Source organism: Bradyrhizobium sp., assembly GCF_004799445.1.
Lineage (GTDB): Bacteria > Pseudomonadota > Alphaproteobacteria > Rhizobiales > Xanthobacteraceae > Bradyrhizobium.
Genome location: NZ_SSNA01000069.1, coordinates 1 through 56,285 on the forward strand (window position 1 = coordinate 1; position 56,285 = coordinate 56,285).

General features: G+C 63.5%; 54 protein-coding genes and 1 riboswitch (1 of these 55 running past the window's edge). Of the genes, 26 read left to right on the forward strand and 28 right to left on the reverse strand.

Translation table 11 applies throughout. From position 1 onward, the window contains the following. Nucleotides 1-327 precede the first annotated feature (327 nt). The 5 genes from E8A46_RS09180 to E8A46_RS09200 all read right to left on the reverse strand — a co-directional run bounded on the left by E8A46_RS09180 (nt 328) and on the right by E8A46_RS09200 (nt 7,197). Nucleotides 328-1,593, reverse strand: coding sequence for a PEP/pyruvate-binding domain-containing protein (locus E8A46_RS09180; protein ID WP_291559662.1), 1,266 nt, complete (start codon nt 1,591-1,593; stop codon nt 328-330). Further along, complete coding sequence (locus E8A46_RS09185; RefSeq protein ID WP_291559664.1) at nt 1,590-3,230, reverse strand: PEP-utilizing enzyme; 1,641 nt, start codon at nt 3,228-3,230, stop codon at nt 1,590-1,592. Before E8A46_RS09185 ends, E8A46_RS09180 begins: the two co-directional genes overlap by 4 nt. A 302-nt stretch (nt 3,231-3,532) precedes the next feature. Further along, nucleotides 3,533-3,709, reverse strand: coding sequence for a hypothetical protein (locus E8A46_RS09190; RefSeq protein ID WP_291559667.1), 177 nt, complete (start codon nt 3,707-3,709; stop codon nt 3,533-3,535). Between the two features lie 1,620 nt (nt 3,710-5,329). Next, nucleotides 5,330-5,995, reverse strand: a complete 666-nt coding sequence (gene metW, locus E8A46_RS09195) for a methionine biosynthesis protein MetW (protein WP_291559669.1) — start codon at nt 5,993-5,995, stop codon at nt 5,330-5,332. Continuing rightward, entirely contained in the window at nt 5,992-7,197 is a 1,206-nt protein-coding gene (locus tag E8A46_RS09200) for a homoserine O-acetyltransferase (RefSeq protein WP_291559671.1), read from the reverse strand. The genes metW and E8A46_RS09200 overlap by 4 nt, the downstream gene beginning before the upstream one ends. A 93-nt stretch (nt 7,198-7,290) precedes the next feature. Then, a riboswitch (SAM riboswitch) is annotated at nt 7,291-7,370 on the reverse strand. 177 nt (nt 7,371-7,547) lie between these two features. On the opposite strand from E8A46_RS09200, the gene E8A46_RS09205 reads away from it, so the two are divergent. From E8A46_RS09205 to E8A46_RS09235, 7 genes are all read left to right on the forward strand, one after another. After that, nucleotides 7,548-8,393, forward strand: coding sequence for a chorismate mutase (locus E8A46_RS09205; protein ID WP_291559673.1), 846 nt, complete (start codon nt 7,548-7,550; stop codon nt 8,391-8,393). Between the two features lie 25 nt (nt 8,394-8,418). Continuing rightward, the gene (gene hisC / locus E8A46_RS09210) at nt 8,419-9,516 is read left to right on the forward strand and encodes a histidinol-phosphate transaminase (protein ID WP_291559675.1); all 1,098 of its coding nucleotides are present in this window, start codon (nt 8,419-8,421) and stop codon (nt 9,514-9,516) included. Continuing rightward, entirely contained in the window at nt 9,513-10,454 is a 942-nt protein-coding gene (locus E8A46_RS09215; RefSeq protein WP_291559677.1) for a prephenate/arogenate dehydrogenase family protein, read from the forward strand. Before hisC ends, E8A46_RS09215 begins: the two co-directional genes overlap by 4 nt. A 135-nt stretch (nt 10,455-10,589) precedes the next feature. Continuing rightward, a complete protein-coding gene (locus E8A46_RS09220) occupies nt 10,590-10,847 on the forward strand; it encodes a hypothetical protein (RefSeq protein ID WP_291559679.1) in 258 nt (85 codons plus the stop codon). Between the two features lie 2,013 nt (nt 10,848-12,860). After that, nucleotides 12,861-13,904: a hypothetical protein gene (locus tag E8A46_RS09225; RefSeq protein WP_291559681.1), complete on the forward strand. Its 1,044-nt coding sequence runs from the start codon at nt 12,861-12,863 to the stop codon at nt 13,902-13,904. A gap of 78 nt (nt 13,905-13,982) precedes the next feature. Then, nucleotides 13,983-15,596, forward strand: a complete 1,614-nt coding sequence (locus E8A46_RS09230; RefSeq protein ID WP_291559682.1) for an FAD-binding dehydrogenase — start codon at nt 13,983-13,985, stop codon at nt 15,594-15,596. Nucleotides 15,597-15,629: 33 nt separating this feature from the next. Then, the gene (locus E8A46_RS09235; protein WP_291559686.1) at nt 15,630-17,363 is read left to right on the forward strand and encodes a thiamine pyrophosphate-binding protein; all 1,734 of its coding nucleotides are present in this window, start codon (nt 15,630-15,632) and stop codon (nt 17,361-17,363) included. A 397-nt stretch (nt 17,364-17,760) separates the two neighbouring features. Here E8A46_RS09235 and E8A46_RS09240 read toward each other — a convergent pair whose 3' ends face one another. Continuing rightward, a complete protein-coding gene (locus tag E8A46_RS09240; protein ID WP_291559688.1) occupies nt 17,761-18,957 on the reverse strand; it encodes a DUF2125 domain-containing protein in 1,197 nt (398 codons plus the stop codon). A 110-nt stretch (nt 18,958-19,067) separates the two neighbouring features. Here E8A46_RS09240 and E8A46_RS09245 point away from each other — a divergent pair, with 110 nt between their 5' ends. Next, a complete protein-coding gene (locus tag E8A46_RS09245) occupies nt 19,068-19,646 on the forward strand; it encodes a gamma-glutamylcyclotransferase (RefSeq protein ID WP_291559689.1) in 579 nt (192 codons plus the stop codon). Between the two features lie 33 nt (nt 19,647-19,679). Here the strand turns inward: E8A46_RS09245 and E8A46_RS09250 are convergent, their stop codons facing one another. From E8A46_RS09250 to ftsE, 4 genes are all read right to left on the reverse strand, one after another. Continuing rightward, on the reverse strand, nt 19,680-20,453 hold the full coding sequence (locus E8A46_RS09250; RefSeq protein WP_291559691.1) for a 1-acyl-sn-glycerol-3-phosphate acyltransferase: 774 nt from the start codon (nt 20,451-20,453) through the stop codon (nt 19,680-19,682). Nucleotides 20,454-20,464: 11 nt separating this feature from the next. After that, entirely contained in the window at nt 20,465-21,184 is a 720-nt protein-coding gene (locus E8A46_RS09255; RefSeq protein WP_291559693.1) for a YdcF family protein, read from the reverse strand. Between the two features lie 80 nt (nt 21,185-21,264). After that, entirely contained in the window at nt 21,265-22,236 is a 972-nt protein-coding gene (locus E8A46_RS09260; RefSeq protein WP_291559695.1) for an ABC transporter permease, read from the reverse strand. After that, nucleotides 22,229-22,888 carry a cell division ATP-binding protein FtsE gene (ftsE, locus tag E8A46_RS09265; RefSeq protein WP_291559697.1) on the reverse strand — a complete coding sequence of 220 codons (660 nt, stop codon included), beginning with the start codon at nt 22,886-22,888 and terminating at the stop codon, nt 22,229-22,231. Before ftsE ends, E8A46_RS09260 begins: the two co-directional genes overlap by 8 nt. Nucleotides 22,889-23,062: 174 nt before the next feature. On the opposite strand from ftsE, the gene E8A46_RS09270 reads away from it, so the two are divergent. Both E8A46_RS09270 and E8A46_RS09275 read left to right on the forward strand, forming a co-directional pair. Further along, a complete protein-coding gene (locus E8A46_RS09270; RefSeq protein WP_291559699.1) occupies nt 23,063-23,920 on the forward strand; it encodes an MJ0042-type zinc finger domain-containing protein in 858 nt (285 codons plus the stop codon). Between the two features lie 39 nt (nt 23,921-23,959). After that, nucleotides 23,960-24,334 carry a response regulator gene (locus tag E8A46_RS09275; protein ID WP_291559701.1) on the forward strand — a complete coding sequence of 125 codons (375 nt, stop codon included), beginning with the start codon at nt 23,960-23,962 and terminating at the stop codon, nt 24,332-24,334. 142 nt (nt 24,335-24,476) lie between these two features. On the opposite strand, the gene E8A46_RS09280 is transcribed toward E8A46_RS09275, so the two are convergent. Next, nucleotides 24,477-27,035 (reverse strand): TIGR02302 family protein, encoded by a 2,559-nt coding sequence (locus E8A46_RS09280; protein WP_291559703.1) that lies wholly within the window; start codon nt 27,033-27,035, stop codon nt 24,477-24,479. Nucleotides 27,036-27,217: 182 nt separating this feature from the next. On the opposite strand from E8A46_RS09280, the gene E8A46_RS09285 reads away from it, so the two are divergent. Both E8A46_RS09285 and E8A46_RS09290 read left to right on the forward strand, forming a co-directional pair. After that, entirely contained in the window at nt 27,218-27,598 is a 381-nt protein-coding gene (locus E8A46_RS09285) for a carboxymuconolactone decarboxylase family protein (RefSeq protein ID WP_291559705.1), read from the forward strand. Nucleotides 27,599-27,609: 11 nt separating this feature from the next. After that, entirely contained in the window at nt 27,610-28,515 is a 906-nt protein-coding gene (locus tag E8A46_RS09290) for an NAD(P)-dependent oxidoreductase (protein ID WP_291559706.1), read from the forward strand. Between the two features lie 146 nt (nt 28,516-28,661). Here E8A46_RS09290 and lysA read toward each other — a convergent pair whose 3' ends face one another. The 3 genes from lysA to argH form a co-directional block, all read right to left on the reverse strand. Next, complete coding sequence (gene lysA / locus E8A46_RS09295; protein WP_291559708.1) at nt 28,662-29,927, reverse strand: diaminopimelate decarboxylase; 1,266 nt, start codon at nt 29,925-29,927, stop codon at nt 28,662-28,664. 11 nt (nt 29,928-29,938) lie between these two features. Next, a complete protein-coding gene (locus E8A46_RS09300) occupies nt 29,939-30,214 on the reverse strand; it encodes a lipoprotein (protein WP_291559710.1) in 276 nt (91 codons plus the stop codon). 91 nt (nt 30,215-30,305) lie between these two features. After that, the gene (argH, locus tag E8A46_RS09305; protein WP_291559712.1) at nt 30,306-31,703 is read right to left on the reverse strand and encodes an argininosuccinate lyase; all 1,398 of its coding nucleotides are present in this window, start codon (nt 31,701-31,703) and stop codon (nt 30,306-30,308) included. A gap of 126 nt (nt 31,704-31,829) precedes the next feature. Here argH and E8A46_RS09310 point away from each other — a divergent pair, with 126 nt between their 5' ends. Next, the gene (locus E8A46_RS09310) at nt 31,830-32,501 is read left to right on the forward strand and encodes a TlpA disulfide reductase family protein (protein ID WP_291559714.1); all 672 of its coding nucleotides are present in this window, start codon (nt 31,830-31,832) and stop codon (nt 32,499-32,501) included. Nucleotides 32,502-32,558: 57 nt separating this feature from the next. On the opposite strand, the gene E8A46_RS09315 is transcribed toward E8A46_RS09310, so the two are convergent. Beyond that, nucleotides 32,559-32,753 carry a hypothetical protein gene (locus E8A46_RS09315; RefSeq protein ID WP_291559715.1) on the reverse strand — a complete coding sequence of 65 codons (195 nt, stop codon included), beginning with the start codon at nt 32,751-32,753 and terminating at the stop codon, nt 32,559-32,561. Nucleotides 32,754-32,821: 68 nt separating this feature from the next. Then, entirely contained in the window at nt 32,822-33,673 is an 852-nt protein-coding gene (locus tag E8A46_RS09320; RefSeq protein ID WP_291559717.1) for a LysR family transcriptional regulator, read from the reverse strand. A 109-nt stretch (nt 33,674-33,782) separates the two neighbouring features. Between E8A46_RS09320 and E8A46_RS09325 the strand changes: the two genes are divergently transcribed. From E8A46_RS09325 to E8A46_RS09335, 3 genes are read left to right on the forward strand one after another with little or no spacing between them, the layout of a single operon-like run. Next, nucleotides 33,783-34,166, forward strand: a complete 384-nt coding sequence (locus E8A46_RS09325) for a tautomerase family protein (protein WP_291559719.1) — start codon at nt 33,783-33,785, stop codon at nt 34,164-34,166. Beyond that, on the forward strand, nt 34,166-35,374 hold the full coding sequence (locus E8A46_RS09330) for a pyridoxal phosphate-dependent aminotransferase (protein WP_291559809.1): 1,209 nt from the start codon (nt 34,166-34,168) through the stop codon (nt 35,372-35,374). The genes E8A46_RS09325 and E8A46_RS09330 overlap by 1 nt, the downstream gene beginning before the upstream one ends. After that, on the forward strand, nt 35,371-35,499 hold the full coding sequence (locus E8A46_RS09335; protein WP_291559721.1) for a hypothetical protein: 129 nt from the start codon (nt 35,371-35,373) through the stop codon (nt 35,497-35,499). Before E8A46_RS09330 ends, E8A46_RS09335 begins: the two co-directional genes overlap by 4 nt. Before the next feature lie 18 nt (nt 35,500-35,517). On the opposite strand, the gene E8A46_RS09340 is transcribed toward E8A46_RS09335, so the two are convergent. The 5 genes from E8A46_RS09340 to E8A46_RS09360 form a co-directional block, all read right to left on the reverse strand. After that, complete coding sequence (locus tag E8A46_RS09340; RefSeq protein WP_291559723.1) at nt 35,518-36,399, reverse strand: 3-hydroxybutyryl-CoA dehydrogenase; 882 nt, start codon at nt 36,397-36,399, stop codon at nt 35,518-35,520. 182 nt (nt 36,400-36,581) lie between these two features. After that, nucleotides 36,582-37,526 carry an FAD-binding protein gene (locus E8A46_RS09345; RefSeq protein WP_291559725.1) on the reverse strand — a complete coding sequence of 315 codons (945 nt, stop codon included), beginning with the start codon at nt 37,524-37,526 and terminating at the stop codon, nt 36,582-36,584. Next, nucleotides 37,527-38,276 carry an electron transfer flavoprotein subunit beta/FixA family protein gene (locus tag E8A46_RS09350; RefSeq protein WP_291559727.1) on the reverse strand — a complete coding sequence of 250 codons (750 nt, stop codon included), beginning with the start codon at nt 38,274-38,276 and terminating at the stop codon, nt 37,527-37,529. It abuts the gene before it with no gap. A 217-nt stretch (nt 38,277-38,493) separates the two neighbouring features. Continuing rightward, entirely contained in the window at nt 38,494-39,066 is a 573-nt protein-coding gene (locus tag E8A46_RS09355) for a cob(I)yrinic acid a,c-diamide adenosyltransferase (RefSeq protein ID WP_291559729.1), read from the reverse strand. An 11-nt stretch (nt 39,067-39,077) separates the two neighbouring features. Then, entirely contained in the window at nt 39,078-39,272 is a 195-nt protein-coding gene (locus E8A46_RS09360) for a twin transmembrane helix small protein (RefSeq protein ID WP_291559731.1), read from the reverse strand. A 145-nt stretch (nt 39,273-39,417) separates the two neighbouring features. On the opposite strand from E8A46_RS09360, the gene E8A46_RS09365 reads away from it, so the two are divergent. Next, the gene (locus E8A46_RS09365; RefSeq protein ID WP_291559733.1) at nt 39,418-40,311 is read left to right on the forward strand and encodes a YihY/virulence factor BrkB family protein; all 894 of its coding nucleotides are present in this window, start codon (nt 39,418-39,420) and stop codon (nt 40,309-40,311) included. Here the strand turns inward: E8A46_RS09365 and E8A46_RS09370 are convergent. Then, a complete protein-coding gene (locus E8A46_RS09370; protein ID WP_291559735.1) occupies nt 40,238-41,491 on the reverse strand; it encodes an ATP-binding protein in 1,254 nt (417 codons plus the stop codon). The two genes, E8A46_RS09365 and E8A46_RS09370, sit on opposite strands and share 74 nt — an antisense overlap. A 106-nt stretch (nt 41,492-41,597) precedes the next feature. Then, nucleotides 41,598-42,470 (reverse strand): tRNA glutamyl-Q(34) synthetase GluQRS, encoded by an 873-nt coding sequence (gene gluQRS / locus E8A46_RS09375; protein WP_291559738.1) that lies wholly within the window; start codon nt 42,468-42,470, stop codon nt 41,598-41,600. Between the two features lie 37 nt (nt 42,471-42,507). Between gluQRS and E8A46_RS09380 the strand changes: the two genes are divergently transcribed. Then, the gene (locus E8A46_RS09380) at nt 42,508-43,254 is read left to right on the forward strand and encodes a DNA-3-methyladenine glycosylase 2 family protein (RefSeq protein WP_291559740.1); all 747 of its coding nucleotides are present in this window, start codon (nt 42,508-42,510) and stop codon (nt 43,252-43,254) included. Further along, the gene (locus E8A46_RS09385) at nt 43,251-44,342 is read left to right on the forward strand and encodes a DUF2855 family protein (RefSeq protein ID WP_291559742.1); all 1,092 of its coding nucleotides are present in this window, start codon (nt 43,251-43,253) and stop codon (nt 44,340-44,342) included. The genes E8A46_RS09380 and E8A46_RS09385 overlap by 4 nt, the downstream gene beginning before the upstream one ends. A 44-nt stretch (nt 44,343-44,386) precedes the next feature. Here E8A46_RS09385 and E8A46_RS09390 read toward each other — a convergent pair whose 3' ends face one another. Further along, nucleotides 44,387-44,782 (reverse strand): nuclear transport factor 2 family protein, encoded by a 396-nt coding sequence (locus E8A46_RS09390; protein ID WP_291559743.1) that lies wholly within the window; start codon nt 44,780-44,782, stop codon nt 44,387-44,389. Between the two features lie 138 nt (nt 44,783-44,920). Between E8A46_RS09390 and E8A46_RS09395 the strand changes: the two genes are divergently transcribed. Next, nucleotides 44,921-45,466, forward strand: coding sequence for an Lrp/AsnC family transcriptional regulator (locus E8A46_RS09395; RefSeq protein ID WP_291559746.1), 546 nt, complete (start codon nt 44,921-44,923; stop codon nt 45,464-45,466). 84 nt (nt 45,467-45,550) lie between these two features. Then, nucleotides 45,551-47,335 (forward strand): NAD(P)/FAD-dependent oxidoreductase, encoded by a 1,785-nt coding sequence (locus tag E8A46_RS09400; protein ID WP_291559748.1) that lies wholly within the window; start codon nt 45,551-45,553, stop codon nt 47,333-47,335. Here the strand turns inward: E8A46_RS09400 and E8A46_RS09405 are convergent. Then, nucleotides 47,320-47,841, reverse strand: coding sequence for a DUF2380 domain-containing protein (locus tag E8A46_RS09405; protein ID WP_291559750.1), 522 nt, complete (start codon nt 47,839-47,841; stop codon nt 47,320-47,322). The genes E8A46_RS09400 and E8A46_RS09405 overlap by 16 nt on opposite strands. 40 nt (nt 47,842-47,881) lie before the next feature. Further along, entirely contained in the window at nt 47,882-48,403 is a 522-nt protein-coding gene (locus tag E8A46_RS09410; RefSeq protein WP_291559752.1) for a DUF3280 domain-containing protein, read from the reverse strand. Between the two features lie 166 nt (nt 48,404-48,569). On the opposite strand from E8A46_RS09410, the gene E8A46_RS09415 reads away from it, so the two are divergent. Together E8A46_RS09415 and E8A46_RS09420 are read left to right on the forward strand one after the other, a co-directional pair. Then, nucleotides 48,570-49,964, forward strand: coding sequence for a histidine kinase (locus E8A46_RS09415; protein WP_291559754.1), 1,395 nt, complete (start codon nt 48,570-48,572; stop codon nt 49,962-49,964). 32 nt (nt 49,965-49,996) lie between these two features. Further along, the gene (locus tag E8A46_RS09420; RefSeq protein ID WP_291559812.1) at nt 49,997-50,632 is read left to right on the forward strand and encodes a response regulator transcription factor; all 636 of its coding nucleotides are present in this window, start codon (nt 49,997-49,999) and stop codon (nt 50,630-50,632) included. Nucleotides 50,633-50,719: 87 nt separating this feature from the next. Here E8A46_RS09420 and E8A46_RS09425 read toward each other — a convergent pair whose 3' ends face one another. Next, nucleotides 50,720-51,694: a tripartite tricarboxylate transporter substrate-binding protein gene (locus tag E8A46_RS09425; protein WP_291559756.1), complete on the reverse strand. Its 975-nt coding sequence runs from the start codon at nt 51,692-51,694 to the stop codon at nt 50,720-50,722. A 31-nt stretch (nt 51,695-51,725) separates the two neighbouring features. Further along, nucleotides 51,726-53,486 carry a chloride channel protein gene (locus E8A46_RS09430; RefSeq protein ID WP_291559758.1) on the reverse strand — a complete coding sequence of 587 codons (1,761 nt, stop codon included), beginning with the start codon at nt 53,484-53,486 and terminating at the stop codon, nt 51,726-51,728. Between the two features lie 195 nt (nt 53,487-53,681). Between E8A46_RS09430 and E8A46_RS09435 the strand changes: the two genes are divergently transcribed. The 3 genes from E8A46_RS09435 to E8A46_RS09445 all read left to right on the forward strand — a co-directional run. Then, entirely contained in the window at nt 53,682-54,239 is a 558-nt protein-coding gene (locus tag E8A46_RS09435) for an HNH endonuclease (RefSeq protein WP_291559761.1), read from the forward strand. 135 nt (nt 54,240-54,374) lie between these two features. Further along, nucleotides 54,375-55,346, forward strand: coding sequence for a S1C family serine protease (locus tag E8A46_RS09440; RefSeq protein WP_291559763.1), 972 nt, complete (start codon nt 54,375-54,377; stop codon nt 55,344-55,346). Nucleotides 55,347-55,518: 172 nt separating this feature from the next. Continuing rightward, nucleotides 55,519-56,285: the 5' portion of a phospholipase gene (locus E8A46_RS09445; protein WP_291559764.1), read on the forward strand. 322 nt of this gene lie beyond the right edge of the window; only the first 767 of its 1,089 coding nucleotides appear in the window; its start codon is at nt 55,519-55,521; its stop codon lies off the right edge, out of view.

A 56,285-nucleotide genomic window follows, 5' to 3' on the forward strand; every position in this document is an offset into this window, starting at 1 on the left:
TCGATCCGATCGCCAGCGGCCTGCCGCGGATTGCAGTCCGCGGCAGGCCATTCCTTTCGGAACAGGCCGACAATAATCTGTTTTGCTATTACAAGGGCGGATTAGCGAGAGCGTAATCCGCCATTCGTCGGCAACAAAGAGGCGGGTTACACCGTCGGCTAAACTAGTCACGCGCTGTTGGCACGAAACAGCCATGTCGTTGCTTTCACCGCAAGTCCGCTATGAGGAGGTGAACGGACCTAGGTCTGTTGCGCTCCGAGGGCCGAGTTTGACCCTGATCGGACATCAGAAAGACGATTAGCGACGTGCTTCTCGCATCCCGGTTGCTCAAGAGATTTTCTGACCGGCGCTGACAGCGTCGCGCAATTGTTTCGCCAACGCCTGCAATAGCCTCCATCCGATGGTTCCGTTCCTTTCGACAAGCGGACGGAATTCCCAGAAGGTGAGCGCGTAACAAACCAGGTCGGTCGCAGCCGTTACCGTGGCCGATCGGGGACCGCCATCTATCAAGGCTACTTCGCCGAAGTACTGGCCGCGGCCGAGCGTAGCGAGGTTGACGCCTTTACTCGAAACACTTGCCTCTCCGGATTCGATGATGAAGAAGGCGGCTCCGCCCGAGCCCTCCATGATGACGGTCTCGCCCTTCGCAAACCGACGTTCCTTGAGCAGGCGCGCGATCTGCTCGGACTGCCTTCGATCCATGCCTGCGAAGAGTTCGACGCGTTGGAGGGAAGCGACCGGGTCTTGCCGCGGGCCGGGGTCGGGCAGCTCGCTACGCGCCTTCCCGGTGGTGACGGCGCGACACTGCAACAGATAGAGCGTCCCTTCCTGAAATGCCCATTCAATGTCACGGCGCGGGCCGTAGACTTTCTCGCACCGCAGAGCGAGTTCACCCAACGCCACGAGTTTAGTATCGTCGAGGCAGATCTGATTCACTTGCGCGGGTGGCACTGGCTGCTCGAAGGTGCCTCCGTTCGGGAGCGAACGAATCGCAATGCGTTTGCGCCCGGCCTTGCGCTCCAGCACTCGACCGGAACGATCGAGGCGGAAGTGATCGGGGATGACGAGGCCGGCGACCACGGCCTCACCTAATCCCCAACTCGCTTCTATCAGCCGCTCGTCCGCGCCGGTGACGGGATGCTCCGTGAACATGACCCCGGCGGCATCCGGGTTAAGCAGCGTTTGCACGACAACGCCAACGCTTGGCCGAGTGAACAGGCCGACCCGTTGACGGTAGGTGATGGCCGAGTCCGAATTCGCTGACCACCAGACTTCGCGGACGGAGGCTGGCACGTCGGCCGCCGAATGGACATTGAGCACGGTCAAATGCTGCCCGGCAAAACTTGCCGCCGCGCCATCCTCATCGACAGCGGACGAGCGGACAGCGAACGGCGCCGACAAGCTAGCGACCGCCTTCATCACTTTTTCGATCGCCTTTTCATCGCCCGAGGCAACAGCCTCGACCAGGTCACCCGATAGCGCCACGCCGGGTGGGACCGGCAGGCCCTGTCGAACAGCATCGCCAAGCCCCACGGCCTTCGACCCAAAGAGCGATGTTTCGCGTGCCTTGCTGAAAGGAACGACCTTCTTCACCCGAGCACCGTGACCTCGCCGGTATCACCATCCACACGGACGAGAACGCCATTGGCGATTCGTTCGGTCGCCTCGCGCGTGCCAACGACTCCGGGGATGCCGTATTCGCGGGCGACGATCGCCGCATGCGAAAGCAGGCCGCCATTGTCGGTGACAATCCCGCCGAGCAACGGGAGAAGAATGTTGAAGGCTTCGGTCGTTGACTCCGTCACCAGCACGTCACCCTTGACGATTTGCCCGAACTCGGAGGGACCGGAGACGCGGCGGGCGGGTCCTTCGTAAATGCCCTTGCTCGCCGCAATGCCGTACAGGATTTTTTCTTCGTTCTGTGCCTGGGAACTACCGAAGACGTGGCCAAGGCCGATGAACATCGCGCGCATCACACGGCCGACCGATGGGGGCAACGCCGCGAGGTCAGGCGGAGGCGGCGCTGGCGGGCCAAGCGATGCCGGCACGTCTTTGGCGGTGTAGGCCGCGCGGTATGCGGCGCGGCTGGCAAGCTCGTCCGCGGACGGACCGCCATTCCCGGCCACCAGAGCGCACATTTCATCGAGGCTTGCGTCCAGCATGAGATGGGGATTGGCGAGACGACCGCGTTGCGCAATCCGCCGGCCAGCCGCAAGGGCGGCGCGACGCATGATACCCGCGGCCCAGATGTCGCTGTAGACGCCACGCTCGTCGCGGAGACGATAGGTCAGGCGGGCCTCGCCGAGCAACTCGTCGAACTCGCCACGGTGCGCGTCAGGAACCATGGCGCGGACTTCAGCAATGCGCGCATCAACGTCCGGAACGACTTGAGTTTCTCCGGAGACGGCGATGCGCACGGCTCTGAGGAGCGCATCGGGCAGCTCAAGCGCGGTGGGCTCGGCGATGTCAAAGCCATCGATTAGGCGGTTGCCGACCAGATCAAGGTAGCCGGAGACAGCCGCGCCTGTTTCGCCAGCCAGTGCGCGCAGGCTTGCGAGCACCTCCGCAGGGTCGCCGGCAGATTCGAGAATCTTGCGGGCAGCTTGGTCCTCCGCGAACGACTTCTTCAGTCGCTCCATCTCCTCGGAACCACCTGAAGACACCTCCGCCGAACCGCGCATGAGTCCCAACAGGTCGGACGGCGGCAGACCTGTCCAGTCACCGACATGCGCGAGGAAGTCCGAGGTTGGGAGCACGGCGCCGGCAGTGAAACCCATGTGCTGCGCGATCATGGCCGAGTGGTGGTCGCGACAGCGCCTCAGATACGCAATCAGTTCGACGGCCGACAGTGCGTTCGGATCGACGGCTTGCAACTCCCGGTGTTTGGCGATGGCGGATGGCTTGCGGTTTTTGTCCCAGTCGCGAAGCTGCTCTCGCCAAAGCTTCTGCGCATAGACCTGTTCGGCGCGCTGAAAGCGCTGGGGGATTTCCGCGTCTGGAGCTGGCAACACCTGATTGTAGCCGAAGCCGTTCACGTAGCCCATTTGGAGACCGTCGATCAGCAGCCCGTAGAAACGAGCAAAATCGTTGGTGCCCTTTTTGAACGAAGGGGGATGCGTCTCCTGGAAGTAGCGCGTCATCGGGCGCGGGAAGTGCACGGGGTCCTGCTCCCATGATCCTGGCCCAGGCGGTTCAAAAGTTAATCTGGTCGAGGCGTCTGACACAGTCATGGCGGTTCCTCTCTGAGACAGCCCGGGGATCTCGGGGCGCCGCTGGTAAACATTCCGGGATTGTTTGGGTGGCTGGCCTCGGAGGTCAACCGCGCGAACTAATCAATTATTTCACGGAATGAACTTTCGAAATATATCGACGCTAGCATCCGGCAGGTTGCCCGTGAAGCCATTGCCGACTTTGGGTACGGGCCGCGGATAATTTTGCTTTATCGCGATGCATTGTCTGTTCACGTCATCGCGACATTTCGCGGCGCAGCAAATAATGTTTCAATTCCGGATCTTCCAGGACTGCGCTCAACCTAACGGAAGCGCTGCGGCGCGCAGGGCAGCGGTATCGGCCTCAACCCCACCGTATCGCGGCGGAACTGGGTCTTGAGCCATGCATCAATCGTGAAATTCGGGCGAACCATGATGAACTGCTCGGCAGTTCGCCTGGCTTCCTGAACCTGGCCCGTCTGCTGATAGGCGATCACCATATCGGTAAGGCCAAATCCGGGGCTTCGGGCATGGTAGGATTTAAAGGCAGCAATCGCCTGCTCGGTTCGGCCGGACAGCCGATAAGCATTTCCAAGAGTGCCGAGATATACCGCGGGATGGTTCGGACTGAGCGATATTGCCTTCTCGCTAAGGACGACCGCTTCCTCTGAATATCCCGACGGCGTCAGAACGTGGGCTGGCGAGTTCGGCTGTATCAGCCGAGCCCGTCGCCAGTTGAGTTGCCTTCCTGGCATCGGCCACGGCCTCGTCGAAGCAAGCGTAGCCCGGATGAGCGAAGCGACACCCGGGATTAACCACGGCCCGTCGGGCCCCGCATATCGCTACGCTCATCCGGGCTACTCGCTAGTCGTCATTGCGCGCCAACGGGTCGCGCGAATGCGCGCCCGATGACAGGCTCCGCGAAGCAATCCATGTCGCGGTACACTGGATTGCTTCGTCGCTTCGCTCCTCGCAATGACGGTGACAATTATTTCCTGCTCGCGCTGGAGTCCGCAACAAGCCCCTAGGGCGCATTAGCGAGAGCGTAATCCGCCATTCGTCGGCAACAAATAGGTGGGTTAGGCCTTCGGCTAACCCACCCCAAGGGCCTAGCCCAGACATGCGATCGTCCCACGGCCTATTCGGCGATCGGTGCGCTGGAGCATGTGATAAGGAATCTAACTTGGAGCGCGCCGTTCATAGCCTGGCTCAGCCAGATAATTCCAAGCGCGGCTTCGATTTCAATCGCCCATGCCTGCGGGTACTGCCCCTGCCCGGCGGGCAAATCACGGCGTCTTCGCGAACTTCCGTCCAGCCCTTCGAGCAAAAATAAATCGCTTCACGATCCGGTAGAAGCAGATTTACCAATTGCGCATCCCGCCTCGATGAAGAGGGGCGTTACGGCCGATCGTCACGAAACGTGAGTGCGGGATGCGATGGACGTGAGCGTGCCGGGCGCAATATTGCGCGGACGAGCGGCGCTTTCGCGGACGGCGAAGTCGCGTGGTCCTGGCGCCCCGACGCTGGCGTCAAGTCGGCGGAAGCGATTCCGCTGGCGACAGTGGCAAGAAAGCCCGGTCACTGGGGAGAGCGCGAAGGAAACCGTTAAAACCATTGCGCGGGGAAGGCCGGATGATTGGCTGAACCTGTGGTGACTGCCGCCTGCTTTTTGTTTGCAGGCGGGCCACGGGTGCGGCCAGCACCCGGCCTTCCCCGCGCCCTCTTCGGGCCGGTTGGTCCCAGCAAAGCTCGGGTGCATCGCGCCGCGAGAATGCGGAGTTGTGTCTCCACGTCTTTGCCTGCGACAAACGCGAAGCGTTTGCGCAAGGGAGCCGAAGCGACGAAGCAATCCACTCTTTGTTTCCTGTTGCGGCATGGATTGCTTCGCTGGCGCTCGCAATGACGGTGTACCGATCATCGCGTCGTGGCTGTTTGACAATCGAATATATGATGTTGATCGGAGCTCGATGATGGAAGGCTCGATCCAGCGGCAGCGGTGGTGCGTTCCCTCTCCCTCTGGGAGAGGGTCGGGGTGAGGGGTTACGGTCCATCGTTAGGCTGTAACCCCTCACCCGCGCGCAAGATGCGCGCGACCTCTCCCGATGGGAGAGGTGTAGAATCTATTTTATTTTCTCCGCCCGGCTCAGCAGGAACACGCCCTGCTCGCCAAACATGTTCCAGAACCACCAGGGCGCGCTGAGCCGCAGCGGCCGGCCGTAAAGATCGAGCGCGACCGCGCGTTCCATCTTGACGTTGATCTCGTCGCAGAGCTGCACGAAATCCTTGATGGTGCAGAAATGGATGTTCGGGGTGTCGTACCAGGTGGCGGGGAGGTTTTCGGTGCGCGGCATATGCCCGCCGACCAAGAGCTGCAGCCGCATCCGCCAGAACCCGAAATTCGGGAACGAGACGATGGCGCGCCGCCCGATCCGCAGCAGATTCTCCAGCACCACGCGCGGCTGCCGCGTCGCCTGCAACGTCTGCGACAGGATCACGTAATCGAAGGCATCGTCGGGATAGTTGACGAGGTCGGTGTCGGCGTCGCCCTGCACCACCGCAAGCCCCTTGGCGACACAGCGGTTGACGCCCTCGCGCGACAGTTCGATGCCGCGCCCGTCGATGCCCCGGCTTTCGAGCAACTGCAAGAGGTCGCCGTCGCCGCAGCCGACGTCGAGCACCTTCGAGCCGCGCTCGACCATTTCCGCTACCAAGAGATGATCGCCGCGGTAATGCCCGGTGTCCGGCTGCACCACCTTCAGCGGCAGGACCTGTTGCTGCATGGTCATGAACTGCCGTTCCGGCTCAGGCCATGCGCCTTGGCGCCCGATTGCAGGAAGGCGCGGGAGATGTCGAAGAATTCCGGCACGTCCAGCAGGAAGGCGTCGTGGCCGCGGTCGGTCTCGATCTCCGCGAACGACACCCGCGCGCTGGAAGCATTGAGCGCGTGCACCAGCGCGCGCGATTCCGAAGTTGGAAACAGCCAGTCGCTGGTGAACGACACCACGCAGAAGCGGGTCTGGACGCCGCGAAACGCCTGCGCCAGCACGCCGCCATGATCGGCGGCGATGTCGAAATAATCCATCGCCCGCGTCAGATAGAGATAGCTGTTGGCGTCGAACCGCTCGACAAAGGACGAGCCCTGATAGCGCAGATAGCTTTCGACCTGGAAGTCCGCATCGAACGAGAAGGTCGGCAGGTCGCGGTCCTGCATCCGCCGGCCGAATTTGCGGTGCAAGGCGGCGTCCGAAAGATAGGTGATGTGCGCGGCCATCCGCGCGACGCCAAGGCCGCGATGCGGATGGGTGCCCTGTTCGAAGTAGCGCCCGCCATGCCAGTCCGGGTCGGCCATCACGGCCTGCCGGCCGAGTTCGTGAAAGGCGATGTTCTGCGCCGAATGCCGCGTCGAGCAGGCGATCGCCAGCGTCGAGAACACCCGTTTGGGGAAGGCCGCGGTCCACTGCAGCGCCTGCATGCCGCCCATCGAGCCGCCGACCACGCAGAACAGCGTCTCGATCCCCAGGCGATCCAGCAGCATGGCCTGGGCGCGCACCATGTCCGGAATGGTGATGATCGGAAAATCCAGTCCCCACAATTTGCCGGTGGCCGGATTGGTCGACGCCGGCCCGGTCGAGCCCATGCAGCCGCCGATCACGTTGGCGCAGATGATGAAGTAGCTGTCGGTATCGAGCGGACGGGTAGGACCGACCATGGTCTCCCACCAGCCCGGCTTGCCGGTCACCGGATGCACGTTGGCGACGTGCTGATCGCCGGTCAGCGCATGGCAGACCAGTATAGCGTTGGAGCGGTCGGTGTTGAGTTCGCCATAGGTCTGGTAGGCGATCTGGAACGGCGCCAGGTCGATGCCGCAATCGAGCGACAGCGGCTGGTCGGTGCCGAACAACGCCACCAGCGAACTCGGATGGTCCGCCTCCTGCGACCGCTCGTCGGCATGGATCGCCGGACTTGGTACGGACTGAACGTTTACCATCTTGATACCGACCTCCTCCGGTGGTTTTCGATTAAAACCACCACGGAAATCAGGCCATAAAAAAACCGGCCTGAACAAAACATTCGGCCGGGATCACATCTGTCCCCGGCCTGTTTAGCGAGTTGTTTAACGTGGCTGCAAGCCGGCCGGCTCAAATGACCACGGAATTGGCAAAATGCTAGTCCCAAGCGGCTCCATCGTCAAGGCAGGCCTCCCGTTAACCAAAACCACGGCGGGCCGACCGGCATCAAAACCCTCAACGTTTTCTTTGCTTTCAGCGCCCGTCTTACCTAATCAATGCCCCGGTCAGCCGGAGCCATGTACCCGATCCGGCCCTTAGGGTTCGAAAGATGTCCCAATCGCCCCCCGCCCCGCCCTCGCTCGAGGTGCTGCGCACAGAGATCGACGCCATCGACGCGCAGATGCACAGTCTGTTGATGCAGCGCGGCGATATCATCGATCGCCTGATCCAGGTGAAGCAGACCCAGGAGGTCGGCTCGGCGTTCCGCCCGGCGCGCGAAGCCGACATGATGCGGCGCCTGGTGCAGCGCCACCGCGGCATCCTGCCGCTCGACACCGTCGAGAGCATCTGGCGCGTCATCATCTCGACCTTCACCTATGTCCAGGCGCCGTTCTCGGTCCATGCCGACATATCGCTGGGCGAATCCGCGATGCGGGATTCCGCGCGGTTTCATTTCGGATTTACGGTGCCCTATGTCTCGCATTTCAGCGCGCCGGCGGCGGTCGAGGCGGTGGCCAGGTCCAAGGGCGACCTGGCGCTGGTCTCCGCCACCTCGAGCCGCACCCCGTGGTGGATCGCGCTCGAAGCCAATGGCGCGCCGAAGATCATCGCGCGGCTGCCATTCGTCGAGCGGGCCGATCATCCGGCGGCGCTGCCGGTATTCGTGGTGTCACGCGTCGCCGACAGCGCCATGGTGACCGAAGTCGAGATGTGGAGCGTGCGGGTCTCCGGCTGGAACGCCGAAATCGCCCGCGCGCTGTCGCCGCAGGCGGAAATCGTCGCGGTGCCGGATACCGCCTTCGACGGCGCGGCGCTGCTGGTGTCGGCGGCGGGACCGGGCAGCTTCGAAAAGATCAAGGCAGCATTGATCGAGGCCGGCGCGTCGGTGCGATCATCGGCACTCGTCGGCAGCCACGCAACGCGCTATACGGTGCCGAACGGAGCGGCCAAATAGCCGTCCCGCCAATCCGGAGTTGAAGATGTCCCGACCCGTGCCGAACCCCGGCATTCTCGATATTGCGCCCTATACACCGGGCAAGAGCCCGGTGCAGGAGCCGGGCCGCAAGGTGTTCAAGCTGTCGGCCAACGAGACGCCGTTCGGCCCCTCGCCGAAGGCGATCGCTGCCTATACGAGCGCGGCGGCGCATCTGGAGGATTATCCGGAAGGCACCTCGCGCGTGCTGCGGGAAGCGATCGGCCGCGCCTTCGGGCTCGACCCCGACCGCATCATCTGCGGCGCCGGCTCCGACGAAATCCTCAACCTGCTGGCGCACGCCTATCTCGGCCAGGGCGACGAGGCGATCTCCACCACCCACGGCTTCCTGGTGTATCCGATCGCGACCAAGGCCAACGGCGCCGTCAACGTGGTTGCGCCCGAGACCGACTTCACCGCCGACGTCGACGCGATCCTTAAATCGGTCACGCCGCGCACCAAGCTGGTGTGGCTCGCCAACCCGAACAACCCGACCGGCACCTATCTGCCGTTCGACGAGGTCAAGCGGCTGCGCGCCGGACTGCCGCCGCAGGCGCTGCTGGTGCTCGACGCCGCCTATTCGGATTATGTGTCGCGCAACGACTACGAGATCGGCATCGAACTGGTGGCGACCACGGAAAACACCGTGATGACCCACACCTTCTCGAAGATTCACGGCCTCGCGGCGCTGCGGGTCGGCTGGATGTTCGGGCCGGCCCATATCGTCGATGCGGTGAACCGGATCCGCGGACCGTTCAACGTCTCGACGCCGGCGATGCTGGCGGCGGTGGCGGCGATCGAGGACACCGCGCATCAGCAGATGTCGAAGACCCACACCGAAAAATGGCGCAACTGGCTGACCGAAGAACTGACCAAACTCGGCCTCAAGGTGACGCCGAGCGTGGCCAATTTCGTGCTGATCCATTTTCCGCTCGACAAGGGCAAGACCGCGGCCGACGCCGACGCCTTCCTGACCAAACGCGGCCTCGTGCTGCGGGCGCTGAACAATTACCGGCTGCCCCACGCCTTGCGCATGACGATCGGCACCGAAGAGGCCAACCGACTGGTGGCCGAGGGCTTGCGCGACTTCATGGCGTCGAAGTGAACACCGCACCGCCCTTCAAACGGGTCGCGCTGATCGGCTTCGGGCTGATCGGCGGCTCGATCGCGCGTGCCGCGCGCGATCAGGGACTTGCAGGCGAAATCGTCACCACCGCCCGCTCGGCCAAGACCCGTGCCCGCGTGCTCGAGCTCGGCATTGTCGACCGCGTCATGGAGACCAATGCGCAAGCCGCGGAGGATGCCGACCTCGTCATCCTGTGCATTCCGGTCGGCGCCTGCGGCGCGGTCGCCCAGGAGATCGCGCCCCATCTCAAGCCTGGCGCGATCGTTTCCGATGTCGGCTCGGTCAAGGGCGCGGTGGTCAAGGACATGGCGCCGCATTTGCCGGCCGGCGTGCATTTCGTCCCGGCGCATCCGGTCGCCGGCACCGAGAATTCCGGGCCGGATTCCGGTTTCGCCGAACTCTTCATCAACCGCTGGTGCATCCTGACCCCGCCGGAAGGCACCGACCCCAACGCCGTGGAAAAATTGCGCGCGTTCTGGGCGGCGATCGGCGCCAAGGTCGAGATCATGACGCCCGACCATCACGACATGGTGCTGGCGATCACCAGTCATTTGCCGCATCTGATCGCCTATACAATCGTAGGCACGGCGGATGAGCTTGAAGGTGTCACGCAATCCGAAGTGCTGAAGTTCTCCGCCGGCGGCTTTCGCGACTTCACGCGCATCGCCGCATCCGACCCGATCATGTGGCGCGACGTGTTCCTGACCAACAAGGATGCGGTGCTGGAGATGCTCGGCACCTTCAACGAGGATCTTTCCAAGCTCACCCGCGCGATCCGCCGTGGCGACGGCGAGGCGCTGTTCGAGCATTTCACGCGCACCCGCGCGATCCGACGCGGCATCGTCGAGATCGGCCAGGATTCCGCCGCGCCCGATTTCGGCCGCCCGCATGCGCAATTGGGCAACAAGGCGGAGTAACTTCTTCGCCGTTTGCGCGAACGCTCAGGGGAGTTATCACAACTATGTGCGCCGGTTCCGGAAGCGAAAAACCGGAACCTTCGTTGGCAGCCGCGTTTAGCTTTTCACGTTGCTAAAACGAAAAGGGAGAAACGCATGATGAAATTCAAACTCATTGGCGCTGCCGTGCTTTTTTCCTCGGCGCTGGCGGGGCCCGCGCTGGCGCAGCACGTGACCTCACACCCCAATTATCTTGCCCGGAATTGCCAGTACAGGGAGCCGGGAAATCCCTATACCCCGCAGAGCGATTACATGGCCTGGTCGGCTTGGCGTGCCAGGGGCGGCTGGGACAGCAGCCGCGATGATGCCTGTTGGCGCGGCGGCCATTTGCACCACCACACCATCGGCTTCTAGCCTGTTGGCGGCGGCGTGATCGGCGACCCCGGCACCCGCCAAACCCAACCCGCGAAGCTGATCATGTCACCCAGTCAAAGAAGGGGCGACCGCAAGGCCGCCTTTTCATGCATCGCGTTCGCTGCGGGTGTGTTGGCGAGACGGCAGCACAGGGACACCTGCAGTAACGGCCGGAGCGCTGGCTTGGTGATGCGCGAAGCCTTGCCGGGAGCGGCCGCTAGCCTTGTCCTTTTTGAGCGGCGTCCTTTTCCATGATCGCGATATACCGGTCGGTCTGGTTGGCTATCATCTTCCAGCTTCGCGCAAGGCTCGTCAGAATCGTAGCCTCGGCGCCGCTCCGTGCCAAAAGCATGAGGCGATGACATTCCTCCGCGTGCGTCCGGCAGCGACTTGCTTCGTTCCTTTCCCGCCGCCGATCAAAAAAGGCCAACGGAGACCTGCCAGATACACCAGGCCAAAAACGACCAAAGCAGGAGACCGGTGGCGATTACGCCAATCCACGGGGACGAGTACCGGATAAATGGGACCAGCTGCTTTGATTGAGGCAGGGTGTACCCCTTTGACAAAGGCGAGAGCACAACACTCTTGGTCACCATATGATCGCCTTGTGGTTGGGCGGTGATGGTAGTGGGGCTATCACGTCATAACAGCGGTTGTCTGTGCAATATTATACACGCAGCAAGCCTCGGACATCGAGGGCGGATTGACGGCGGCGCGCGCCTCGCCTCTTCCTGCCGTCGTTGCCTGCGACAAACGCGAAGCGTTTGCGCAAGGGAGCGTAACGGGATTCCATTTTCAAACAGCCAACACGCAAGCAGTCTTGAGACCGTCATTGCGAGCGCAAGCGAAGCAATCCATCGGGCAACAAAAAGTTGGATTGCTTCGTCGCGGAGCCTGTCATCGGGCGCGCATTCGCGCGACCCGTTGGCTCCCTTGCGCAAACGCTTCGCGTTTGTCGCAGGCAATGACGAGAGGCACCCCGGTCCGCACGGATCGAATTTCAAACAGCAATGACAACACACAACACAGCTTCGCGATCTCGCCGCAGGTTTCGCGCGAGTTTTGGCCTGCTCGTTCCGCCCTCTCCAGTCAGAGGGCGCAGGGAATGCCGGGCGCCCGATGCGCCCGATAGCCGCGCGTGCGATGGTAGAAAGTAAAAAGCACACGCGTTAGTCAGGTCACACCGGAAACACCCGGCATTCCCCGCGCAATGGTTTTAACGGCTTCCTTCGTGCTCTCCCCGGCGACCGGGCTTTCTTGCCACCGTCGCCCGCGAAAGTTGCCTTCCGCGAACTTGACACCAGCGTCGGGGTGTCAGGACCACACGACTTCTCCGTCCGTAAGAAAGCGCTCTCGTCTCTAGCGCTCCTTGCGTCCACCGCATCCCGCCCCGCGTCCGTGACGATCGCGAACCGCCCCTCTGTGGGACGGGACGGCAATGGATATAGACCGATTTGCGTCTTCGGAAAATCAGAATATTTTTGCAAAAGGGGCTGGACACGGGGGGCGGTAAATTGCCCAGGTGATTTGCCCGTCGGGCAACAGATCGCAGGATGGGTGGAGCGCTTCGCGAAACCCATCGCCGTCGTTCGAACCATGATGGTTATCGCGGAGTTCATCATCGGGCGCGCATTCGCGCGACCCGTTGGCTCCACCCATCCTACGCGCTATCGCCTGAAGCAGGGTCAGATGGAGCTTGCTGTTTGGGGCCGTGCTGGCTCGATGTCTGCTATGCCTCCGATAGGAACGAAATTATGCGCTGCAGCGAAATGACGCAATGTGCCGAAATCGGAAGTCGCAAACACATGCGTTCCGATTCGCACCGGGAGCTAACTCGAGCGAAGCTCCGGTTGAACTTGCAAAGAGACCTCGACTGCGTCGCTTTCGTTTTTTGATCCAAATCAAAGACATTTTCGGCAAAAGTGTGCGGTGCTGGGAATCCAAACCAGTGAGCCGGGGGCAAGCTGTACTCGGCGGTTGCTGTGGCGTGCGACAGCCTTGTAGATTGTTCAAATGTCCTATGGTCATTACGCGGTTGCGGCGGCCGTACTTTCGCTTTTTGGTCCTGCGTCAGTAAACCTCGCCAGGGCTATCGAACCGAATGCAATTCCCGTCAAAGCGCCACCGGCTGTCGATGTGTCGTTCTTTTCCGTGAACGACAACTACCTGACCTACTCCTATCTTCCCGAAGGGGCCGATCCGGGCGTGCCGGGCAAAACAGAAAAACAAATTTACTCGTTCAGCCACTTCGATGTCTGGGCCTACGGTACGAACTTCGCCAACTTCCACCTGATCAAGTCGGACCATAGCGATCCGGCCAGTCCTTGTGGCAATTACCATGCCCCCGTATATGGGTGTGCCGGCGCGACGGAATTGCTGGGCCAGATCCGCAGCACGTTCGGCTGGAATGATATCTTCAAAACGCACGCCTTCACAATGGGGCCCGTGCATAGCGTTTCGTTCGAGGTTGGCGTCGATGTCGCGACGAAAAACAACTTCGAAGCGCCAGCCAGGACCGACATCGTGGCCGGTCTGCAGTTCGCATTCACCTTGCCTTACAAGGGCTACTTCAATGTAGCCCCATTGTACTATCAGGAGTGGAATCACAACACGTTCTTGACGCCTGGATTCACCAAGCCATACCCCGGCATTCCGGACGGGGATACACGTTTCAATCCGACCTGGGCGGTCGAGATCAACTACTACATGGATCTGGGCTTCCTGCCGCCAAGCCTGCAGTTTTTTGCCGTCAGCGGTCGCGCCGGCTTCTACGGACCGAAAGGAACGGGCGCGGCTCCCGGCGTCGTCAATCCCTATTACGAGACCAAGACCGAAATCAAAACCGAACCAGTCCGCCTGACCCTGGACGCCGGCAAAGCACTATGGGGTCAAAAGTATTCTCAATTGGTTCAGTTCTTTGTGGCCTATCGCTATTGGGAGAACAAATTCGGGCACAATGACCAAGATCCTGCGGACCGACTTTGTTTTACTTCTGGCGTAAACAACGGGAGCTGCACCGAAAAATCGGTGTACTCTGGCATCACGGTCAAGTTCTGATCTACCCGCCTGTCCTCGCGGGCGCATATTCGGCCGCCGGGAAAGATCTCGCGCAGGTGGCGAACGCCAAGGGCGAACATGGGTCGCTACAAAGCTGACGTGGTCATCGTCGGAGGGGGCATAGCGGGAATCGTTGTGGCCATCGATCTCCTGTCGCTGGGCCAGCGCGTGCTCATCGTGGACCGCGACAGCGAGGCGAATTTCGGTGGGCTGGCCAAGGAGAGCTTCGGCGGTATCTGGCTCGTCGATACCCCGCAGCAGCGCCGCTCCGGCATCAAGGACAGTCCCGAACTCGCCTTGCAGAACTGGCTGTCTTTCGGGGATTTTGAAGCCGATGGTGGGGTTGACGACCATCCCCGCCGCTGGGCCGAAGCCTATGTAGCCGATTGCGCGCGCGACGTTTACAGATTCCTCAAGGGCCATGGCATCGGCTTTCTGCCGATGCCGCTATGGGTCGAGCGCGGGCTGTACGGCAACGGCAACGCGGTTCCGCGCTGGCATGTCGTGTGGGGAACCGGCCATCGCCTGGCGGCGCGGATGATCGAAGTGCTGCGCGGCCATCCCGACGCCGGGAAATTGGAGCTGTTGTTCAATCATCGTGTTGAACGGCTCGAGGTCGCTGCCGGGCTCGTCAACGGGGTCAGCGGCACGACCGAGGTCGATCGCGCGGCCTTCACGGTGGAGGCCGAGTCGACCATCATCGCCTCGGGCGGCATCAACGGCGACATCGCCAGGGTCAAGGCGAATTGGCATCCCGATTGGGGCAGGCCGCCGCAAACTATCCTCAACGGCTCGCATCAGTTTGCAGACGGTCTCATGCACGACGCGGCCGCGGCCTGCGGCGGACAACTGACGCATCTCGACCGGATGTGGAATTATGCCGCGGGCGTGCACCACTGGCGGCCGCGCAAGCCCGATCACGGGCTGTCGCTGGTGCCGTCGCGTTCTGCACTGTGGCTCAACTGGCGCGGCGAACGGTTCGGCCCGATGCCGCTGGTAGGCGGCTTCGATACGCGCGATCTCGTCGGGCGGATCTGCGCGGAGGAGCGCGGCTATTCGTGGCAGATTCTCAACCGCAAGATCGCCCTCAAGGAACTCGCGATATCCGGCGCCGAGTTCAACCCGAATGTCCGAGAACGCAACCTGCGCGGATTTGTGGCCGACACCCTGTTCGGCAACCGCTGGCTCTACGACCAAGTGACGAAAAACTGTGCCGATGTCGTCGTCTCCGAAACGCTGCCTGAACTCGTCGCCCGGATGAACGTCTTGCAGGGTGACAACGCCGTCAACGAAGCGAAGGTGCGCGCGAGCGTGGCCTCTTACGATTCCGAGATCGATCGCGGGCCTGCTTTGTACAATGATGAGCAGCTGCGTCGCCTCGCCCATCTGCGCCGCTGGAAGGGAGACCGCCTGCGCATCGCCAACTTCCAGAAGATCATCGAACCCGGAACCGGGCCGTTGATGGCCATTCGCCTGTTTATCGTGAGCCGCAAGAGTCTCGGCGGCATTCGCAGCGATCTGTCCGCTCGCGTGGTCGACGACACCGGAGCGCCGATCGCCGGCCTCTACGCGATCGGGGAGGCGGCGGGGTTCGGCGGAGGCGGCATGAACGGCTTGCGCGCCCTCGAAGGCACGTTCCTCGGAGGATGCATCTATAGCGCGCGTCGCGCGGCGCGTGCGATCGGCCGGTGATGCCTTGGCAAGGACGGCAATGAGGGAAAACAAATGAAAAAATCGGGTGCGTGGCTCGCCGTTCATGCGATGGAGCAGATCGGCTTGCGCTACACGTTCGGCATTCCGGGCGTCCATAACACTGAACTCTATGATGAGCTCAACAATTCCAACCGCATCACGCCGATCCTAGTGACGCATGAAGGCGGCGGCGCGTTCATGGCCGACGCGATGTCGCGCGCCTCGGATGACACCATCGGCGCATTGATGATCGTGCCGGCCGCGGGCTTCACCCACGCGGCGAGCGGTATCGGCGAGGCGTTTCTCGACGGGGTCGCGATGTTGGTCTTTACCGGCGGCATACGCACCGACACCGGCGCCAAGTATCAGTTGCATGATCTCGATCAAATGGCGCTGGCGCAGCCCTTGACCAAGGGCGCATTCCGCGTCACTCGGCATTCCGAGATCATCCCGACGATCTACAAGGCTTACGAGATTGCGACTTCGGGCGTGCCGGGACCGGTGCTAGTCGAAATTCCCGTCAACCTGCAACTGTTCACCGGCGAGGTCGACGAACTGCCGGCATGGCAGCCGTCTCCACCACCGCCGCAGCCGGAAGCCGCCTTGATCGGGCGGATCGCCGATCGCCTGCTTGGCGCGTCGAGACCTGGCCTATTCGTCGGTTGGGGCGCCCGGCACGCCCAGCAAGCACTCATCGCCATCGCCGATCATCTTCAGGCCCCCGTCGCGACGACACTACAGGGACTTGCCACGTTTCCCGGTGACCACCCGTTGCATGCGGGCTTCGGCTTTTCGCCGTCGGCGGTGCCGGCCGCACGCAATGCCTTCGCTCAATGCGACTGTCTGCTCGCCGCCGGCGCACGCTTCGGTGAGATTCCGACCGGAAGCTTCAGCGTCAAGGTGCCGCCGGCACTGATCCACATCGATATCGATCCGAAGGTGATCGGATCAAATTACCCCGCCGAGATCAGTCTCGTCGGCGACGCCAAGCCGGCGCTGGCGGCGCTCGCCGCCGAACTCGCCAGGCGCAGTGGCGTCAAAGCGCCCGGCGCGACCGCGGCGCAGATCGCCCGCGACAAGAAGGCCTATCGGCAGGAATGGCTCGATCACGATTCGAAAGGTCGCGTCAACCCTTTGAGCTTCTTTGATGCGCTGCGCAAAGCGGCTCCTGACGATTGCATCATAGTGCTCGACGACGGCAACCATACGTTCCTGACGGCCGAGCTTTTCACCATCCGGCGCGGCGGTGCTCTGCTTGTGCCGACAGATTTCAACGCGATGGGCTATTCCGCGCCTGCTGCGATCGGCGCGAAGCTGGCGCAGCCGCAGCGCGAGGTCTTCACCGTCGTCGGCGATGGCTGCTTCATGATGACCTGCATGGAAATTCTCACCGCGACCAATCAGGCGCTAGGCATCGTGTATTTCGTCTTCCACGACGGCGCGCTGTCGCAGATCGCGCAGGCGCAACAGATTCCTTATAACCGCCAGCCCTGCGTCACCCTGTCGGGGCTGAAAGTCGAGGGGATCGCCTTGGCCACCGGTGCGACGTATCTTCCGCTGCCGAGTGACGGCGACCTCGACGCCACCATCGCTAAAGCCCGCGAGATCGCAGCGGGCGGCAAGCCGGTCATCGTCGATGTCGCCATCGATTATTCCAAACGCACCGCCTTCACCATCGGTACCGCAAAATCGACGTTCAGGCGGTTTCCGCTCTCCGAGCGTTTACGCTTCGCCGGCCGCGCGCTGGTGCGGCGGGTGACCGGATGAATCATGCGCGGCGACGGCTTCTGATTCGAGCGGCCGATCGTCTCAGGCCAATGTCAATGGCGGGTCGCGACCTTGTTCGAGAAAATGGCCGATGCGCACTATCCATGTCGCCAGAAAGGTGAGCCGTGGTCGGTGCACGCTACTGAGTTTTCCTCAGCTCCAAAACACATAGCCCCGGCATCGTCCGGGGCTTTTTGTAATCCATCGCGGATGTCCGAGTTGGGTCATTCGCGACCGGGTCGAGCCAGCAGCAAGTCCGGTCATGTCTGATAACCACCCCGGAAGCGGAAATAAATTCGGAGCATTGGCTGCTGCCGCGACGGGTCTTCGCGGATTGGTGGCGCCGCCCTGCTCATGCTGCTCGCAGCCGGCTAAGGGCTTGTGAGTCTCCTCGCTCTCAAAACAGCGGCGGCACCTGTCCGACCTTGAGCGGGCCGAGATACACCGTGCCGTCGACGAAGCGCAGCGGAAATGTCCGTGCCTTCTTGCCTTCCAGCACCGCTTCCGTGCCAAGCGCGTTGATGCCCGCGGCAACGCCGATATTGGCGTTTTGCTTCACCGCTTTGCCGAGGCCGGGGATCGCCCGGTCGAGCGCGCCAAGCAGATTGCTGACATCCTGGGTCTTGACGCCCGGCGCGACGCGATCCAGCGTTGCCTGCGGCACGCCCTCATCAAGCATTTTCTCAATGCCGAGCGCCGGAATCACCTTCTCGAGACCGGCAACCGTCATCTGCAATTCGCCGTCGAGGCGCCCCTGGGTGCTGAGCCCGAGCGTGCCGGCGGCGACCGCGATCAGATCGCCCTGCTGGACACGGGATTGCGCGATCTCGACATGGCCGCCGCCCGCCTGCAGTTCACGGAACCGTTCCGGCCAGGGTTTCGGCGCCAGATCCTTGAGGCCGCTCAGCCTCGCCCGCACGTCGGCGTCGAACGGCTGCGCGAGCAGCGGGTGCACCTCTTGCACACTGCCGGCTTCGATCTTCAGGACGGTCTCGATCACGGGATGATCGAGCGCTGAACCTTCCGCAAGACGGCCGTGCAGTTCGACATGCTTCGCCCGCGCCAGCGGCAGCTGCACCGATCCATTGATGCGATCGATCGATGGCTCATCGAAAACGATCGAGGCTCGCTGCGGAACGGCCGGCAATCCCACCACGCTGGAGCGGGCCTTGCTCCAGTTCACCAGCATCGAAGACGTCCCGCGAGGATCGGAGATGGTCGCCGGCGCGGTAAATTCCGCGATCAGCAATTTCGGGTCATAGACCTGCGCGACCACCAGGATTTCGCCGAGCCTGGCCTTGACCGGCGTCTGCGCCGCGGCCTGACCCGCGGTCTGCGATATCAGCGACACGCTGGCGCCGCCGCAGCGCACTTCGAGACGGAACGGAAAACCGCCTACCGTTCGCCTCGCGCAATCGTAGACCCGGCCCGATCTCGCCTCCTGCGCGCGCCAGGCGTCGGCTTTCACCTCGGCCTCGGAGGCCGCATAGAACCAGAACGCGCTCCACGCCGCGGCGGCGATCAGGAGCAGGACGGGCATCAGGAAAAGGCGCCAGAGCTGGCGGCGGCGGGGCGCAAGGGTCATATCGGTCATGGGGCGTGCTTTGGCTGACGATTTTGTCAAATGTAAGCGGCGGTCCGGGGCGCAAAAGACCCGGAATTTCCACTTCGTTTCGCTTCGCAGTTCTGATAGCCGTGCGCAAGATGTCAGCCGAAATCCCGCCCAAGACGGAACTTTCCAAAGACGACCTGTGGGTGTTCGGCTACGGGTCGCTGATGTGGCGGCCGGGCTTCGATTTCGTCGAGCAGTTCCCCGCGCGGCTGATCGGCGAGCACCGGGCGCTGTGCGTCTATTCGTTTGACCATCGCGGGACGCCGGAGAAGCCCGGACTGGTGCTTGGCCTCGACCGCGGCGGCGCCTGCCGCGGCATCGCGTTCAGGGTCGCGGCAAGGCGGCGCGACGATACCGTGGACTACTTGCGCAGCCGCGAGCAGACCACCAACGTCTATCGTGAAGTCATGCGCTCGGTCTGGCTGGAAAACGATGCCCGGCAGCGGGTCAGCGCGCTCGCTTACGTGGTCGATCGTGGCCACGTCCAATATGCCGGGCGGCTCTCGCTGGCCGACCAGCTGCGCTATGTCCGGCAGGGCCACGGTCGTTCGGGCAACAACCGCGACTACGTGCTGTCGACGGTAAAGTCGATCGAGACACAGGGTTTTCGCGACGCGCCGCTGCATCATCTCGCAATGATGCTTCATGACGACACCTCCCTGCACCGGTGAGGTCTCCCTGCGCGGAATGGAAGCGGCAACACCTCAGGCTTTCGCCGACGCCGAGCCTGGCACGCGGCCGAACAACTGTGCCTGCTCGCGGCGCGCCGCCTCGACCAGGCGGTTGGTGGCGTCCTCGATCACCGCGGAGACGCGCACGATGAACTCGCGGCGCGACAGGCCGGGAGGCAACGGATCGAGAAATTCGACCACCAGCGTGCCCGGATAGCGCATGAAGGTCCGGCGCGGCCAGAACAGTCCCGAATTGAGCGCAACCGGCAGACAGGTCACGCCGCAATCGGCATAGATCTGGGCGATGCCGGTCTTGTAGTTTGGCGGCGCATCGACGGCGGCTCGGGTGCCCTCCGGGAAGATGATCAGCTGGCGGCCACGCCGCACTTCCTCGCCGGCGCGGCGCGCCATCGCCAGCAACGAGCGGCCGCCGGCGCGGCGATCAACTCCGATCATGTTCGCCTTGATCAGATACCAGCCGAACAGCGGAATCCATTTCAACTCGCGCTTGAAAATAAACAGCGGCTGATCGAAGAATTGCAGCAGCGCGAAGGTTTCCCACATCGACTGATGCTTCGACGCCACGATCAAAGGCCCGTGAGGAATCTTCTCGAGCCCGCGATATTCCACTTTTGTATTGCAGACCACGCGCATCAGCCAGATGCTGCTGCGCGCCCAATAGCGGGCCACGGTCAGGATACCCGAGCGGGGCATCAGATAGGTCGGGATTCCGACCATCACCCAGAACACCAGCATCAGATAGAACAGCACATTGTAGATCAGCGAACGCAGGAAAATCGAGACCATCGGAAACCCGATCAGTTGGATTGAGCCGTCGTCGGTCTGCGCGGCGCGAGGGAACCGATCGGCGGTTCGGCGACCTCGCGCATCATGTCGAGGCCGGCATCGGCCAGACGCACCCGCACTTCGGCGGCGACGTATTTGACATACTCCGATAGCAGCAGCCGCACCGTCGCGCCACTGGTCCACCACGGCTCGTCGCGCCATTTGTCGCCGACCACGGCAAATGGAATCAGAGTGATGTCGGGCATCGCGTGCGACAATTCGACGATCGCCCGCGGCATATGGTAATTCGACGTTACCACGATCAGCGACTTGAAGCCGCGCTCGTGCGCCCAGCGCCGCGTCTCCGCGGCATTGCTGCGGGTGTTGACGGCGGAGCGATCGAGATCGACGCAGCAGCTCAGCAACGATTGATTATCCGTCAGCGAACGTGAAATGTCGCTTGCGGCATTGGTCGGATGAACGCCGGAGATCAATAACCGCTTGCCATAACCGTCGGCCAGCAATTCCATCGCGTCGGACACCCGCGACGACCCGCCGGTCAGTACCACGATGCCGTCGGCGGTGCGGGCGGGCCTGGTTTCGGCCCCGCGCAACTGCGAAAGAAACCCGACGAAGCCGATCGCGGCGGCCACGAACGTGATCGCCAGCACGGCAACGATCGCCGCATGCAACCAGCGCCGCGGCGCGGCGACCGGTGCGGCGGGCGATCTATCGTCGGGTGGCCGGTTCATGCTGATGTGGCGATCCTTCTGCGTTCAAGTCTAGAGGCTTTTCGGACGAAGTGGAGTCCGGACGGCGCGTTATTGCCGCATCAATCGATGTCGTCGAGCGTCGCGAACAGCGTTCGCCGCGATGCCCAGGCGGTGATCGCCGCGATCAGCACCGCCTGCGCCGCCAGCGCCAGATAACCCGATGGGCGCAGCGAAAAGGTCCCTAACAGTGCGGCGAACTGGTCCCCAACGGGGGTGCCCGAGAACCAGCCGGCGATCGATTCGGAGAACCCGAAAACGAGCATGGCGACGCCGCAGCCGATCACCCCGCCTTGCAGACCGAGCCGAAGAAAATGCCGCAGGAACCGGTTGGCGATATAGCGGTCCCCCGCGCCCACGAAATGCAGGACTTCGACGATCGGGCGATTCGCCGCCATCGCACCGCGAGTCGCGAACGATACCGAAATGATGGTCGCGATAATCACCAGCGCCAGGATCCCGAGGCCGGCGATCACGGTCGCGCCGGTCATCGACCGCATCCGCTCGATCCAGGCGCGGTGATCATCGACGCTGGCGGAGGCCGCCACCTGCGTCACCCGGCGGCGTAGCGCCGCCAGGTCGAGCGTGGTTCCCGGCTGCACCCGCGCGACGATCACGCGCGGCACCGGCAGATCGTCAAGCGAAAGTCCGCTGCCGAGCCAGGGCTCCAGCAGTTTGGCGGACTCCTCCCTGGTGAATGGCCGGACCTCGACAATGCCGGTCTGCGCCCGGATCGCTTCGGCGACCGCCGCCGCGTCACGGTCGATGTCGCGCCCGGGCGCGGGACGCACCTGAATGGTGATTTCACTCGCGACTTCCGACTGCCATTCCGCCGCCGACGCGCTCACCAGCAGCACGGTGCCTGTCGTGATCGATGCAAGGAACGTCATGATGGCGACGACCGCCACCAGCGCGCGGCCGGCGATCGAGGCACGGGGCACGATCGGCGACAGATTGCGCGCCCGCGCCGGCACCTGCGGACGCTCGCGTCCGAGATCCACCAGCGGGCCATGCGGTTGATCGGTCCTACTCATAGATATGCAGCCGTCCCTGGTGCAACACCAGGCGCCGCGCCTCGTATTGATCCATCAGGGTAATATCGTGGGTCGCGATGATGACCGCGGTGCCGGACTTGTTCAGCTCGATAAACAGCCGCAGCAACCGCCGCCCCAGGGTCGGATCGACGTTGCCGGTCGGCTCGTCCGCCAACAGCAGATGCGGTCGCGAGATCACGGCGCGCGCGATCGCCGCCCGCTGCTTTTCGCCACCCGACAGGATCGGCGGCAGCGCGTCCATGCGTTCGCCGAGACCGACCCATTTCAGGAGATCGATGACCTCCTTGCGGTAGCTCGATTCCTCCCGGCCTGTCACCCGGAACGGCAGCGCGACGTTCTCATAGGTGGTCATGTGGTCGAGCAGACGGAAATCCTGCAATACGATGCCGATCCGCTTACGCAGATCGGCGATTTCATCCTTGCCGAGCAGCGAGACGTCGTGGCCGAACAGATTGACCAGGCCGCGGGTCGGCCGCAGCGACAAAAACAGCAATTTCAGGAGCGAGGTCTTGCCGGCGCCGGACGGGCCGGTGAGGAACTGGAAGGAATGGGCGGGAATCTGGAAATTGAGGTCGCGCAAAATCTCCGGGCCAAGCCCGTAACGCAATCCGACATTTTCGAACCGAACCAAGTTCAGCTCCGTTCGATGTGGGGGACGACCGGAAACCTAAGACCGGTAGCCCCCAGCCCGCTGGTTTCGCTGCGGCCGCGAACCAAACAAAGTGGTTGTGCTTGGTTTATGGTTTCCGATTCGTTAACGGTCGCCTTGTACCATTTCGCGGGTATCATTGTGGAGATTGGCTCCATGCACATCGTTTGTCCTCATTGTTCAACGTCCTATGCCATTGATTTGGCTAGCTTGGGCGCGGCTGGCCGTACCGTGCGATGTTCCCGGTGCAAGGAAGTCTGGCTGGCGCGTCCGGAAGACGCGATCGAAATCCCGGCACCGGTGCCTGCGATGGCGGAAACCAGCGGACAGGACGCCGAGCAGGACGCCGCCGCCGAATGGGAGGCGCTCGCGCGCGAGGACGGCGGCGAGGACCAGCAAACCCCGGTTGTCGACAGTCCATCGATAGCCGGCGACTGGCCGGCCTCGACTGGGGACGCAGGCGCCGACTGGCCGTCGGCCGCCCAGAACGATTTGGACGACCCGAAGGCCGCCGGCCGACGAAACCCGTCATGGTTCCGAGCGCTGCTGCGACCGAGCGCGCCGGGAAAGCCGTCTTTCAGCCTCTCCACCGCCTGCGCCGCGATGGGAGCGCTGGCGCTGGCGCTTTTGATCTGGCGCGTCGACGTGGTGCGGCTGCTGCCGCAAACCGCCGCGTTCTACAAATTGGTCGGCCTCGACATCAATCTGCGCGGACTGAGGTTCAAGGACGTCAAGATCACCACCGAGACCGTGGAAGGCAAACCGGTGCTGGTGATCGAGGGCGTCATCACAGGCGAATCCAGCAAACCGGTCGAACTGCCGCGGCTGCGCTTCAGCGTCCGCGACGCGCAGGGCGCCGAGATCTATGCCTGGAATACAGTACTGGAACAGCCGGTGCTGAAGCCCGGCGAAAAAGCCTGGTTCAAGTCGCGGCTCGCCTCGCCGCCTCCCGAAGGGCGTAACATCGATGTGCGGTTCTTCAGCAAGCGGGACATCGCCGGCGGCCATGCATGAACAAGGCCGCCTGATCCCACTCACGAAACAGGTGCTTCGATGCCGCGGGTGCTGATCGTCGACGATGAGGAATCCATGCGTATGCTGGTGGCGCGCGCCATCGCCATGGACGGCCACGACATTGCCACCGCCGAGGATGGCGCCGAAGCGCTGGAAATCCTGAGCGAACAGGGCGCCTTCGATCTCCTGCTGACCGATATCCAGATGCCGGTGATGGACGGGATCGCCCTGGCGCTGGCCGCCGCCCGCGACTTTCCCGAACTGACGATCTTATTGATGACGGGCTTTGCGGATCAGCGCGAACGCGCCTCGGGCCTTAACGCCATCGCCCATGACGTCATCACCAAGCCGTTCACGGTGGCCGATATCCGCACCGCGGTGGCCGACGCGCTGGCGACGCGCAAGACGGGTTAGTGTAGCGCGCTGAATGCGCCGCAACCTCAACTCGTCATACCCCGCGCATGCGGGGTATCCAGTACGCCGCGGCTTCTCGATTCAATAACAACCGCCTCTGGAATACTGGATCACCCGCTTTCGCGGGTGACGACAGCTGGTATCAGTAATCCTTCAGCAGCCGCTCGATGTAATCGAGTTCGATCTGCGGGCGCTGCGGATCGGCGAGGCGGCGGCGCAGCTCTTCGAGAATCCGTCGCACCCGCTGCACATCGATCTCGCCGGGAATCTTGACCGTGAGATCGTCGCCGAATTCACGCCCGTGCAGGGGGCGTCCAAGCGGATCGCTCTGGTTGCCGCCGCTCTGCTGACGGCCGGCACGGTTGCCGGGGCCATCACTCTGGCCTTCGCCATCGCCCTGCTGCATCGCTTCAGCGAGGCTCTGGGCGCCCTTGCGCATCGCATCCAGCGCCTTGCCTTGCGAATCGACGGCGCCGTCGGCGTTGCCTTCGCCGAGCTTGCCACCGGCGTCGCCCATCGCGTTGTCGGCCTCGCCGAGGCCGTCCTCGCCGCCGTCACCTTGTTGCGGATCGCCGTCCTGACCCTTTTGGCCCTGCTGCCCCTTCTCGCCGCGCTGGCCCTGCCCCATGCCGCGCTTGGCCAGTTCGTCCTGCAATTTCCTCAAGCGGTCGCGCAGGCCCTGTTGATCCTGCTGCAGATCGCTCATGCTTTGATCGCCCTGCTTGCCGCGCTGCCGGTCGCGCCGCGAATCCTGGCCCTGCTTGAAGGTCTTGTCGCGCAACTGCTGTTGTTTGCGGATCATGTCGCCGAGTTCGTTCAGCGCCTGCTCCATGTCGCCGTCGCCGGACTGGCCGGGCTGTGCCATTTGCAGGTTTTCCAGCATCTGCTGCAGCTGTTCGAGCAATTGCTTGGCGGCGGCCTTGTCGCCGGAGCGCGACAGCCGCTCCATGCGCTCGATCATGTTATTGAGATCCTGCTGGCGCATCACCCTGGTATTGGGATCGAGTGGGCGAGCCAATTGCTGCGGGTTGTTGCGCAGCTGCTCGGCGAGCTGACGCATGAAATTGTCCAGCGCCGCGCGCAGGTCCTGCGTGAGTTTCTTGATTTCCTCGTCGCTGGCGCCCCTTTCCAGGGCCTGCTTGAGCGCCTCCTGCGCGGCGCGCAGCGCCTTGTCCACATCGGTGATGTTGCCGTCCTCGATGGCGACGGCGAGCGCCCAGAGGCTCGCGACCACCTCGCGCATGGCATCATCGGTCCGCGCCGTCTCGAGCTGCCGCGCGGCGCTGTGCAGGCCCAGATACTGGCCGGTCTCGGGCATGAACAATTCCGGCGCGATCATCATCGCTTCGAGCGCGTCATAGACCTGCCCGTTCTGATTGGCATCGAGCGCCAGAATGCGGCGCTGCTCGATCAGCGCCCGCGCCAGCGGCTTGGTGAACAGCCGCTCCGGCAGCCGCATGTTGAACGGCTCACTGCGCCCCTCATTGGCGGCCTCGTCCTTGGCCGTCAGCGTCAGCGTGACGTCGGCGCCGGCATAGGGATCCTCGCTGAGGTCCTTGACGGTCTGGCCCACGCCGTTGCGGGTCCGCGCATTCGGCAGCACCAGGGAAAGCTGCGGCGGGTCGAACAGCGGCCGCGGGTCGGCACCCTTGGCCGCGCCGGCGCGGCGGACGGCAAAAAGCGCCCGGGCTTCGGTGACGCCGTAATCATCCTCAATCTTGTAGGACAGCTGCAGCGAGCCGCGGGCCTGACGCTCGGGATCCTTCGCGAGCGCAATGGTCGGGGCGCGGTCCGGGATGGCGCTGAACCTCCACTGCGGCTGACCGGAGGGCGCGCGGACGTGCACCGTGCCGTCGCCGGTGATGGCAAAATGCTTCTCGTTGGTCCCCTTCGGCGCCTGTTCGGCCGGCACTGCTTCGCTCACGCCGCCGCCGGCCACGACATCGAGGGTGCCGCCGCTCGAACGCACGATCAGCGTGCTGCCGGTCGGGACCGCCAGCGGCCCCGCCGCGGGCATGGCGGCTTCCTTGTTCGCCGCCGACAGAATGATCGGTGGCTTGCCGGTATAGAGCGGCGGTGTCACCCAGGCATCGACCCTGACATTGGCCGCCGCCAGCACGCCATTCCAGTCGAAGGCAGCGGCGACCCGCATCCGTCGTTCGTCGCCCGCGGCAATATAGGCCGCGACCATCGTCACCACGATCAATGCCCGCAGCGCCCAGGGATCGTGGATCGCCAGCCGCGGCGACGGCAGGCCGGCGCGGATGCGCTTGATCGATGCCAAAGTGCGCTCACGCTGCGCCTGCCATAGTGCCAGCGCGACCGGATCCCGCATGACCAGCGTGTCGGTGAGCGCCGTTGCCGGACGATGGCGGATGCCGGTGCCGCGATCGAGCCTGTTCAGAGCCTGCTGCCGGCTTGGCCAGCGAAACCAGAGCAGCGGGAGCAGCGCGGCCAGCGCCAGCGCCATGAACACGCCAAGCCCGATGGCGCGGGCGACGAACGGCAGCGCCAGCCACAGGCCGGCCCACGACACCGCCAGAAACAACCCGACCACGGTGCAAAGCCGGGCCAGATGCGGCCAGCCACGCTCCCATGCGATGGCATATTCGGCTCGCCGCAAGGCCTGCGCCAGCTGCAGCCGCGAGGCGGCATCAGGGGGTTGCATTGGCTCTGACGGGTCGGGATTGGCGCCGCTCAACAATCTCTCCAGGTTGCCCGGATCACACCGTAGCACAACGGCAGCAGTGAGGCACCCACCCACGACGGTAACCCACACCCGGAAATACGCATAACACGGAGGCGTGACTGCGCCGCCACGACCTCGTAACGTTGGGCACGGAACCGGCAAAGTGCATTTTAGGGAAACGCCAAGGAAACGTCATGGACAAGAAGACACACGACAAGGGACTGGAGATTCGAAAAGCGGTGCTGGGCGAGGCCTATGTCGCCAACGCGCTGAAAAACGCCGATGACTTCAACAGGCCATTTCAGGAACTGGTCACCGAATATTGCTGGGGCGCGGTGTGGGGCCGCGAGGAACTGCCGCACAAGACCCGCAGCATGCTCAATCTCGCCATGATCTCGATCCTGAACCGGCCGCACGAGTTGCGGGCGCACATCAAGGGCGCGTTGACCAATGGCGTAAGCCGCGACGAGATTCGCGAAATCTTCATGCAGGTCGCGATCTATGCCGGCATTCCCGCCGGCGTCGACAGTTTCCGGATCGCGCGCGAAGTGTTCGCCGAACTCGACAAGGGCTAGGGCGCTTCACCATGGAAATCGGATTCATCGGCCTGGGCAATATGGGCTTCCCCATGGCCCGCCGCCTGATCGAGGCCGGGCATCAACTCGTCGTGTTCGACCAGCGCAAGGAGGCCGTGGAGCGGCTGGTAGCGCTGGGCGCGCAGGCGGCGTCCTCGCCGAAAGACGTCGCCGACCGCACTGAGACCGTGCTGGCGAGCCTGCCCTCGCTGCAGGCCTCGCTCGAGGTGGCGACCGGAACGGATGGCGTCATCGAAGGCCGGCGCGTCAGGCGCTTCGTCGATCTCTCCACCGTCGGATCGCATATGGCGGTGCGGATCCACGACCTTTTGGCGAAGCACAACCTCGTGCAGCTCGACAGTCCGGTCAGCGGCGGCGTCGGCGGTGCCGAAAAGGGCACGCTCGCGGTCATGGTTTCGGGTCCTCGTGCCGACTTCGAGACGGTGAAACCCGCGCTCGACGTGATCGGCAAGGTATTCTTCATCGGCGAGAAGCCGGGCTCGGCCCAGACCATGAAGCTTGCCAACAATCTGTTGTCGGCGACCGCCGTGGTGGCGACTTCGGAAGCCGTCGTGATGGGCGTCAAATCAGGCCTCGATCCCGCCGTGATGATCGACGTAATCAATGCGGGCTCGGGCATGAACACCGCGAGCCGCGACAAGTTTCCCCGTGCGATCCTGCCGCGCAGCTTCGACTACGGCTTCGCCACCGGATTGATGGTCAAGGACGTGCGGCTTTGCCTCGAAGAGGCGAAATCGCTGGGACTCTCGATGGAGGTGGCCGAAGCGGTCGGACGGCTCTGGGAAGTGGTGATCCGCGAGATGGGCGCCGAGTCCGATTTCACTTCCGCGATCAAGCCGATCGAAAAGGCGGCCGGCGTGGTGGTCGGAGGCAAAGCCGCTCACGCCGCGAAGTGAAACTCCTTCGTCGTCCCGGCCTTGAGCCGGGACCCATAACCACAGGCGTTTGGCGTTATCTAGGCTGGAGCCGCAGCTCGATCTCTACAAACCTCGGCGGTTATGGGTCCCCGCGTTCGCGGCGACGACAAACTACTGCCGGAGCCTCACAACCACGGCGCAGGCTTGTCCATCGCGATCAGGGCCTCGGCCTCGACGCGGGGCCGCACCACCGCATACTGGTCATCCTTGACCAGGACTTCCGGCACCAGCGCCCGGGTGTTGTAGGTGCCCGACTGCACCGCGCCATAGGCGCCGGCGCTCATGACCGCCAGGAGATCGCCAGCTTTGGGTTCCGGCATGGTCCGCCCCAGCGCAAGATAATCGCCGCTTTCGCAGACCGGCCCAACCACGTCGGCGACGATCGTCGGCGCGCCTTGCGGGGCGGCACGGACCGGCAGCACGTCATGATGCGCCTCATACAGCGTGGGACGGATCAGATCGTTCATCGCCGCGTCGATGATAACGAAATTCCTGGCATCGCCATGCTTCAGATAGATCACGCGCGTCACCAGAATCCCGGCATTGCCGACGATCAGCCGGCCGGGCTCGAACACCAGCGTGCAGCCGAGATTATGTGTCACCCGCTTGACCACGGCGGCATAGGCGGAAGGCAGTGGCGGCGTTTCGCCGCCGGCATGGTAGGGAATGCCAAGGCCGCCGCCGAAGTCGATATGCGAGATGGTGTGGCCGTCGGCGCGCAGCGTCTGCACGAATTCGGCCAGCAGCCTGAACGCGGCTTCCAGCGGCACCAGATCGGTGATCTGGCTGCCGATATGCATGTCGACGCCGGTGACGCGAATGCCGGGCAGCTTTGCCGCGCGGGCATAGACCGCGCGCGCCCGGTCGAGCGGGACGCCGAACTTGTTCTCGGACTTGCCGGTCGAGATTTTGGCATGCGAGCCGGAATCGACGTCGGGATTGACCCGAACCGAGATCCGCGCCACGCGCCCCTGCTCCTGCGCCAGCCGCGACAGCAATTCGAGTTCGGGCTCGGATTCGACGTTGATGCAAAGAATGTCTTCCGCCAGTGCTGCGCGCAGCTCGGCTTCGGTCTTGCCAACCCCGGAGAATAAAATCTTCCCGGGCGGGATGCCGGCGGCCAGCGCGCGCTTCAACTCGCCGCCGGACACCACATCCGCGCCGGCGCCGAGCTTTGCGAGCGTGCGCAGCACCGACTGGTTGGAGTTGGCCTTCATGGCGTAGCAGATCAGCGACTTCTCGCCGGCAAAGGCCTCGCTGAACACCCGGTAATGGCGCTCCAGCGTCGCGGTCGAATAGCAATAGAACGGCGTGCCGACGGCCTCCGCCAGCTCGATCAGATTCACCGCCTCGGCGTGAAGCACGCCGTTGCGATAGTCGAAGTGATTCATGGCGAACTCGGTTAGTTGCTGTTCAGGAGCGGGTCGAGGACGAATGGTCGCTTCGGACCTCTGCCGGCGGTTGGTGGCGCATTGGCGCCGTAGCTTGGATCGAACACGCTCGGTTTGCTCGCCTGATCGGCCTCTGGATTACTCTGGACAGCTGCGGCCGGTTGCGACGACGCGGTCGGCGGCAATTCGAGCGGCCCCTTGCGGCCGCAGCCTGCGAGCGCAAGCACCGCTGCGCTGAGCAGAACAAGGGCCCATCCCCGATATTTTGGGCGGTCGTTGCGATTCACGTCAAAATCCCCAATGCGGCGGCACCATACAAAGATTGACCTGTTCTGGCGAGACCTGCGGCGTGCTGAATTTTCCCGCGAGAATCGCGGCTCAGCCCAATTTTCGCTCTTTTTCCAGCCGCTTGAGCCAGCTCTTGGCCTGCGCCTGCACGTTCTTCGGGGCGGTTCCGCCAAGGCTCGTGCGGCTCTTGACGGAGGCCTCGACCGACAGCACCGCCAGCGCCTGGGCAGTAATCCTGGGCTCAATGGCCTGCATCGCCTGCAACGGCAGCTCATGCAGCGCGACGCCATCCTTGGCTGCCCTGGCGACGATGCGCCCGGTGACGTGGTGGGCGTCGCGGAACGGCATTTTCAAGGTCCGCACCAGCCAGTCCGCAAGATCGGTAGCGGTGGCGTAGCCTTCCCCGGCCGCGGCTTTCATTCGCGCCTCATCCGGGACGATATCGGTGACCATTCCGGTCATCGCGCGAACCGCCAGCGAAAGCGCGGCGAATGCCTCCATCGCGCCCTGCTTGTCTTCCTGCATGTCCTTTTGATAGGCGAGCGGCAGCCCCTTCATCACGATCAGTAACGCGGTCAGCGCGCCGATCACCCTGCCGGTTTTGGCGCGCACCAGTTCGGCCGCATCCGGATTGCGCTTCTGCGGCATGATCGAGGAGCCGGTGGTGAACTTGTCGGAAAGCCGCACCAGCCCCACCAGCGGCGAGGTCCAGATCACGATCTCTTCGGCGAAACGCGACAGATGCACCGACGCGATCGCCGCCGCCGACAAGGTCTCGATCACGAAATCCCGGTCCGACACCGCGTCGAGCGAATTGGCCATCGGCCGGTCGAAGCCGAGCGCTTTCGCGGTCGCGTGGCGATCGATCGGGAACGAGGTGCCAGCCAGGGCTGCTGCGCCGAGCGGCGATTCGTTCAGGCGTTTGCGCGCGTCGGCGAAGCGGCCGCGGTCGCGCGCCGCCATCTCGACATAAGCGAGCAGATGATGCCCGAACGTCACCGGCTGCGCGGTCTGCAGATGCGTGAACCCGGGCATCACGGTCGCGGCATGTTCCAGCGCCCGCAGCGCCAGCGCGTGCTGGAACGCGGCCAGCGCGGCATCGGTCTCGTCGATGGTGTCACGGACATACAGCCGAAAATCGGTGGCGACCTGATCGTTGCGCGAACGCGCGGTGTGCAGCCGTCCCGCAGCGGGCCCGATCAACTCACCGAGCCGGCTCTCGACATTCATGTGAATGTCCTCGAGCGCGCGCTTGAAATCGAACGATCCCTTGCCGATTTCTGACAAAATCGTGTCTAGACCCCTGCAGATATTTTTCGCATCGTTCGCCGAAATAATGCCTTGCGCTGACAGCATCGCGGCGTGGGCCTTGGACGCGGCGATGTCCTGGGCGTAAAGGTGACGATCGACGTCGATCGAGACGTTGATTTCGTCCATGATCGCGTCGGGGCGCTCGGTGAACCGGCCGCCCCACATCTTGTTGCTCATGACCCGTTACTCATGACTTATTACTCTTGCCCGCCGCGCCTCGCCTGCGCCCGTTGACACGCCGTATGCCGTCCCTGGCGCCACCAAAGCCCTGCATAGCCGTATCTGATACAGGATGACAACGATATGCCCGAACGACCCTCACCCGCCCCGGCTGCCATGCGCCGGATTCCCTACGTCGTCGGGGCGGTGCTGGTCGGGACAATGATTGGATTTGCCGGGGTATACGGGATTGGCGGGCTGAAGCGCAACGCGGCCGGCGATTCCGCCTGCGCCGCGGCGGTCGACCTTTCGCGCAAGCTCGCGCCTCTGGTGCATGGCGAGGTGGCCGCCCTGACCATGGCAACGGCGCCGCTGCGGCTGCCGGACCTCGCCTTCGAGGACGGCGACGGCAAGCCGAGGAAGCTCTCGGACTGGCGCGGCCGCACGGTTCTGGTGAACCTGTGGGCGACCTGGTGCGTGCCCTGCCGCCGGGAAATGCCGGCGCTGGACCGCCTGCAGGCGAGGCTTGGCGGCAAGAATTTCGAGGTGGTCGCGATCAATATCGATACCCGCGACCCCGAAAAGCCCAGGAGTTTCCTCAAAGAGGCCAACCTGACCCGGCTTGGCTACTTTAGTGATCAAAAAGCCAAGGTTTTTCAGGATCTTAAGGCCATAGGGCGGGCGCTGGGCATGCCCACCTCGGTGCTGGTCGACAGTCAGGGCTGCGAGATCGGCACCATTGCCGGACCGGCGGAATGGGACAGCGACGACGCGGTCAAGCTGATCACGGCGGCAACGACAGTTCCGGGCTCCTAGCCGAGGGACGGCCAGCCTGAGCGCACGAGCACGCGCGGAATGACGCTTTCGGGGGCCTTAGGCGGTAACGTTGATATTGCCGCCGATACCCGCGGCCACATTGGCGAGCGAGGGGGTTCCAGTACCCAACAGGGTCTGAACCGCGGATTTCTCGGCACTGGCATTCGCGCTCAAGAAGGTGGTTGCGATCTGCTGCTGCGTATTACCCGCCTGAGCAGCGAGAATGCTGCTGACCATGCTCATCATATCCATACGCAATACCCCCGTCGTCAACAGCTACGCTACCCGGCAGTCGTTAACGATCCATTTTCCGACCGAGCTCAGGCAGCGCTCGCCGCAAAGGCAGCGCCAAGGGTGCGCAACGCCCGGCGTGTGCGGGCGTCGGACAATTTCGAATAAAGGATCACCTCGCGGGTCGGCAGCGGCGGCAAACCAAGCCGCGATCCGAGATCGATGGTACCGGACGGCGCGACCCGGCGCCCCAGCGCCGCCACCGCCAAACCGGCGGATATCGCAGCACCTATGGTCGCAATTCCGCCGCCGACAAACACCTCGGTCCATGGTATGCTGGCCGCGTCGAGAACGTCGAGGGCCATGGCGCGCACGCTGCAAGGCTCGGCCTGGGTCGCAAGACGCAGTGGCTCTCCGGGCTGCCAGTGGAAATCAGGCGCGGCCATCCAACCGAATTGCTCTTCGAAAAGTATATCGCCGCCACGGCGCCGGGCATCGTGGCCGAGCACGATCGCGGCATCCAGCGCGCCACCGTCGAATGCCGCGAGGACGGCGCGCGACGTGTCAATGTGTAACTCCATGACCAGTCCCGGATCGGTGGCGCTCATCCGTTTCAGTAACGCCGTCAGTTCCGGGCCGATAACGTGGTGGCTGATGCCGACAGTCAGGCGGCGGTGTTCGACGGCAAAAGCGCCGATCGCCGACTGGTGCGCGGCGACGAGGTTGCGCGCAGCCCCAAGGAAAGCGCTTCCCTCGGCGGACAGTTGAACGCGTCGTGGGGTTCGCTCCAGCAACCGGCGACCGAGCCCGGCCTCCAGACGCTTGATCTTCAGGCTGACGGAGGACTGGGTGGTGTCCATCGCCTCGGCGGCACGGGTGAAACTGTTCAGGTCGGCCACTAGGACAAAGGCCTGGACCGCCTCGACATCGAGGGCTTTCATGGCGGACCATTGGAAAACGAAATCACTGAAATATCGTATCATATTGTTTTTTAATGATCAAGAAACTCCTACGTTCGACCCGTCCCAACACCAACCGCAGGAGATTACCATGCCGCTGGCCCGGATTTCGTTGAGGCGGGGCAAGTCCGCCGCCTATCGCAAGGCCATCTTTGAGGGCCTCTATCAGGCCCTGCGCGAGACCTTCGACGTCCCCGAAGGCGACCGCTTCATGATCGTCACCGAACATGACGATGACGATTTCGTCTATGACGCGAACTATCTCGTCATCAAGCGCAGTGACGATCTGGTCATCGTGCAGATCACCATTAGCAACACGCGACCAAGGGCGCAAAAACAAAGACTCTATCAGCGCATCGTTGAGCGGCTGACCGAGAACCCCGGGCTACGCCCCGAGGATGTCTTCATCAATCTGGTCGAAGTGCTCCCGGAAAACTGGTCGTTCGGGCACGGCGTAGCGCAGTACGTCAAGTGATGGCCGTGCCCGTGCTTTCGCCGCGCGTCAGCGGGATACAGCCCTCGCTCGCTTCGATCCTGCGTCGCCGCGCCCGCGAGCTTCGCGCGGCCGGGCGCGACATTATCGAGCTGTCCTCGGGCAATCTCGACTTCCCGACGCCGGATCATGTGATCGCGGCGGCACATGCTGCCGCACTGCGGGGGGAAACCCTCTACACCGACGTCGACGGCACGCCGGAACTGAAGCAGTCGGTGCGCGCCACCCTGCTGCGAGACCATCGGCTCACTTATGCGGAAGGCGAGATCGTCATCTGCAATGGCTCGACGCAGGCTCTGTTCAACGCGCTGCTGGCGACACTTTCGCCCGCGGAAGAGGTCATCATCCTCGCGCCCTACTGGGCACCTTATCTCGAGCAAGTGCGGCTGGCCGGCGGCACACCGGTGATCGTGCCCTGCCCGCAGAACAATGGCTATAAGCTGCGCCCGGACGATTTGGTGGCAGCGATCACGCCGCGAACGCGCTGGCTCATCATCAATAACCCGGTCAATCCCTCGGGCGCGGTTTACTCAAGGAAAGAATTGTCGGCTATCGCTGCGGTACTGCTGCAGCACCCGGAGGTCTGGATCCTCTCCGACGGTCTCTACGAGCATATCGTATTCGACGGAGATTGCGCGCCCACGCTCGCTGAAATCGAGCCGCGCCTGAAGCCACGAACACTGACCGTCAGCGGCGTCGCCAAGACCTACGCCATGATGGGATGGCGTGTCGGCTACGCCGCCGGGCCTGCCGCGCTGATCCGCGAAATGATCAAGATCCAGTCGCAGACCACGTCCTGCGCGTCATCGATCAGCCAGGCCGCCGCCGTCGCAGCGCTCAATGGCCCGCAGGAATTGTTACGCCAGCGTGCCGACGTCTTGCGGGCGAAGCGGGATCACTTTGCCCGATTTCTGAATGGCTGCTCGGGCCTGTCATGCGAGCCGCCGCAGGGGACCTTCTATCTGCTGGTGTCCTGCGCCGGTGTGATCGGCAAGTGCCTGCCAAATGGAAAGCAAGTCCTGACCGACCGCGATTTTGCGGGCTATCTGCTCGATCATGCCGATCTGGCTGTGCTTCCCGGTGCAGATTTTGGGCTGTCACCCTATTTCCGTGTCAGTTTTGCCAACTCGCAATCGAACATCGAAGCGGCCGGCCAAAGATTGCGGCATGCGTGCGAGGCCTTGCGATGACACGATATTGCGAGGCCGGCGCACGCGTGGCTCTGGTCGCCCATCTGCTGGGACTTGGCGCGGGTGCGGCGACGATTGTCGGCCTCACGCCCGCAGCGCTGGCATTGGTACGGGCGCTGACGTGACTAAGGGCAGCAGACCGGCTACCGGGTCGGAACCGGCTTTTCGCCGCGATAGTCGTAGAAGCCGCGCTGGGTCTTGCGGCCGAGCCAGCCGGCCTCGACATATTTCACCAGCAGCGGACACGGCCGGTATTTCGAGTCAGCCAGCCCCTCATGCAGCACCTGCATGATCGACAGGCAGGTATCGAGACCGATGAAATCGGCAAGCTCGAGCGGTCCCATCGGATGGTGCGCGCCGAGCTTCATCGCCGCATCGATCGCCTCGACATTCCCGACCCCCTCATACAGCGTATAGATCGCCTCGTTGATCATCGGCAGCAGAATGCGGTTGACAATGAAGGCCGGGAAATCCTCCGACACTGCGATGTGCTTGCCGAGCCGTGTGACGAAGCTCTTGGCCGCGTCGAAGGTGGTATCATCGGTGGCGATGCCGCGGATCAGTTCGACCAGTTCCATCAGCGGCACCGGATTCATGAAGTGAATGCCAATGAAGCGCTCCGGCCGGTCGGTGGACGCGGCAAGCCGTGTGATCGAGATCGACGAGGTATTGGAGGCGACGATGGCGCTGGGCTTCAGCACCGCGCAAACATCGTGAAAAATCTTGCGCTTGACCTCTTCCTTTTCGACCGCGCTCTCGATCACCAGATCGCAGTCGGACAATCCGTCCATCGTCTCGGCGGCAACGATCCTCTCCAGCGCCTGCTTGCGGGCGTCCTCGGTGATGATTTTCTTGGCGACCTGACGCGACAGGTTGCCGTTGATGGTCGCCATCCCCGATTTCAGGCGTTCGGCGGAGACATCGTTGAGAACCACATCGAGGCCGGCCAGCGCCGCCACATGTGCGATACCGTTGCCCATCTGGCCCGAACCGATTACGCCGACCTTGTTGATCATAACCGCCATTTTGCCATCTCACAGCAGCGACGCGCACAGCGCCACTCATCCCTTGCATAAGCCCCGGACGAAACACCTATCAACCGGCGAAGCATTTTCCGTCAGAAAACGCTTCTTGGCTATATTGCGCGTATTCCCATCGCAGAGTCGACCTCCACTTTTGCGGAATAGCTGCGCCTTTTCAATCGCGGCTACTTTCCGAGCTTGCCGAGCGCCTCGGTCAGTTCGGGGACCACCTGATACAAATCCGCGACCAGGCCATAATCGGCAACCTGGAAGATCGGCGCGTCTTCATCCTTGTTGATCGCGACGATGACCTTGGAATCCTTCATGCCGGCGAGATGCTGGATCGCCCCGGAAATGCCGATCGCGACATAGAGCTCCGGCGCCACCACCTTGCCGGTCTGGCCGACCTGCCAGTCGTTCGGGGCGTATCCGGCATCGACCGCGGCACGCGACGCGCCGACCGCGGCGCCGAGCTTGTCGGCCAGCGGCTCGATATATTTGGCGAAATTCTCGCGGCTCTGCATGGCGCGGCCACCGGAGACGATGATCCTCGCCGAGGTCAGTTCGGGACGATCGCTCTTGGCGACTTCCTCACCGACAAAACTGGAGAGACCGGGATCGGCCGCCGATGCGGCATTTTCCACCGTTGCACTGCCGCCCTCTCCGGCGGCCGCGAATGTCGAGGTCCGCACGGTGATCACCTTCTTGGCGTCCTTCGATTTCACGGTCTGGATCGCGTTGCCGGCATAGATCGGCCGCTCGAACGTATCCGATGAAACCACCTTGATGATTTCCGACACCTGCATCACGTCGAGCAGGGCTGCCACCCGCGGCATGACATTCTTGAAGCGCGAGGTCGCGGGCGCGACAAAGGCGTCGTAGGAAGGCGCCAGCGCCACGATCAGGGCCGCCAGCGGCTCGGCGAGATCATGGGCATAGGCGGCGTTGTCCGCGAGCAGCACTTTTTTCACTCCCGCAAGCTTGGCCGCAGCGTCCGCGGCAGCCTTGGCGTTTTCGCCGGCGACCAGCACGTGAACTTCGGCGCCGAGCGCGGCAGCAGCGGTCAGCGCCTTGTTGGTGGAGTCCTTGATCGATGCGTTATCATGTTCGGCGATCAACAGCGTGGTCATCTACAGAACCCCGGCTTCGTTCTTCAGCTTCGACACCAACTCGGTGACATCCTTGACCTTGACGCCGCCCTTGCGGCCCGGCGGTTCGGAGGTCTTGAGGATCTCCAGATGGGGCGCAAGATCAACCCCATAATCGGATGCGCTCTTGTCGGCGATCGGCTTCTTCTTCGCCTTCATGATGTTGGGCAGGCTGGCGTAACGCGGCTCGTTCAGCCGCAGATCGGTGGTGACGATGGCCGGTCCCTTCAGTTTCACGGTCTGCAAGCCCCCGTCGACTTCGCGGGTCACCTTGAAATCGGAACCATCGACCTCAAGCTTGGAGGCAAAGGTCGCCTGCGGCCATCCCAGCAGCGCCGCCAGCATCTGGCCGGTCTGGTTCGAGTCGTCGTCGATCGCCTGTTTGCCAAGAATCACGAGGCCGGGCTTCTCTTCGTCGGCGATGGCCTTGAGGATCTTCGCGACCGCCAACGGTTCGACATTGCCATCCGCCTTGACCAGGATGCCGCGGTCGGCGCCCATCGCGAGCCCGGTCCGGATGGTTTCGGCCGCCTGGGCCGGACCGATCGACACCACCACGACTTCGGTTGCCTTGCCGGCCTCTTTCAGGCGCAGGGCCTCCTCGACGGCGATTTCGTCGAACGGATTCATCGACATCTTGACGTTGGACAGTTCGACGCCCGACCCGTCGCTCTTGACGCGGACCTTGACGTTGTAATCGACCACCCGCTTTACCGGTACCAGGACCTTCATCGACCCTCTTTCGCTTGAATTCCAAGGTTTGATCAGCTTGGGCGCGGAACCTAAAGGTCCGGCCAACCCCGGTCAACGCGCGAAGGCCAAAAAACGCCCCCAAGCGCCTGATCGGTTCTGATTGAATCAGAACCGAGGCTCTAATCTTTTGTATTTGACGCGTTTTCTTGACGCGAACCGGTAGCCACTTCGCTCGAAAACGCTCTCCCAGCCGCGGTCAGCGATTCTGGCCGGGCACCCACAAAACGTCGCCGGCGCCGTTGTTGTTGGCGGCACGGCTGGCGACGAACAGGAAGTCCGACAACCGGTTCATATACTGGATCGCGGCATCGCCGACCGGCTCGTCGGGCTTGGCGGCGAGTTCCACCATCATCCGTTCCGCGCGACGGCATATTGTGCGTGCCAGATGCAGATGCGCCGCGGCTGGCGTACCGCCGGGCAGCACAAACGAAGTCAGGGGGGCCAACCGCGCATTCAAGCCGTCGATGTCGCGCTCGAGCCGTTCGACCTGGCTCGACAGCATTCGCAACCGTTCCGCCTTGCCCTCGGCTTGCGGCACCGCGAGGTCGGCGCCAAGATCGAACAGATCGTTCTGGATCAGACCCAGCATCGCGTCGAGCTCGCGCGCATCCGCCAGATACAGCCGGACAATACCAATGGCGGCGTTGGTCTCATCGACGGTTCCGTAGGCGCCGATGCGCAGGTCGTATTTCGGGCGGCGCTCGCCGCTGCCGAGCGCCGTGGTGCCGTCATCGCCGGTTCGCGTGTAGATACGATTGAGGACGACCATACCTTCCTCCTTTAGCGGCCCATCGCCCAGACCGCGAGCATGGTGACGATAATCGCGACGAATTGCAGCAATACCCGCAACCGCATCAGTTTCTGGGACCGGTCCGGTGACCCGCCCCGCATCATGTTGACGAGACCAAGCAGCAGCACGAGCGCGACGGCAGCAACGGCAATCGGAAGAATGATGGTACTCAGGAATGAAGCCATTTGCCGTACATAACACCGCGCAAGGCAGTCCGCCATTGCTTGCGTCGAGGCGAGCTGCAGTGCAACGATCTGGCTTTTGGATCAATAATATCAGAAGGTGGGTTGGTTCGCCCGATAGACCGTCTTCCCCAGGCCAAGGCTCGTTGTGAGGCAGATTCGCTACATCTTTCACGTCGGCCTGGACGCGTTCTACACGTTTCTGGCCGATGACGGCTGGGCGATCGCCAGCCACATCGCGCTGTCGACCTTGATGGCGCTGTTTCCGTTTCTGATCGTGCTGACGTCACTGGCCGGGTTCTTCGGTTCGAAGGAGCTCGCCGACCAGGCCGCCGGGCTGATGCTGCAGGTCTGGCCGAGGCAGGTCGCCGATTCGCTGTCGGGGGAAATCCACGATGTGATGACCACGACCCGCGGCGACGTCCTCACCATCGGCGCGGTGCTCGCGGTGTATTTTGCCTCGAACGGCGTGGAAGCGCTACGCGTCGCGCTCAACCGCGCCTATTCGGTGATCGAGACGCGGCGCTGGTACCTGCTGCGGCTGGAATCGATCGGCTATACGCTGATTGCCGCCGTCATGGCGCTGGCGATGGCGTTCCTGATCGTGCTTGGCCCGCTGATGCTGGAGGCGGCGCGGCGCCATATTCCGCTCATCGTCGAGAGCAACGAACAATTTCTCAACGTCTCGCGCTACGGCGTCACCGTCACCGCGCTGATCGTCGCGCTGTTCATTCTCCATGCCTGGGTGCCGGCGGGCCGCCGGGGTTTTCTGCAGATCCTGCCGGGCATCATCTTTACCCTGGTGGCATCGCTGGTATCGGGCATCGTGTTTGGACAGTATCTCGCCCGCTTCGCCAACAACTACGTGACAATGTACGCCGGCCTTGCGTCGGTCATCATCGCGCTGGTGTTTCTGTATTTCATCGCCGCGATTTTCGTATATGGCGGCGAGCTGAATGCGGCGATCATCAAGTCGCGGCTGCCGCACGGCGTGTCGCTTCAAGCAGCGCAGTCGCTAAAGCCCTTGGAGACACGGGCTTGACCAGAAAAGTGTCCGCGCCGGCCGCGCGCGATGCCGCTTCGTCATCGCCGCGGCCCGACACTCCGATGATGGCGATGCGGCCGAACGGCGGGCCAAGCGCGCGAATTCGCCTGATGGCCTCGATGCCGGTGATGCCCGGCAACACCATGTCCATCAGCACCGCGTCGAAGCCGCCTTGTGCGATTCGCTCGGTGGCGGCCTCGCCCCGCCCGATGAATTCCGCCTGATGACCGAGTTCGGTAAGCACCGCATTGAGCACGACGCGGCCGAACGGATTGTCCTCGACGCTGAGAACGCGCAGCCCCTGCGCGTGATCCGACGGGATATCGGTATCCGACCCTGAACTCGTTGCTTTCGAAGCTTTGGCGCGGGTCAGCGATACCGTCAATGTGAAGGTGGTTCCTCCACCGCGCCGCGGTGTGACGACGATGTCGCCGCCCATCGCGCGTGCGAGCTGTTTCACCGACGACAAACCTAGGCCGGCGCCACCGAAACGCGAGGCGATGCTGACATTGGCCTGCGAGAACGGACGGAACAGGCGCTTGATTTCGCTGAGGGTAAGGCCGATGCCGCTGTCCGAAATCGCAAACACGACGCCGATCTTGCCCTTGGCGCCGCGCATCGGCTTGACCGCCAGTGCGACGCCGCCCTGTTCGGTGAATTTGATGGCATTGTCGACCAGATTTTCCAGCGCCGCGCGCAGGCGGACCGGATCGCCGATCACGAATGCCGGAAGTTTTTCCGAAATCTCGACCTGGGATTGCAGGCCCTTGGCCGTGGCTCGGCCGGCCAGCGAATCGCCGGCATTGCGGGCGAGCGTGCGCAAGTCAAAAAAGTCCTGCCGCACGCCAAATCCGGAGCGGCCGCTCCTGGCGGCATCGACGAACAATGTCGCCAGGCTGGCGAGATGTTCGGCGCCGGCCTTGATGGTATCGACCCAGCGCCGTTCGCGCTCGTCGAGGTCCGACGTCGCCAGGAGATCGCTGATGGCAAGAATTCCGGTCAGCGGCGTGCGGACCTCGTGCGCAAACGTCGCCAGCGCCGTCTCGACGATGCCGGGTGTGGCTGTCTTGGCGGCGGGCCTGCTCGCCTTGCCGGCGACGGCATGTGCAGCACGTTTCTTCGACGGACCTTGTTTCGACCGCCGCAAGGCGCGCCGTGGGCGCAATTTCAACGCCATGATTCCCCTGACCTGGCCAGCCCCACCATGCCATGGCTGGGCTTGCCGAGTCACGCCGAAGCACGTTTTTCTAAGGTGCGGTCGAACTCCCGCAAAGCCGGCTAATCTAGGGCAGGCCGACAAGGCGGCGGATGTCGGCCGCTGTCGCCCCTGCAGCGCGGAGTTCGCGCAGGCCCGTAGCCTTGCTCGATTTCGACAGCTTTCGCCCGGTATCATCAACAATGAGACGGTGATGTCGATAGGCCGGCCGGGGCAGCCCGAGCAGCGCTTGCAGCAGCCGATGCACGCTCGTCGACCAGAACAGATCCTGGCCCCGCACCACCTCCGTCACGTCCTGCAAGGCGTCGTCGATCGCCACCGCGAGGTGATAGCTGGTCGGCATCTCCTTGCGCGCGAGGATGACGTCGCCCCAGGCGCCGGGCCGGGCTGTCACCGTGCCGGTCTCGCCGTCAGGGCCCTCGCCGTGTTCGGTCCAGGTCAGGTCGCCGGCGCGCGCGCCCGCCGCCGTCACGTCCAGCCGCAGCGCATAGGGCACGCCAGATTGAAGCAGCCGCGCACGCTCCTGGTGCGAAAGCGATCGCGCCGTGCCGGGATAGTGCGGCGCGCCGTCGGGGTCGCGCGGCCATGGCGCCACGGCTTCCCTCTGCGCGACCAGACGCGCGATCTCGGCGCGGCTCTCGAAACCTGGATAGACCAGCCCCTGCGCCAGCAGCGTTTCGAACGCATCGCGATAGTCGGCAAGATGTTCGGATTGGCGCCGCACCGGGGTTTCCCAGGCGATGCCGAGCCAGGCAAGGTCCTGATAGATCGCCTCCTCGAATTGCGGCTTGCAGCGGGTCGCATCGATATCCTCGATGCGCAGCAGAAACCGGCCGCCGGTCCGCGCCGCCAGGTCGAAATTCAGCAACGCCGAATAGGCGTGGCCGAGATGCAGATAGCCGTTCGGGCTGGGCGCGAAGCGGAGGACGGGGGGCGGCATTGATCTCTTTCACGGGACATGGTGGTTTTAAGTCGCAATGACCTTCCACCTCAACAGCCAGGCCGACCTCGAAAGCGCCATCCACGCGCTGGTGAAGCAGGACCCGCGGCTCAAGCCGGTATTTGAGCTCGCGGGCATGCCGGCGCTACGGCGGCGCGAGCCCGGCTATGCGGGCCTCGCCGCGATCGTCTGCGGCCAGCAATTGTCGACCGCAAGCGCCGCGGCGATCTGGGCCCGCCTCACGGCCGCCTTCGACCCGTTCCACCACGATACGCTGCGCCGCGTCCGGGCGGACCGTCTGGGCCGGCTCGGACTATCGGCGGCGAAAATCAAAACCCTGAAGAGTCTGGCGCGCGAAATCGCCGCGGAACGGTTGAACCTCGACGTGCTGGCGAACGAGGACGCCGACGCCGCCCACAACACCCTCACTTCGCTGCACGGCATCGGCCCCTGGACCGCCGACGTCTATCTGCTGTTTTGCCTCGGCCATGGCGACGCCTGGCCGGCCGGCGATCTGGCCGTGCAGGAAGCAATCAAGATCGGACTTGGGCTAAAGAGCCGCCCGACCGCCAAAGAGATGGCGCCGCTGGCCGAACCGTGGCGTCCGCTGCGCGGCGCCGCGGCGCATCTGTGGTGGACCTATTATCGGGCGATCAAGCGACGCGAGGGCGTGATCGGCGGAACGGAAAAAGCCAACGCTGTTTCAAACAATGTTGCTGTTGCAAAACGGTCATCGGCAAAAGCAAAGATCACGGCAACGAAACCGCCGAGGTCGAAAAAATGAAATCCACCGACTTCATCGTTGCCCGCAACGACTTGCGGCAATGCAAATTCATCGAGACCCGATTGCCGGAACCAGCCGCGCTGCCTGACGAGGCACTGCTGATCAAGATTGATCGCTTCGCCTTCACCGCCAACAATATCACCTACGCCCAGCTCGGCGATCAGGTGAAATACTGGCAGCTGTTTCCGGCGCCGGAGAATTTCGGCAACATCCCGGTGTGGGGATTTGGCGAGGTGACCGCCTCGCGCCATCCCGGTGTCGAGATCGGAGAACGGCTGTTCGGCTATTTTCCGATGGCGACCCACCTGGTGATCGAGGCCGCCAGTGTCAGCAAGCGCGGTCTGCGCGACGCCGCCGCGCATCGCCAAGGCGTGGCGGCGGTCTACAACGCCTACGCGCGCGTCAGCGGCGATGCCGCGTTCGCCGGGCGCGAGGGCGACTGTCAGGCGCTGCTGCGGCCGCTGTTCATGCTGTCGTTCCTGGTGGATGATTTTCTCAGCGAGAATGATTTTTACGGCGCGCGCAGCGTGATGCTTTCCAGCGCCTCCAGCAAGACCGCGTTCGGCCTCGCGCATCTCTTGCATACCCAGCGCAAGGGTATCCGGGTGATCGGGCTCACCTCGGCGATAAATGTCGATTTTGTTCGATCGCTCGGCTGCTATGACGAGGTCCTGACCTATGACCGCGCGACCTCGCTGCCGTCGGATTCACCGGTCGCCTTCGTCGACATGGCGGGCAGCAGCGAGCTGCGGGCGCGGCTGCACCGGCATTTCGGCGAGCAGATGAAGTATTCCGGACGGGTCGGACTCACGCACCGCAGCGCATCGCCGGATGAACCGGAATTGCCGGGCGCAAAGCCTGTCTGGTTCTTCGCGCCCGACCAGATTCGCAAGCGCGCCAGGGAATGGGGCCCGGGCGGCGTCGACGCGCGGTTTGGCGCGGCATGGTCGGCGTTTGCCCCGACGCTTGCGAAGCGGCTCACGGTGGTGGAAGGTCGCGGGGCTTCCGCGGTGAAGCAGGTCTATCTCGACACGCTCAACGGGCATATTCCGCCGGAGCAGGGCCACATGCTGTCGCTCGCAGAATAGACCGCGCAACTCCGCGCTCGCTTCAGGTTCGGCAAATGAATGCATCAGTTGCCTGGAACATCGTATCTGTGCTCGACATGAAACGATTTCGCCGTGATCAGCCACGCGCCATTGGTGCGATGGTATGACAGGTAATCGATATACAGGAGTGTATCGATCCTGACGCGAACCTTCACCACTGCCTGGGCCGGCGACGCGAAATCCACGAGCAATATTTCCTGATGGCGCGGCGCGTTCTTGGACTTCGGCGATGGTCCGGAGGCAAGCGCATTCCTGTATTCATGCGCGGGCAACAGACGCAAATTGCCGTCTCGCAAGCCGTGTAGTTGGGCACTCGACGCGAACACTCCCTCGAAGCGCGACACGTCGCAGTCGAACATCAGGTCGAAATAGCGCTCGACGGCATCGAGCAGCGAATGGCAGGTGGCATGGTCGGCCATCAAGGACCCCCCTTTGCAGTTGGCGAATGCTGCCCGTCATTGTGGCACGGGGTCTCGTGGCACGTCCTTGCGAAACACGCCAATACGGGCGACAATAACGCAATTATGTGCCCTTTTTTGACCTAGAATCTATCCGCTATGCCAAAATCGTATCTTGATCCGGTTGATTGCCGCATCGTTGCCGAACTGCAGGCCGATGGACGTTTGAGCAACGTCGAGTTGGCTGACAAGATCGGCTTGTCACCCTCGCCGTGCCTGCGGCGCGTCAAGCATCTGGAGCGGGGCGGGTACATCGAAGGTTACCGGGCGGTCCTGCGGCGCGACCAGATCGGGCTCGGCTTCACGGTCTTCTTGGGCGTCAAGATCGATGGGCACACCAACGAGCGTGCGCTGCAGTTCGAGAAGGCCGTGGTTGCGATGCCTGAGATTATTGCCTGCCATCTCGTCTCCGGCGAGGCGGATTACTTCCTTGAGGTCGTCGTACCCGATCTTGGTGACTACCAGCGCTTCTTGGTCGGCAAACTCCTCAATCTTCCAATTGTGCGCGAGGTACGCAGCAACATTGCGATCCAAACGCTGAAGGCTGGAGCACCATTGCCTCTCGAACACCTTGAGACAGAGCGACCATCAGATCTTCGGCAGGCGGCAAAGCATGGACGACCCGAACGGGGCGCCACCCGTTAATGTGGCCCTTTCTGCACAATCCCAAACGGGTATAGGGTTCAGGTCAGGCAAACGCCGCGAAGACGGCCGCTGAAGAGAAAGCTCATGCTCGATAGAACAGACGACATCTCGGCATCCGCCGAAAACTGGCTGACCCAATTCGAGAGCGTGCTCGCCAGCCCCGGAGACGGCGCGCTGAAGGCGCTGTTTCATCCCGACAGCTATTGGCGCGACGTGTTGGCGCTGAGCTGGAACCTGCAGACCCTCAACGGCGCCGACGCCATCCTCAAAGAGCTGCAGGCCCTTGGCCGCAAGGCCGCGCCGCGCCATTTCAGGATCGATCCCGATCGCGCCGCGCCGCGCCGGGTGACCCGCGCCGGCACCGAAACGATCGAGGCGATCTTCCGATTCGAAACCAATCAGGGGCGTGGCAGCGGAATTCTGCGGCTGATCCCCGACGCCGATGACGGCAACAGGCTCAAGGCCTGGACGCTGCTAACCGCGCTCGACGAGTTGAAGGGGTTCGAGGAGCCGCTCGGGTCGGCGCGGCCGCGGGGCCAATCCTACTCGCGCGACTTTCGCGGGCCCAACTGGCTCGATCTGCGCAAGCAAGCGGCCGCCTATGCCGACCGCGAGCCGGCCGTTCTGGTGGTCGGCGGCGGACAGGCCGGGCTTTCGATCGCGGCGCGGTGCAGGCAGTTGCAGATCGACACGCTGGTTGTCGACCGCGAGTCCCGCATCGGCGACAATTGGCGCAAGCGTTACCACGCGCTGACCCTGCACAACCAGGTGCAGGTCAATCACCTGCCCTACATGCCGTTCCCGCCGAATTGGCCGGTCTATATCCCCAAGGACAAGCTCGCCAACTGGTTCGAGGCCTATGTCGAGGCCATGGAGCTGAACTACTGGACCGCGACCACCTTCGAGAGCGGCGTCTACGATGAGGCGGCAGCGCGCTGGTCGGTGGTGTTACGCGGCGCCGACGGCAGCCAACGCACGATGCACCCGCGGCACGTCGTGATGGCGACCGGCGTCAGCGGCATTCCGAATTGGCCGGACATCGCTACGCTGCAGAATTTCGCAGGCTCCGTCCTGCATTCCAGCCAGTACACCGACGGCGAGGAATGGAGGGACAAGAAAGCCATCGTGATCGGCACCGGCAACAGCGGGCACGACATCGCGCAGGATCTTCATTCGAGCGGGGCGAAGGTGACGCTGGTCCAGCGCAGTCCGACCTTGATCACCAATATCGAACCGTCGGCGCAACTGGCCTATGCCGCCTATAATGAGGGGACGCTGGAGGATAACGACCTGATTGCGACCTCCATGCCGCTCGCGCTTGCGAAACGAAGCCATGTGATGCTGACCGAGCAATCCAAAAAATTCGATCAGGAGTTACTCGATGGCCTGGCGCGGGTCGGCTTCAAGCTCGATTTCGGCGACGGCGGCACCGGCTGGCAGTTCAAATACCTGACCCGCGGCGGCGGCTATTATTTCAACGTCGGCTGCTCCGATCTGGTGGTGCGCGGCGAGATCGGGCTCAGGCAATTTTCAGATATCGAAGCCTTCGTTGGCGAAGGCGTGCGGATGAAGAGCGGCGAGGCGTTGGCCGCCGATCTGATCATACTGGCGACCGGCTACAAGCCTCAGGAGCATCTGGTGCGCCGGCTGTTCGGCGAGGAGGTCACCGCACGCGTCGGCCCGATCTGGGGATTCGGTGAGGGGCAGGAATTGCGCAACATGTATACGCGCACCGGCCAGCCCGGCCTCTGGTTGATCGCCGGCAGCCTCGCGCAGTGCCGCATCAATTCGAAATATCTGGCGTTGCAGATCAAGGCGATCGAGGAAGGGTTATTGCCGCGGAGCAGTCCCCTTCATCGGTCCTTGTGATCCAGGATTTCCCGGACGATGAAGGATTCGGCGTGGCGCCAGGCCGTGTCGTTGTCGCCGCGGAAGGTAACCAGACGATTGAAAACGACGCTCCGCGTTTTCACGTCGACGATATCGAATTTTGCCCATTGGACGAGCGTGCTGACCTTGTGAAAGCTGCTAATCAGCAGATAGGCAGCACCGGCCGCTTGCGCCTTGCCGACCAACTCCTCCACATCGATATCGCCAACTGAACAGGCGTTTGGCGGACAATCGAGCGCGACGTTTCGCACCCTCCCGCTCGCCGCCAAATCCGTGCGTAACGAAGCTTCGAATTCGCGCAAGCGTCGGTAATGGTCGGCGCTCTGATCGATGACCTCGCCCGACGTGTCGCTATATTGGATTTCCGCGACCGCAAGGACGGGCGGCTCGCTCTGCGCCTGACCTTGCCGAACAGCACAGGCGTAGCAAATGGCGGCGGCAAACAGCACGAGACCGGCTGACCGTAGTTTCATCGACGTTTCCATGGGCGGACGGCTTTCCTATTGGTGGCCTTTGTGTTCGGCGCTAGTCCAACTTCAGCAGACGGCGCTGGATCAGCCAGCGCGCCCCCCGGCTCCAGGCCGAGTTGGCGCCCGCGCGCAGGTCGGTTTGCGCGACGTCGACGAGCGCCCCGGATTGAGCATCGCGAATTTTGTAGGTCACCGCGTAATCGGTTCGACTGATGCGCGTGACGATTCCGATCATGGACTGGTCCGCGTCAAGACCGGCGGCGATCCTGGCTTCGCAACCGTCGCAGTCGTGCAATTTGCCGGCTTTGGCTGTTTCGCCGCTCGCCGCGCCGACGTCGACCAATTGGTATCGTCCCGATTCCGCGATCAGCCGACGCGCCTCTTCCGTCGAAAGCCGCAATTGCTCGCGGTCAATCTCGTCGGGAGGAGTGTAGGCCGCAGCAGCGCTGAAATCCTCCAGTTCAAACGGAAACACCGCAAGCTTGATAGGGCGCAATGCGGCGGGTTCGCCCGCTCTCGCGACTGCGAGCCCTGCAAGCGCCATTGCCGGAACCAGGATGAAAGCAACGCTGCGCATGGGTGAACCCCCGGAGTTGCCAGACCGTGACCATATCGCCCGATCCGCTCGGTTCGCGAAATGGCGAGTTTCCCGGGATTGACCGGGTGAAATGCCCGATCTTGCCTCACCCCTCTTTCTTCCCGGCGAAATTTGCCTCTAAAATGCGAGGGGAATGGGAGAGAGCTTGCGACAGGCCCCTAATTCCGCGGCGCGCCCTGTGCGCGCCATCGATTTGAAGCTGCGGCTGGCGCTACGCGTCGCGGCGCTGGCGGCGGTTTGCTTCCTCGCTGTCGCAGCCTACGCTTTGTTCGACAGCGACCGCGCCGCCAGAGCCAAGGCAAGCCGTATCGCCGCGATCGTCGCCAAGGACATCTCGTTGCAGCAGTCAGAGGCGCAATGGTATTCCCTGTCCTCCAACTCAACTCCGGATTTGCAGCGGATCGCGGCGCCTTTGATGGAGCCGGGCCTCTGTGTCGCCTATCGGGATAAAGTCGGAGATTTTCGCCAGGGTATCTGCAGCGGCGCGCTCGCCGACGAAATTGCCGCGCCCGCGAGTTTCGCTGCGCTCTATCGCGCCATCTTTCATCCCGGCGAACCGATCTCGATGCCGCTCCTCGTTGAAGGCAGACCCCAGGGCGTGGCGGTCGCGACCATGGACCCCGCGACGCAGATAGGCCAGAGCTGGCACGAGGCGAGCCGCCTTCTCTCCATCATGGCTTTCGCCCTGGCGGGGCTTTGCGTCGCGGTCTATGCCACGCTCGCGCGCGCCCTGCGGCCGACGCATGTCATTCAAGCCGGGCTAAAGCAGCTTGCGGCGAACGATCTTTCCGCGCGCCTGCCCAGTTTCGATCTCGCGGAACTCTCGGCGATTTCCGACGTCTTCAACACGCTGGCGCAAAAGCTGGAGACCGCCCTCGCCGAACGCAACGCGTTGACGCGAAAGCTCATCGCCGTGCAGGACGAGGAGCGGCGCCATCTTGCCCGCGAGCTGCACGACGAATTCGGTCAGTCGCTCACCGCCATCGCGGCGCAGGCCGCCGCCGCCGCCCATACGGCGGAGCGCGAATGTCCGCCGCTGTTCGAGGAATGCCGGGGCATCTCGCGCACGACGGCGGGCATGATGGAAACGCTGCGCGGCGCGCTGGTGCGCCTGCGCCCGCCCGACATCGAGGAACTCGGCCTGACCCTCAGCCTCGAAAGCCTCGTGGCGAGCTGGAATGGCGTCGAGAAGGGCCGCACCCGATTTGAGATTGCCGTCACTGGCAAGGTCGACGATCTGCCGCCCAGCGTCTGCGCCAGTCTTTATCGTATCGCGCAGGAGGCGATCACCAATGCAGCGAAGCACGCCCAGGCCCGGCGCGTGCAACTGTGTCTCGAGGCGGGGCCCGCCGACATCGTCTTGAGCGTCGAAGACGACGGCGAGGCGACGGGCGTCAGTCTGCCGCCAAAAGCCGGCATGGGACTTCTCGGCATGCAGGAGCGGGTCGTTTCCCTCGGCGGGACGCTGCGTTTCGAGCGCCGCGCGGCGGGCGGCGCCCGGCTTGTCGCGACGATTCCCAATATGGGGTCGGAACCTTGAGCACGCCCCATGCCAGGAGCTTCACGCGTGTGATGCTGGTGGATGACCATGCTATCGTGCGCGAGGGCTATCGGTCGCTGTTGCATAAGCAGGATCGCCTTCAGGTCGTCGCCGAGGCCGGCAACGGGGCCGATGCCTATCGGGTCTATAAAGAGGTCAGCCCCGACCTTGTCATCATGGACCTATCGATGCCGGGAATTGGCGGAGTCGAAGCGATCCGGCGGATCCGGCAATGGGACCATTCCGCACGTATCCTGGTATTCACAATGCACCAGAGCGCCGCTTATGCGGTCCAGGCGATCAAGGCGGGCGCACGCGGCTTTGTCACGAAAAGCAACCCGCCGGACACGCTGCTGCACGCCATCGCCGAGGTCATGGCCGGGCGCATCGCGCTCAGCCCCGACATCGACCACGAACTCGCCATCAACCGGCTCGCCGACGAACCTTCGGCCGTCGACGCGCTGAGCCCACGGGAATTCGAAATCCTGCGCATGTTGCTGGCGGAGAAATCCGTGGATGACATCGCCGAGACGCTGCATATCAGCGTCAAAACCGCGGCCAATACCCGCTATCTCATCCGCGCCAAGCTTGGCGTCGCGTCCGACATCGAACTCGTACGCCTTGCGCTTCGCCAGCGGGTCATCGCAGCGGCGGATGTCGAGAGATAGCCAGACAAACGTCGTTCGCCACGAGCCATCGCGCTTGAGACCGCCAAACTCCCCGTGCCGCGCGGCGCCGCAAGGCGACCACATCCCTCATTCGGCCCTGACGTTGGACGCCTTGATGATCGGCCACCACCGCTCCATCTCGGCTTTCTGAAAAGCCCGCAAGGCTTCCGGCGATTGGTGGTCGCGCGGCGATATCTGAATACCGAGGTCGGCAAAACGCTTCTCGACCGAGGGATCGGCGAGCACCTGTCGCAGCGTGGCATTGAGCTTTTGTACAATCTCCTGCGGTGTATCCTTCGGCACCCACAGTCCGTACCAGAGCGAGGCAACGAATCCGGGCAGCCCGGCTTCGTCGGCCGTCGGAATATCCGATGAAGGCAGCCGCGTCTGGCCGGTGACGGCATAGGGCTTGATGCTGCCGGTGGCGACCAGCGATCTGAAATTCGACGCCGGCTCGATCATGAAATCGATCTGACCCGCCAGCAGATCCTGCATGGCCGGTGCGTTGCCGCGATAGGGCACGAATTGAAACCTGGTCGCGGTCTCCTTCTGAAACGAAATTCCGGCGAGGTGGCCGGTCGCCCCGACGCCGGCGATCCCAACCGAGGCCTTGTCGGGATTGGCCTTGAGATACGCAATCAATCCCCTCAGGTCGTCCGCCGGCAGGCCTTTCCGGCCGGCGATCAGAAGCGGCTCGCTGCCGATTTCGATGACCGGCTCAAGATCCTTCAACAGATCGAACGGAAGGGTGTAAAGCCCGCCGGTGAGCATATGGGTGGTCGAAGTGCCGATGCTGAGCGTGTAACCATCGGCCGGCGCACGAACGGCGCGGCCGACGCCGATACTGCCGGCGGCGCCCCCGACATTCTCGATGATGACGGGTTGCCTGAGGATTCCGCGCATCTGCTCGGCCAGGTATCGCGCCAGCGTATCGGTCGCGCCGCCTGCGGGAAACGGCACGATCATGGTGACCGGACGGGCCGGATAGACCTGCGCCGCGACGATGCCGGTCCATGCCAGGCCGAGCATGACAGCGACCACCGCCATCTGCCATCTGCGCATGGGGCGTCTCCGGGAGTTACGGATGCTCCGATCAGACATCGCCGACCACCTCGCGCCGCCGTCGTTCGGATTCTTCCGCGTAGCGCCGCATCGCGTGGGCCTCGGTCAGAATGCCGATCGGCCGGTGTTCATCGCCGGCTTCGACCACGGCCAGCGATTCGGCTTCCGCCGCGTCGAAAACACCAATGGCTTCCTGGATGTTCATGCCGGGATGCAGCACGACCCGCTGGTGACGAAGGATGCCGCGAAGGCCTTTCGTCGTATCGGTATCCGGCGCGTGGGCGTCCGCCACCAGCACCAGCCCCGCATAATGACCGGCATCGTCGACCGCGACCACCTGGGTCTTCGACCCCGGCGGAAACTTGGCGCGGAATTCCGCAACCGGCATGTCGACGTTCACGGTGGCCATGTCCGGCCGCATCATGCGCCTTACCGTGAGATCGCGGATCCAGCCGACATCGGCGGCGCTGCGGATGGTCTCGCCGCGCAGATGCAATCGCCAGGTCGCGAACGAGTAACCGAACCATTCGCGGGTGATCTGGGTGGAGATGATCACCGCGACCAGCACCACGGTGGTCAGCCAGAGGTCGCCGGTCGATTCCAGCGCGATGAACGACATCGTCAGTGGCCCGCCGATCACGGACGCCGACAGCGCGCTCATGCCGACGATCGCATAGACGTTCGGATCGAGGTTGAGGCCCGGCCAGATCGTGTCAAAGCCGGCGGCGAACAGGCGGCCACCGAGCGCGCCCAGAAAAAGCGTGGCGAAAAACAAGCCGCCGCGAAAGCCGGTTCCCAGCGATATCACGGACGCGATGATCTTCAGGACGAACACCACCGCGATGAACCGCAACGGCATGGAGACGATCCCGGAAAAATGCAGCGCGCCGTGCCCGGACGACAGCACTTCCGGCGTCATCAGGGCGAGCAGACCGACCGCAAGACCGCCAAGCGCCGGGCGCAGCGGCGGCCAGAGTCCGATCTTTGACAGCAGCGTCTCGGACAGCGCGACGCCGCGCATAATTCCGATGCCGAACAGCGCCGCGAGAACCCCGAGCAATCCGGCGACGGCAAGGTCGCGCCCAAGGACCTCGCCGACCGGCCCGACGCTGACGCCAAGCGACAGCACGGCAAATGCGTGGGCGACAAAATAGCCGACCACCGCGGCAACGCCGACCGGCGTCAGACTGGCAGGCGTATAGCCCCCGATGATAAGCTCAAAGGCGTAGAATGCGCCGGCCAGCGGCGCCCCGAACGCGCCCGCGATCGCGGCCGCCGCACCGCAGCCCACCATGAGGCGATGATCGGCGCGGCGCAGATGAAAGGCGCGGCCCAGCGAGGCGGCAAGACCGCTGGAAAGCTGGGTGAATCCTGCTTCAAGTCCGACCGAGGCGCCGACGCCGCTGGACCAAATCGTCTGCAACGCAACGATCAGGCTGCCGCGAAACGACATTCGGCCACCATGCAGGGCATTGGCCTCGATCGGATCGATTTCCCGCTCTGGCCGCCAGCGCGCGAGCCACAGAAATGCCACTCCCAGCAAAAGCCCTCCGAGACTGGGAACCAGCAGGGCGCGCAGCGGCTCAATCTTGATTTGGCTTGAAAGACGCCCCCCCGCGTCGAGGTCGAACAGCGCCACATGGAGCGCTTCGACCGCGGCGCCCATGGCCGCCACCACCAATCCGCCTGCCGTTCCGACCAGCGCCGCGAGCACCACCAGACTGGTTTCGTGGGCGCGAACGAATGCCCGGAGCCGGCGCGGCGCCTCGAGGTAGGGGGACTTGGTGTTCATTTTGCCGTGTCCGTGATGCGGCCAAAAAGGGACCGCCCGCCTCGTTTAGCGGTGCTAACGCCGCTCCTGCAATCGTCCCCTCGGACCGGCGCCGGGGCGGATAAGGCCGCCAACGCTCTTCACAATCCCGTCACGCTGCCTGTAGTATGTCAACTCATGCTGCTTCGCAGCTCTTATGGAGGCCAGGAGCGTTACTTGAACGCACATGTCTCGCAAGGTGGTTGGCCGGTACTGGTACTGAACGCGGACTTCCGGCCGCTGAGTTATTACCCGCTGTCTCTCTGGTCGTGGCAGGACGCGATCAAGGCGGTGTTCCTCGACCGCGTCAATATCGTCGAGCACTACGACCGTGCCGTGCGCAGCCCCTCGTTCGAAATTCAATTGCCGAGCGTGGTGTCGCTGAAATCCTTCGTCAAGCCGAGCACGCATCCCGCCTTTACCCGGTTCAACGTGTTCCTGCGCGACCGCTTCGCCTGCCAGTATTGCTCGGCCGGCGACGATCTAACCTTCGACCACATCATCCCGCGCAGCAAGGGCGGCCAGACCACATGGGAAAACGTGGTCGCCGCCTGTTCGCCGTGCAATCTGCGCAAGGGAAATCTGACGCCGCAGCAGGCACGGATGTTTCCGAGGCAAGCCCCGTTCGCGCCGACGGTTCATCAGCTGCATCGCAATGGCCGACTGTTCCCGCCGAACTATCTGCACGACAGCTGGCTCGATTATTTATACTGGGACACCGAGCTGGATCCGTAAGAAGCGGCTCGCCCGCCGGCAGGATGGAAGTCTTCCAAGACGGGCGTTTGCGGCATAAGATCGTCGCCTGTTTTGCGCCCGCCTGATCGCCTCGTTCGCGGAACACGCGCACGCCGATCGGCCAGGAGATTCTCCATGCCCGCTTTGACTGAATGGAAGGTACCGCCGGCGAATCAGCCCCGCGCCAGCGATTACAGTTTCGATCTCGACCATGTGCTTTCATCGGTGGTCGGCCTGCATTCGATCGTTCCCTCCGACGCCTTCAGCGCGGATACGCTCGGCACCGAGCGCGCCGGCAACGGCGTCGTGATCGACGACGGTCTGGTGCTGACGATCGGCTATCTGATCACCGAGGCGGAAGCGGTCTGGCTGCATATCGGCGACGGTCGCGTGGTGCAGGGCCACGCGCTCGGCTTTGATGCGGTGACCGGCTTCGGCCTGGTGCAGGCCCTTGGCCGCATCGATCTCAATCCCCTGCCGCTCGGCTCTTCCGCCGCAGCCGAGATCGGCGACCGCGTGGTGATGGGCGGCGCCGGCGGGCGCACGCGGTCGGTCGCGAGCCACATCGCCACCAAGCAGGAATTTGCCGGGTATTGGGAGTATTTGCTCGACGAGGCGATCTTCACCTATCCCGCCCATCCCAATTGGGGCGGCACCGGGCTGATCTCGAACCGCGGCGAACTGATCGGCATCGGCTCGCTCCAGCTCGAGCGCGAGCGCGAGGGCAAGGCCGAGCATGTCAACATGGTCGTGCCGATCGATCTGCTCAAGCCAGTGCTCGATGATTTGCGCAAATTCGGCCGGGTCAACAAGCCGGCGCGGCCCTGGCTCGGGATGTATTCGACCGAGATCGACAACCGGGTCGTCGTGGTCGGTGTCTCCGCCAAAGGCCCGGCGGCGGCCGCCGAACTCAAGGCCGGCGACGTCATCCTGGCCGTCAATGGCGAAAAAGTCTCAAGTCAAAGCCAATTCTACCGAAAGCTCTGGGCGCTCGGGCCTGCCGGTGTGGACGTGCCGCTCACCGTCTACCATGAGGGCGTCACCTTCGACGTCGTGCTGGCCTCGACCGACCGTGCGCGGCTGCTCAAGGCGCCAAGACTACACTAAAGCACTGCATTAGCGCGCTTTCGAGCCAGGCATGCCGTCGGACTTGATCGGGGGGGTACCGGTTCGCGCAAGGAAAACGTCTCAAAACAAGAGACCAGGGCGCGATCAGTAGGGGCAGGATCCGGTCTTGCGTCCGATCGCGCGCCCAATATGAAACAGGGAATGATAGCCCATGAGCGAGGCTGTGGTGGACGACATCGTGGCCGTGCTGCCGCCCTTACTGCAATCGCTCGAAGCGCTCGGCTTCATCGCCCGCCGTTTGAATCCTCCGGATTTCGGCCGGGTGATGGAAGCCGCTGGCCAGCCGGACCTCGCCTTGAAGGCCGTCCGTTCGCGGCTCGCCCATTGGCCGGAACAATTCACGAATGTGCAAACCTCGCTTGAAACCGCAAGCGACGCCGCGCTGGCGGCGTTTGCGGGCTTGCGCAGCGTACAGCGCGGCGAGGGCGACCTGATCGCCGTGTTTCGCGCCCTTCGTCACGCCCCGCGCGCGCAGGAGGCGCTTTATCCGCTCGCTGCGAAACTGCCCCCGGTGAGCAGCTTCTTCGTTGATCCCGCCTGTCGCGAAGATGCCGGTCTGCTGGCGCGGCTGGCGGAGCCGGCCGAGGAAGGCACCGGCATCATGCACGACCACAACGAACCAGGCAGCCGCGGCGGCTTCTCGCTCTACGTCCCGGAATATTACACGCCCGACCGCGCCTGGCCGCTGGTGATGGCGCTGCACGGCGGCAGTGGCAACGGCCGCGGCTTTCTGTGGAGCTGGCTGCGCGACGCGCGCAGCTTCGGCGCCATCGTGGTCACGCCGACCGCGACCGGGAGCACTCCGGACAAAACGACCTGGGCCCTGATGGGCGAAGACACCGACACGCCGAACCTCGCCCGCATTCTCGATTCGGTGCGAAGCCGCTGGAACATCGATCCCGCCAGGCTGCTGCTGAC

Coding starts and splice junctions, on each gene's coding strand:
- E8A46_RS09185 (WP_291559664.1), bottom strand. CDS start 3,230: ATGACTGTGTCAGACGCCTCGACCAGATTAACTTTTGAACCGCCTGGG.
- E8A46_RS09190 (WP_291559667.1), bottom strand. CDS start 3,709: ATGGTGATCGCCTATCAGCAGACGGGCCAGGTTCAGGAAGCCAGGCGA.
- metW (WP_291559669.1), bottom strand. CDS start 5,995: ATGACCATGCAGCAACAGGTCCTGCCGCTGAAGGTGGTGCAGCCGGAC.
- E8A46_RS09200 (WP_291559671.1), bottom strand. CDS start 7,197: ATGGTAAACGTTCAGTCCGTACCAAGTCCGGCGATCCATGCCGACGAG.
- E8A46_RS09205 (WP_291559673.1), top strand. CDS start 7,548: ATGTCCCAATCGCCCCCCGCCCCGCCCTCGCTCGAGGTGCTGCGCACA.
- hisC (WP_291559675.1), top strand. CDS start 8,419: ATGTCCCGACCCGTGCCGAACCCCGGCATTCTCGATATTGCGCCCTAT.
- E8A46_RS09220 (WP_291559679.1), top strand. CDS start 10,590: ATGATGAAATTCAAACTCATTGGCGCTGCCGTGCTTTTTTCCTCGGCG.
- E8A46_RS09225 (WP_291559681.1), top strand. CDS start 12,861: ATGTCCTATGGTCATTACGCGGTTGCGGCGGCCGTACTTTCGCTTTTT.
- E8A46_RS09230 (WP_291559682.1), top strand. CDS start 13,983: ATGGGTCGCTACAAAGCTGACGTGGTCATCGTCGGAGGGGGCATAGCG.
- E8A46_RS09235 (WP_291559686.1), top strand. CDS start 15,630: ATGAAAAAATCGGGTGCGTGGCTCGCCGTTCATGCGATGGAGCAGATC.
- E8A46_RS09240 (WP_291559688.1), bottom strand. CDS start 18,957: ATGACCGATATGACCCTTGCGCCCCGCCGCCGCCAGCTCTGGCGCCTT.
- E8A46_RS09245 (WP_291559689.1), top strand. CDS start 19,068: ATGTCAGCCGAAATCCCGCCCAAGACGGAACTTTCCAAAGACGACCTG.
- E8A46_RS09250 (WP_291559691.1), bottom strand. CDS start 20,453: ATGGTCTCGATTTTCCTGCGTTCGCTGATCTACAATGTGCTGTTCTAT.
- E8A46_RS09255 (WP_291559693.1), bottom strand. CDS start 21,184: ATGAACCGGCCACCCGACGATAGATCGCCCGCCGCACCGGTCGCCGCG.
- E8A46_RS09260 (WP_291559695.1), bottom strand. CDS start 22,236: ATGAGTAGGACCGATCAACCGCATGGCCCGCTGGTGGATCTCGGACGC.
- E8A46_RS09270 (WP_291559699.1), top strand. CDS start 23,063: ATGCACATCGTTTGTCCTCATTGTTCAACGTCCTATGCCATTGATTTG.
- E8A46_RS09275 (WP_291559701.1), top strand. CDS start 23,960: ATGCCGCGGGTGCTGATCGTCGACGATGAGGAATCCATGCGTATGCTG.
- E8A46_RS09285 (WP_291559705.1), top strand. CDS start 27,218: ATGGACAAGAAGACACACGACAAGGGACTGGAGATTCGAAAAGCGGTG.
- E8A46_RS09290 (WP_291559706.1), top strand. CDS start 27,610: ATGGAAATCGGATTCATCGGCCTGGGCAATATGGGCTTCCCCATGGCC.
- lysA (WP_291559708.1), bottom strand. CDS start 29,927: ATGAATCACTTCGACTATCGCAACGGCGTGCTTCACGCCGAGGCGGTG.
- argH (WP_291559712.1), bottom strand. CDS start 31,703: ATGAGCAACAAGATGTGGGGCGGCCGGTTCACCGAGCGCCCCGACGCG.
- E8A46_RS09310 (WP_291559714.1), top strand. CDS start 31,830: ATGCCCGAACGACCCTCACCCGCCCCGGCTGCCATGCGCCGGATTCCC.
- E8A46_RS09315 (WP_291559715.1), bottom strand. CDS start 32,753: ATGGATATGATGAGCATGGTCAGCAGCATTCTCGCTGCTCAGGCGGGT.
- E8A46_RS09320 (WP_291559717.1), bottom strand. CDS start 33,673: ATGAAAGCCCTCGATGTCGAGGCGGTCCAGGCCTTTGTCCTAGTGGCC.
- E8A46_RS09325 (WP_291559719.1), top strand. CDS start 33,783: ATGCCGCTGGCCCGGATTTCGTTGAGGCGGGGCAAGTCCGCCGCCTAT.
- E8A46_RS09330 (WP_291559809.1), top strand. CDS start 34,166: ATGGCCGTGCCCGTGCTTTCGCCGCGCGTCAGCGGGATACAGCCCTCG.
- E8A46_RS09335 (WP_291559721.1), top strand. CDS start 35,371: ATGACACGATATTGCGAGGCCGGCGCACGCGTGGCTCTGGTCGCCCAT.
- E8A46_RS09340 (WP_291559723.1), bottom strand. CDS start 36,399: ATGGCGGTTATGATCAACAAGGTCGGCGTAATCGGTTCGGGCCAGATG.
- E8A46_RS09345 (WP_291559725.1), bottom strand. CDS start 37,526: ATGACCACGCTGTTGATCGCCGAACATGATAACGCATCGATCAAGGAC.
- E8A46_RS09350 (WP_291559727.1), bottom strand. CDS start 38,276: ATGAAGGTCCTGGTACCGGTAAAGCGGGTGGTCGATTACAACGTCAAG.
- E8A46_RS09355 (WP_291559729.1), bottom strand. CDS start 39,066: ATGGTCGTCCTCAATCGTATCTACACGCGAACCGGCGATGACGGCACC.
- E8A46_RS09360 (WP_291559731.1), bottom strand. CDS start 39,272: ATGGCTTCATTCCTGAGTACCATCATTCTTCCGATTGCCGTTGCTGCC.
- E8A46_RS09370 (WP_291559735.1), bottom strand. CDS start 41,491: ATGGCGTTGAAATTGCGCCCACGGCGCGCCTTGCGGCGGTCGAAACAA.
- gluQRS (WP_291559738.1), bottom strand. CDS start 42,470: ATGCCGCCCCCCGTCCTCCGCTTCGCGCCCAGCCCGAACGGCTATCTG.
- E8A46_RS09380 (WP_291559740.1), top strand. CDS start 42,508: ATGACCTTCCACCTCAACAGCCAGGCCGACCTCGAAAGCGCCATCCAC.
- E8A46_RS09385 (WP_291559742.1), top strand. CDS start 43,251: ATGAAATCCACCGACTTCATCGTTGCCCGCAACGACTTGCGGCAATGC.
- E8A46_RS09390 (WP_291559743.1), bottom strand. CDS start 44,782: ATGGCCGACCATGCCACCTGCCATTCGCTGCTCGATGCCGTCGAGCGC.
- E8A46_RS09395 (WP_291559746.1), top strand. CDS start 44,921: ATGCCAAAATCGTATCTTGATCCGGTTGATTGCCGCATCGTTGCCGAA.
- E8A46_RS09400 (WP_291559748.1), top strand. CDS start 45,551: ATGCTCGATAGAACAGACGACATCTCGGCATCCGCCGAAAACTGGCTG.
- E8A46_RS09405 (WP_291559750.1), bottom strand. CDS start 47,841: ATGGAAACGTCGATGAAACTACGGTCAGCCGGTCTCGTGCTGTTTGCC.
- E8A46_RS09410 (WP_291559752.1), bottom strand. CDS start 48,403: ATGCGCAGCGTTGCTTTCATCCTGGTTCCGGCAATGGCGCTTGCAGGG.
- E8A46_RS09420 (WP_291559812.1), top strand. CDS start 49,997: ATGCTGGTGGATGACCATGCTATCGTGCGCGAGGGCTATCGGTCGCTG.
- E8A46_RS09425 (WP_291559756.1), bottom strand. CDS start 51,694: ATGCGCAGATGGCAGATGGCGGTGGTCGCTGTCATGCTCGGCCTGGCA.
- E8A46_RS09430 (WP_291559758.1), bottom strand. CDS start 53,486: ATGAACACCAAGTCCCCCTACCTCGAGGCGCCGCGCCGGCTCCGGGCA.
- E8A46_RS09440 (WP_291559763.1), top strand. CDS start 54,375: ATGCCCGCTTTGACTGAATGGAAGGTACCGCCGGCGAATCAGCCCCGC.